Source organism: Hoskinsella mucinilytica, assembly GCF_045223415.1.
In the GTDB taxonomy this organism is placed as follows: Bacteria; Bacillota_I; Bacilli_A; order Erysipelotrichales; family Erysipelotrichaceae; genus Hoskinsella; species Hoskinsella mucinilytica.
Genome location: NZ_JBEQZJ010000035.1, coordinates 1 through 42,883, shown reverse-complemented (window position 1 = coordinate 42,883; position 42,883 = coordinate 1). Strand labels below are relative to the sequence as shown.

The window sequence follows — 42,883 nt, the reverse complement described above, 5'->3', positions numbered from 1 at the left end:
AAGTGGAAATTCTTCTCTTTTTCATTTTCAAATAAGATTATCTACAGAAAATCCGTTTTTATTTACTTTAAAGCCTTGTTAAACACAAAGATAATAACAATAATAATTACGCTTTTTCTGTTTTTATGCTCAAATCAATGTATTTGGTAAATAATATTGAATGATGGCATATATCTGACAGAAAGAAGCAATTGCTATGATTAGATAGAATTTTATATATAAATGGTATCATTAAAATGAATAAATAAGACTTTTATGTATGATAGAGGTACTGGTATATGATAATGAAAAATATGAGGTGATTTGCTGTGAGAATACTAGATAAAATAGAAAAAATGAAGTTTGATGATGCAGATAAGCTGTTTCTAAATCTGCGTGAAGATATGGTAATAAAATATCTGAAATATCATCGAGAGAATGTATTTAGGAAATAAAATAGCGAAAATCACATAGTAAAGTAAAAAACAGTACAAGCATTTTGTACTGTCTGAAGTTATTTTCCTTTATATTTTTCATAAATACATTTCAATCCTTTGAATGTTAAATCTCGATCATAAATATCAATTTCATCTGTATTTTTATAAATGATCTTACCAAGACCCCCCGTCGCAATGACCTTCATATTTACACCAAGTTCTTTTTTAAATTGTTTGATGATGTATTCACTTTGGCCAATGTAACCATAAACAACACCGGCTTGCATACTGGTCGTTGTATTTTTACAAAGTACAGTTTTTGGCTTTTTGATTTCTATTTCTGGAAGTTTTGCTGCCTGTGTCCACATTGCTTGAGCACCGGTTTCGATACCGAAGGTGATTGCGCCATATTCAAAGTTTCCATGTTCATCGACATAATCAAAGGTGGTAGCGGTACCAAAATCTACAACAAGACAAGGTCCTCCATATTCATAGAAAGCTCCGGCTGCATCAACGATACGATCTGCACCTACAGCTTTAGGATTTTCGGCTTTTACACTAATTCCTGTTTTAATGCCAGGTCCTACAACGATAGGTTCACAATGCATATATTTACGAATGCTGTTTAAAAAGGAATGCATGATCTTAGGAACTACACTGGATACGATAACATCTTTGATATCACTACTTTCGATTTTACTTGCTTGTAAAAAATTCATAAGCATGAATCCATATTCATCGCTTGTACGTTTCATTTTCGTCGTTAGGCGATAATTCCCAAGCAGCTTATTATCCTTATAAATACCCATCGTGATATTTGTATTTCCGATATCAATAACAACTAGCATGCTGAGGCCCCTTTCTTTTCCTTCATGATGTCATAAAGGTGATGTAGAATTGTTTTACCTAACTCATATTTACTCATTTTTTCAAGTGTTTCAATGGAATCTTTTTGAATGATGGTAGCGACATTGGTGTCTGTTTGAAAACCTGCGCCCTCAACCTTTAAATTATTTGCGATGATCATATCACAATTCTTTTTGGTTAGCTTTTCTTTGGCATTTTCAATTAAATTTTGAGTTTCCATCGCAAAACCACAAATAACCTGATCTTCTTTTTTATGTTCACCAAGATAAGCAAGGATATCAGGATTTTTAACAAATTTGATTTCTAAGGTATCTCCTTGCTTCTTGATTTTATTTTCTGCGATAATTTGAGGGCGATAATCACCTACGGCAGCTGCTTTGATCACGATATCCATATCCTTATAGTGTTCTTTGACTGCAGTAAACATATCATTTGCACTGACAATCGGAACCACATGAACATCTGATGGAGCAGTGATAGAAACAGGACCACTGATCAAAGTAACCTCTGCACCCATGTTTCTTGCGGCTCTTGCGATTTCATATCCCATTTTCCCGGAAGAATGGTTGGTGATATAGCGAACCGGATCCAAAGCCTCTTGTGTTGGTCCGGCAGTAATCAAAATCTTTTTCCCTTTGAATAGATCCTCTTCTTGAAGGATGTTTTCAATTCTTTCTTCGATATAAGAAATATCCGCAAGCTTTCCTTTACCGGAATCGCCACAGGCTAGGTATCCTACTTCAGGAGAAATGATATCATATCCCAAATGGATACATTCTTTTATATTTCTTTGTGTAACAGGATTTTCAAACATTTGTGTATTCATTGCAGGAGCGATCACTTTTCTACAATTTGCTGCTAGAAAGGTGGTTGTAAGCATATCATCCGCAATTCCATGAACAATTTTTGCGATTACATTTGCACTTGCGGGAACAATTACAAAGATATCTGCTCGTTTCGCTATGGATATATGCTTTACGCTACGGTCCGCAACTTTTTCAAAAGTGGAAACCATGACATTGTGTTTTGTGAGTGATTCAAAGGTCAAAGGAGAAATGAATTCTGTGGCGTTCTTTGTCATAATGACTTCCACATCATATCCTTTTTTGATCAGATTGCTACAAAGCTGTGCGCTTTTGAAAGCAGCAATACCGCCAGTGACCCCTAATACAACAGTTTTTTTCATATTTACCTCCCAAGGAATCCTACTCCCAGTTAAGTCGTCTATTATTATAACGCATGTGGTTCTTGACCACAATAGTTTAGATATGAAAAATGAGAAAAATTTCACAAGTAAGATTACCTAGCTTCTTCTTCACCATTTTCCCTTGTATTTGAAACTATGGCGTATATAATAAAAGTAGAGATTATCATAGAAAGGAAAGGTTACTATGAAAATTATCAATACAAGTGATATGCGTAAAATGGACGAAACAGCCATGAAGGAATATCATATACCGGGTGTTGTGTTAATGGAGCATGCGGCAATGGCTGTAAAAAAGCATGTAGAAGAAAGCATAGAGAAAGATCAATCGATTTTTATTCTTTGTGGACCGGGTAATAACGGAGGGGATGGTTTTGCCTTAGCTCGTTTATTAAAACAAGACGGATATCATCATATCCGGATACTTTGTAATGTACCATTTGAGAAAATGAGTCATGATGAAAAGATTTTTGCGGCAATTGCTGGTAGTTATCAAATACCGATTTATCAAAGTGAAGATTTAGATGAAATCAATCCTATGATAAAAGAAGCTGATATTGTGATAGATGCTTTATTCGGTACTGGATTATCAAGAAAGATCGAAGGTTTCTATGATAAATTAATTGCTTCTTTGAATGTTATGAAAAAATATGTGATCAGTATTGATATTGCAAGCGGTATTCATGGGGATAGCGGTGATATCATGGGTTGTGCCATACAAGCTTCTAAAACAGTAAGCTTTGAATGCTATAAGCCGGGCAATGTTTTATATCCAGGCAGTGCTTATTGTGGAGATGTCGTTGTTGAAAGCATTGGCATGCCACAAGAAATCTTAGACCACACATCGGGTTGCGTCGTACTTGATGATGAACTCATAGCTTCTTATTTGCCTAAGCGTCACTCTCATAGCAATAAATCAAGTTATGGCAAGGCATTGATCATAGGTGGTAGTGCACAAATGCATGGGGCAGTTACCATGTGTGCCAAAGCTGCTTTAACTAGTGGTATTGGTACCTTGACCATTGCTGTACCTTCTTGTATTCATGGTATTTTAGCAAGTAAGATGGAAGAATGTATGTTACTTCCACTACCGGATCAGGATGGTGTGTTTTCTATTCAAGCCGCAGAAGCTTTAAGTGAGAAATTAAATCAATATGACTTTGTGACCATAGGCAATGGTATGGGAAGAAATGAAGGGACACAAAAGTTGGTTCAATTGATATTATCCAGTTCTCTTCCTTGTATTTTAGATGGAGATGCAATTTATGCAGTCGGAAAGCATCCTGAATGGTTGAATCGAGCAGCACCACTTATCCTTACACCACATCCAAAAGAGATGAGTTACCTTTGTGGAAAATCAGTAGCGGAAATCATAAAAAATGCAAGTACGATCATCAAAGAATTCTTAAAACGATATCCTAATATCACATTGATATATAAGGATGAACATACCATAATTGAGAGAGGACAAAAGCGTTTTATGAATTTAGCCGGTAACAATGCTCTCGCAAAAGGGGGAAGTGGAGATGTGTTATGTGGTATGTTAACGGGATTGTATGGGCAAAGCAAAGATCCTTTGCAAAGTGCTTGTTGTGCAGTGTATGTACATGCTCGATGCGCAGATGAATTGATCAAAGAAAAGGATTATAATAGTATACTGGCTAGTGATATCATTTCGATATCTTCTAGAATTTATCAAGAATTAAGAAATCGTGGTAAGTAGATCAGCGTTGATAGGGTAGCTAAGGCTATCCTTTTTTTCTTTAAAATATACATTTTAATAGGATGGACAAAAATGAGCTATATGATAGAATTACTTTGGATAGTTGATTATGAAAGGAGGAATGGATATGGAAGATGTGAATTTGCGGAAATTAGAGGAACATTTCATTCAGCATACTTATGAAGGTCAGCATTATGGTATCAAAGCAATCGATGTGGAAGAATCGATGAAGCAATTATATAAATTGTTAAAGCAATATCAGATTACACGATATGATATTCAAATTCATGTAAGGCATGATAGAAAGCACATAAAGATTGCCTTTGATGTTGATTCATTTGATAAGGTAGAAGAACCAAGTAAAGCGTATCATATACCTAAAAAAATACCAATAGGCATCGATCGTTATACAGAATTAACATCCGGTTATTATTATGTAGATAAAACAGAAATGATCAAAAGCTTTCTTGATTCGGGAGATCTGGTTACTTTGATTACCAGACCTAGAAGATTTGGGAAAACGTTGAACTTATCTATGATGGCAGAATTTTTTGATATAACAAAGGATAATAGCACCTTATTTGAAGGTACCTTTATATCTTATACGGATTATATGAAATATCGAAATAGCTATCCTGTGATTTTTATATCCTTTAAAGATTGTAAGGGAGAAAAGCGTCATATGTGTCAGAAGATTTATTGGACATTGTGGAATGTGTTTGAACAATTTACCAAACAACTCAATCAATTGGATGATGAATCCAAAATGGAGTTCATAGAGCTTCGTAACATCATCAAACAAAAGAGAAGAGAAACAATTGATTTAGATATTGGAAGTGAGGCACTCTTATTGCTTTGTAAGATGTACTACCACATTTATCAAAAACCTGTGATCTTATTGATTGATGAATATGATACGCCTTTTATGTCAGCTTATACTGGTGGATATTATGATAAGGTAAAAGATTTTTTAAGTGATATGCTTTCCTGTACATTAAAAGGAAATCCTTATTTATATCGAGCAGTGTTAACGGGTTGTCAAAGGATTGCCAAGGAAAATATTTTTTCCGGTTTAAATAATTTGGAAGTATGCAGTCTTCAAGATGAACAATATGCGAATTGTTTTGGCTTTACAGAAGCGGAGACAAGAAAGCTTCTTCAGTATTATGGTAAGGATCTAAATGAAGAAGTAAAGGCAATGTATGATGGTTATCATATCGGTAGTTATGAGCTATATAATCCTTGGTCGATCTTGAATTATGCGAAAAAGGGAAGGCTTGCTTCTTATTGGGTGAATACAGGAAGTCATCAAATGTTGAAACAATGGTTGGAAGATGCACCCCAAAGCTTTTTTGATCAAATGCGAACATTACTAGAGGATCGATCTATTGATATCGTTTGTAATTTAGTGGAATGTTACTATCAGAATAAGAAAACCTCACAAATATGGGCACAATTGATCCATGCAGGATATCTTACCATTGATGAGGTAAAAGGAAATCATTATTATAAGATACGTATTGTCAATAAGGAAGTAAAAGAAGAGCTAGTTAGTATCTTACATGATTGTTTTGGTGTAGATGATAGCATCATGAGAGAAGTATCCAATGCATTACTTGAAGGAAATAAGGAACTATTTCAAGAGAAATATGAAACAGTACTAAGAGATATGATGAGCTATCATGATTTGAAAGATGAAAATAGCTATCGTATCTTAATGTTATGTGTGTGCAGCTTTATGAGCAAAGAGTATGAATTACTAAGTAATAAGGAAACAGGGTATGGAAGAGCTGATATTTATTTGAAATCTAAAAAAGGACAAAAGGATATTGTCATAGAATTAAAACATCGCAAACAGATCAAAGGGAATCAAGATTTGAAGAAGTTGGCTTTTAGAGCCATACAACAAATAGAAGAACATCATTATGCGAAAGGAAAGCGTGCAATAGCTATCGGAATTGCACATAGTGGAAAAAGATGTGAAATCGTTTGGAAGGAATAAATAAAAGAGAATGATGTTACATTCTCTTAAGTTAAAATATAAGATTCATATTTTTTTAAAAGCTCTTGAGTCAGTTTGATTTTGATATGCATTCCATCTTCTTGATCATCACGCTGTAATATTCTTCCTTTTCTCAACAATTCGTTTAGATGGATCGATGCATGATATGGTAAAAGTAATTCTACTTCTAATTCATTAGGATATAGATGAGCATGAATCAGGTCAAAGAGCTCTTCGAAACCGATCCCTTCTTTTGCACTCATATAGATTTCATGTTCTTGATGTGAGGGATAGGTAAAAGATGTAAGATCACACTTATTATAAACAGTGATCATCGGAATATGAGATGCGTCAATTTCTTTTAATGTCTTTTGTGTGATTTGCATTTGTTTATAAAATTGGGGAGAGCTGGCATCTACGATTTGTAGAAGTAAAGAAGCGTATTTTACTTCTTCTAAGGTAGAGTGAAACGCTTTGATCAAGGAATGCGGAAGTTCATTCACAAAACCAACCGTATCACTTAATAAAAATTCGTCTTGATTTGGTGTTTTTATTTGACGAATAGAGGTATCAAGGGTCGCAAATAACATATCCTTTTCCAATACTTTTTTATCATCTTTACTAGCGCATAAAGATAACATGGCATTCATCATCGTTGATTTTCCGGCATTGGTATAACCGACCAAAGATACCAAGGGAAGATCAGATTTCTGTCTGGCTTTTCGTTGTGTCATTCTTTCATTTTCTACTTTTTTTAATTCACGATTGACTTCCGATATCCTGGCTTTGATCCTTCTTCGATCAAGCTCTAATTGTTTTTCACCGGCACCTTTATTTTTGCCACTGCCACTTTGTCTACCAAGTTGTGTATTGGCGCCGATCAATCTGGGTAACAACTTGGATAGGGAAGCTTGTTCCACTTGTAGTCGTGCAACTCGTGTAGTAGCACGTTGTTCAAATATTGCAAGAATCAATTCTGTACGATCCATAACAGGTATCATGAATTGTTCCTCTAGGTTTCTTATTTGTAAGGGGGTTAAGTCATGATCAAAGATGACACATTCTATGGTATCGTGAGAAGAAAGAAATGCTTGTATTTCTTCACATTTCCCTTTTCCTATATAAGTACGAAAACTGATTTCTTTTAACGTTTGGGTAAAGCTTTCAATAAGTTCCATATCACAAGCTTTGATAAGTTCTAAAAATTCCTCTTGTTCTTCAGATATGCATTCTGTGTTTGCGAAAACGGCTGCGACTTGTTTCATAGATGACCTCCTATCTATGTTGTAGTATATACGAAAGTTGTATTCTTATTGATTTTCTTTATCATCATATCATATCTTAAAATAAAAAAACATGAAAAAAGGCCGCTAAATCAGCAGCCTGATTTCTATTTTACAGGTTTTACATGAATCCTTCCTCGATATTCGGTTTCCGCAAAATACAGATTTTCAGCAATCTTTGCTTCCGGATTCAAGGTAACTCCATCTAACATCATTTCTTTAAATTTCTCGTATCCGGCCATATCGATCAAGTGACCACCATGCAAATAACGAGGTTCCCCTTTTAATACTTCTTTGGAGAAGCTTTGCCAATTCCGAATGATGGCAAGTACGACCTCTTCGCTTAGAAAATCCGCAAAGGTCTTTCCCATACGAGGATATTGTTTTCCTGTACGACCACCGATCAAGATACGATAATAGGGTTTTGGACTTCGTTGCATTGCGCCTGTTGGACAAACTAAAGTACATTCTCCACAACCAACACAACAACAAGTATCTTTTTCTACTCTTCCATTGACAAGACTTAATACTCTGGTAGCATGATGTTCACATGCTTTGACACAACTACCGCAACCGATACATAAATCGGGATGATAGACAGGTTTTGTCAGACCGATGATGCCGAAATCATTGAAATGTCCTTTTGCACAATCATTTGGGCATCCTGCAACACTGACCTTGATATGGTAATGACTTGGAAATACCTCTTTTTCGATCTTTTTCGCCATATCTTGGGTATTGATATTCGCCTTAATACAATGTACACCACCAATACATGCCATGACATTACGAGCACCAATCGTCGGATAACCTGCATCTGTATTCATGACAACATCACAATCGTCAACTTCTACTTCCTCAAGATAAAGTTTCAATTCTTTATTTACTTCATCGATACGCTCATATTTGATGCCCGGAATCGCAAAGCATTGACGACTGGCGAAATGGAAGGTTCCATTGCCATACTCTTGAGCCAGATGTTGCACAAAGCTTAAATATTTTGCATCGATCAGACCACCGGGAACACGCATTTGTAACATGTATTCTCCTTTGACCTTGGATTGACGAAAACAATTGGTACGAAGTGCACCGATATTCATATCTTGTGACATAAGTTCTTCCTCCTAATCCATCAGTGTCTTTGCTTTGATATAAGGGAAGACCGGCCCTTCTAAACATACATAAGTTTCATTGATCTTACAATGTCATTTACCTAAAGCACAAGACATCTTACGTTCAAAGGATACGTAAATATGTTCTTCTTTGATGCCTTGCTTGATACATTCCTTTGCGGTTGTGTTCATCATGATCGGAGGTCCGACAATGATCACTGCATATGCATCGTCTTGCCATTCTTTGATCGGAATATCTTTCACAAAATTCATCGCAAAACCTTGTTTGAATCCTTCTTTTACACCTTGATCCAAGGTCCAAGTCGTGTGGAAATGAGGAGCTTGTTCAAATGCTTGTAAGTCCTTTGTGAACAAGATATGATGTTCATCACGAAATCCTGCAATCGCATAAACATCGATGCATTCTTCAGGATGTTGAAGATAATGATGAAGGGTACTACGAACAGGGGATACACCGGTACCTCCTGCAATGATAATGATATGTTTGTTGTGAAATTGATCTAAAGGAAATCCTTTTCCATAAGGTCCTCGAAGAAACAGGACGTCGCCTTTTGTTAAATCAAAAATTTCATTGGTAAGCTTTCCGACTCGACGGATGGTGAATGAGATACTGTGATCATCAAAGCTTGATACAGAAATCGGGGCTTCACCGATCTTAGGGATGGAAAGCTGAAAGAATTGTCCATGTTGAATGGATGGATGATCATAGGCAAGCACAAAGGTGGATTCCATATCGGTTTCCTTTATAACTTCCAAAATTTCGTGCTTTTCAGGTAACCATGGATTATTCATGTTGTTTTTCCTCCTTCAGCTTTTCTACTTCATCATATAATCGATTTACGATGTGAGAAAAAGATATATAATTCGGACAGATATCATCACATCGTCCACATCCAACACACATCTGATCTTCGGTATGGAATCGTTTTTTATAATCATAGATCTTATGCATCGTCTTAAAGCGCATGCGATCAGCGTAAGCATCTCTAAATGCATGTCCGCCATTGACGGTAGTAAAGTCATCATTCATACAACCTGTCCAGGTACGTCGACGTTCTCCGCTTTTTCCGTTTTCTGTATAAGGGGTATCAATGGTATTGAAACAAGAGCAGGTAATACATGCACTGTTACATGCACCACAACCGATACAGCGACTGTTATACTCTTTCCACATATCCAATTGACGGATATCATCTAACATATCTTCGTTGATATCAGGAATACGAATTTCGGTTCTGTTTTTTTCGATGAATTTTACATTATATTCTATGGTTGGTTTTTGTAGGAAATAGGTTTGAAACTTATCGTTTTTTACCTCCACATATAGTTTGTTTTCTTCCGGTAAAAATCTGATTGCCATATCATACTCATCTGTTTTGTTTGTATGCATGGAACAGCAAGCACAAGATTCCCATCCTTCACCACATTCCATAAGGATGAAATGCACTTTATCACGCATCCTTTTATAATATGGATCAGGAGTCGTGCCGTTTTCTAAAAAAATCTTATCCAATCGTTGAATACCATGAATATCACAGCTTCTCGCAAAGATCAGAAGGTCTGAATCAAAGATTTGGCTTTCCATATAGCCGTATTCCGTATAATGAAACAACGTTTGATTGATGGGATAAAAAACTTCTTTTGGTGAATAATCACTACGACTTTTCCATTCAATTTCTTCCACACTTCTGATTTCCTGATACCGTATGCTATCCGTATCGCAATATCTGCCTACATTGTGTAGACGTTTTGGTGCATAAATTTTGTAATTCCTTCGAAGCGCATCAAATAGTTCATTTGCTTCTTCATAAGATACCTCATATGACATTCCTTTGTCCTCCTTTACGACCTTTCCAATAATGAAGTGTATTTTTCCATCTTGGAATTTATGCTATTTACAACCAATCTTATTGTAAACCCTTGCAAAATAAAAAGAAATTGCATTTTAACTTTATAAGCAATCTTAATAAAGCTATAACATTTGCTAATACTTTGGGACAAAAAAAGCATATCAGTATCACGTAGATCAGATATGCTTCAAGCGTTTAGTTATGAGGTGTAGCTAAGCTTTGATGAATAAAGGGAACTTGTGATAAGCGCAAGGCACAGAAACAACCAAGAGCAATGCTGCAAGTATCACTTAGAATGAATGGTATAGCACCCATTGCTATGATCGCACTCATATTTTTGGTAGCGCCCATATAAAAATTTAAGATCCCATACATATAGATACAACCAATCGTATAGATGAGCAATAAGACCAGTAAACATAATAGGAATGCAGGTAGAAAGTGTTGTACATGAAGCTTTTTACGTGTATAAGATAAAAAACTTGCGGCAATGGGAAAGCTTAAGAGAAAGCCGAAGGATGGTTGTAATACGTAGGCGATGCCACCACCATTAGCGAAAACAGGGAAGCCAATCAGTCCCATGAGAAAGAATAAACCATAAGAAATCATGATTTGTTTGGGCTGTAATAACATGCCGGCAAGTATGACCATCATTGTTTGTAATGTTAATGGAATTACACCAGCAGGTATAACGATCTTGCTTCCTATGATAAATAGTACCGTAAACAAGGCACATAATGTCAAATCTTTCGTTTGTTTCATTTTGTTTTCCTCCAATCAAGAATGGTAAGAGTATACCTCTAACTACTTTGATTGTCAAATTATATTTTGATGTGAAATGAGTAGTTTTATGTTTTTATATCATTCCTCTTATAATGAATTGGCTAGAAACCGTTATCATTGTCTTTGATTCGTAAACAGAAGAAGAAAAAAATGAATTTTTTATAAATTTTGGTTATCAAAGTATTTACATTTGAATATCAAAGTATTATAATCGTTTTGAATTTCAAAGTAATGTTTTTGAAATTAGTATTTCGGTAGTTAAAGACAACAACTTAGATAAAATCAAGGTTTTTTTTACAAAGTAATCTAGTAATTGAAACTAAAAGTATTGACATTGAAGACAAGAAGTGTTAATCTAGTATTCGTTACTAGCAAAGTACAGGAGGAACAATTATGTTTGAAAAAGTAAAAGCAGTATTAGTGGAAGCTATCAATGTAGATGAAGATGTAATTACGATGGAGGCTAATTTAAAAGATGATCTTGGAATTGATTCCTTGGCAGCAGTAGAATTATCATTAGAGCTTGAAACAGAATTTGATGTACGCATCGAAGATGATGAATTAGCTAAATTAGTTACTGTCGCAGATATCGTGAAATTATTAGAGAGCAAACAGTAAGAGCCAAGATATCTTGGCTTTTTTAAAATCGTGGAGGTATGCGAAATGAATACAAAAGAAATACAGGAAATCATCGCCGTATTTGAAAAATCAAACTTATCTCGTATGGAGATCGAAGCTGATGATGTGAAATTAAAAATGGAGAAACCAATACAAGAAATGCCTATGGTACAAAGTATCGTAAACAAACAGCCGACCCTTACAGAAACTAAGGTAGAAGAGCCAATCAAGAAAGATGGCTATTGGGTTAAGGCGCCAATTGTCGGTACTTTTTATCAGTCACGTGCAAAAGGCAGTACTCCGTTTGTAGAAATCGGTCAACATGTGAAAAAGGGTGATGTACTTTGCATTATAGAAGCTATGAAGGTCATGAATGAAATCCATGCACCAATGGATGGTGTGATTGCGGAGATTTTGGTAACTGATGATTCCATGGTGGAATTTGATCAGGAGCTAATGCGTATTGCAGGAGCACAAGAATGAAACGCTTGTTAATTGCCAATCGTGGAGAAATCGCAGTTAGGATCATTCGTACTTGTAAAGAAATGGGAATAGAAACGGTTGCCGTGTATTCTTCTGCGGATAAAGAAGCTCTCCATGTACAATTGGCAGATTATGCAGTATGTATCGGAGGTCCTAAAAGCGCTGATAGTTATTTAAATATGAAGAATATATTAAGTGCGGCTTGTATGACAGGATGTGATGCTGTGCATCCGGGATTTGGGTTTTTGAGTGAAAATGCAAAATTTGCTCGCCTAGTCATGCAATGTGGCATGATCTTTGTGGGACCAAACCCAGATGTAATAGAAGCGATGGGTGATAAAAACCACGCCCGTCAAAAAATGATGGAAGCAGGTATCCCGGTCATTCAAGGAAGCAAGGATCTGATCGAAACGGCGGAAGAAGCGCAACAGATGGCAGAAAGTATCGGATATCCTGTTTTGATCAAAGCCGCAAATGGCGGTGGAGGCCGTGGTATGAGGATTGCTCATCATAAAGATGAAATCGTTGCTGCTTATGAAACTGCAAGAAGTGAAGCAAACGTTTGTTTCGGTGATGATGGTGTCTATATGGAAAAATATATTTTAGAACCAAAGCATGTAGAGGTACAGCTCATGGCGGATAAATTCGGAAACGTATGTCATTTGTATGAACGAGATTGTTCCGCACAACGAAGAAATCAGAAGTTATTAGAAGAAGCCCCTTGCCATACTTTAAATGAAGAAACCAGACAACATATGTTAGCGGATGCAGTTCGTGCTTGTCAGGTAGTCGGTTATGATAGCGTTGGAACCATCGAATTTCTATTAGATGCATCGAATCATTACTATTTCATGGAAATGAATACACGAATTCAGGTAGAACATACCATTAGTGAAATGGTCACAGGCATCGATTTGATCAAACAACAAATCAAAATTGCGGAAGGGTTGAAATTATCATATCGTCAAGAGGATATCGTATGTAAAGGACATGCGATGGAATGTCGTATCAATGCAGAAAATATCAAGATGAACTTTGCGCCAAGTCCCGGAGTCATACGTTTTATCAATTTTCCAGGTGGTCGTAATGTGAGAATCGATACTGCGGTTTATTGTGGTTACGAGATTCCGCCATTTTATGATTCCATGATCTTGAAGCTCATTACCTTTGGAGATAATCGTCTGGAATGTATCAAACGAATGCGAGTTGCGTTAGAAGAACTATTGATTGAAGGTGTAGAGACAAATATTGAATTCCAATATTTATTATTACACCACCCAGTATTTGTGTCTGGAAAATATGATACAGGATTCATGGATGTATTCATTAAGGAGCTGAGTGAGGATGGAACAATTATTTAAAACAAGAAAAGATCGTTTGAATCTTTTCAAAAGTAGAAAGAACAGTGTGCATAGAGATCCTATAGATATCCCTGAGAATCTATTTCACAGTTGTCCTAATTGTAAACAGACCAATTTGTTTGAGGATCTGATGCATGCATATTATGTATGTCCGCATTGTGGATATCCCATCAAAATTACAGCTCATGAGCGTATTCGTCAAATTGTAGATGAAGGTAGTTTTCAAGAGTTGGATAAAGGGATGCAATTGAAAGAAATTCCTGATTTTCCGGGTTATGAAGATAAATTAGAACGTTTACAGAAGAAAACAGGTTTAAAGGAAGCGGTCGTGACCGGTACAGGTAGTATATTCGGTCAAAAAGTGGTCCTTGGCATCATGGATTCTAATTTCTTTATGGGAAGTATGGGAAGTATTGTCGGAGAGAAAATAACTCGTGCCATTGAATATGCGACCATGCATAAATCACCATTGATCTTATTTACGACTAGTGGAGGTGCAAGAATGCAAGAAGGTATCTCTTCCTTAGTTCAAATGGCAAAAACCAGTGCAGCATTAAAAAAACATAGTGATGCAGGCTTATTATATATTTCGTATCTGACGCATCCAACGACCGGTGGCGTATCAGCCTCTTTTGCGATGTTAGGAGATATCATTTTATCCGAACCAAACTGTTTGATCGGGTTTGCCGGTAAACGAGTGATTGCCTCTACGGTGAAGGAAGAGCTGCCCGATGACTTTCAGAAGGCAGAATTTGTATTGGAAAAAGGATTCATCGACAAGATCGTAGAACGCAAGGATGCGAAAGAAACCTTGTACAAGATTTTGAAGATGCATGAAAGGAGCGCTTATGCAGGTAAAGGAAAATGAAGCTAGAATTGCGGTACTTGAGGCTCGTTTTGCTTCTTTAGGTGAACAAGATTTGCTTGAAAAGGAAGCGATAGAGAAAGAAATCGCAATGATCGAAGAGCAAGCATATTCCACTTTAAATGCATGGGATATCGTTTATTTAGCACGTCATCCAAAACGTCCCAAAGCAAGTGATTATGTACAAGCTTTGTTTGATGATTTTATTGAGTTTCATGGAGATCGATGTTTTGGAGATGATGGTGCTTGTGTAGGTGGAATTGCGAGCTTTCATGGGATCCCGGTGACTTTGATCACGCAAAGTAAAGGGAAGACATTGGAAGAAAATATGAAGAAGAACTTCGGTATGTTACATCCTGAAGGGTATCGAAAAGCACTACGTTTGGCACATCAAGCAGAAAAATTTCATCGTCCGATCATTACCATGGTAGATACCTCAGGGGCATATCCAGGTAAAGGTGCAGAAGAGCGAGGACAAGCACAGGCGATCGCAGAATGCTTAGAAGTATTTTCCGGCTTAAAAACACCGGTGGTAGCGATCGTATTAAGTGAGGGTGGAAGTGGTGGCGCTTTGGCATTCAGTGTCGCAGATAAAATATTGATGTTGGAAAATGCGATATATTCCGTTTTATCCCCTGAAGGCTTTGCCAGTATTTTATGGAAAGATGAAAAACGTGCAGAGGAAGCTGCCGAGGTAATGGAACTTACTGCCGCTGACTTAAAGCGAAAAGGAATCATCGATACCATCATCAAAGAACCAAGAGGCGGAGCACATAAAGATTTTCATGCGGTATGTGAACAATTAGATAAAGAATTATATCGAGAGATCTTACAACTTTGTACGATGAATTATGATGTCATGTTAGAAAAGCGTTACGAGAAATTCAGAAAGATGGGTCTGGCATATGAAATCGTGTAGAATCAAAGGCTTTGGTTATGCGAAAGCAACAAGAAAAATAACCAATGAGGATATTGCACAGGTAGTAGATACCAATGATGAATGGATCACATCCAGAACAGGGATTAAATCTCGATATATATCAGAAGAGGAAAACACCAGTGATTTGGCAGTTCGTGCCGCAACCATGGCATTACAAACGAGTGGTATGGATCCAAAACAGGTGGATTTGATTATTGTTGCGACCTTTACACCGGATTATACAACGCCATCTACTGCTTGTATGGTACAACATAAGCTGAACATGAATGATCAGCGAGTCATGGCATTCGATATCAATGTCGCATGCAGTGGATTTCTTTATGCGTTGGAAGTCGCACATAGTTTGATTGCATGTGATATGGCACATACAGCCTTGGTCATTGGTGCAGAGGTGATATCAAAACAATTAGATTGGCAAGATCGTAACACTTGTATCATCTTTGCGGATGGCGCAGGTGCCGCACTTGTTACACAAGAAGATTGTCGCAATCGTATGCTTCACTTTGCGTCGAGTAAAGGAGATGACAAAGGAATCATACATGCGGATGCTCCACTACCAAGAACTGTGTTTACGAAACAATCCTATACACCGTCTTTGGTACGTATGAACGGTAGTGAAACCTTTCGCTTTGCTGTTCATGCCATGGAAGAAGCAATTGAGGATGTGTTGAAACAAGCCAATGTCACAATAGAGGATATCGATTATATCGTGCCTCATCAGGCCAATTTACGAATCATATCCAATGTATGTAGAAGAATGCATATTGATATGAATAAGGTTTATATCAATATTGATGAGATAGGCAATACCAGTGCCGCAAGTATTCCGCTTGCGCTTGGAGAAATGCAAGAAAAAGGATTATTAAAAGAAGGAATGAAAATTGTTCTAAGTGGTTTTGGTGCAGGATTTTGCTGGGCCGGAGCTTATATTGAACTATAAGGAGAAGTATTATGATGATCAATGAACTCTTAAATATCAAATACCCGATTTTTCAGGGAGCGATGGCAAATATCGCTACACCACAATTTGCGGCCTGTGTTTCCAATAGCGGAGGGTTAGGTATCATCGCAACAGGAGCCATGGACGCAAAACAGACAAGAGAAGCCATTAGAGAATGTAAAACATTGACAAACAAGCCTTTTGGCGTCAATGTGATGTTAATGAATCCGGATACCGAAGCCATTATGCAAGTTATTTGTGAAGAACAAGTAGCGCTTGTGACAACCGGTGCAGGCAATCCCGGTCCCTATATTGAAGCCTTAAAAGCAAGTGGAACCAAAATCTTTCCGGTCGTTGCCAGTGTCGCATTGGCAAGACGTTTAGAAAAAGCCGGCGTTGATGGCATCATTGCAGAAGGTGGAGAAAGTGGAGGACATGTGGGAGAGACTACGACCATGTCTTTGGTACCACAAGTTGTTGCGGCAGTATCTATTCCGGTCATTGCTGCTGGAGGAATTGCCAGTGGAAAACAATTGAATGCCGCATTGTCTTTAGGCGCCGTAGGGGTTCAGATCGGTACCATCCTTTTGGCAAGTGAAGAATGTCCGATTCATGAAAATTATAAAAAAGCTGTTTTAAAAGCGAAAGATATGGATAGTGTTGTTACAGGAAGAAGCACAGGTACACCGGTAAGAATTCTTAAAAATCAAATGTCTTTACAATACTTGAAACTAGAAGCAGAAAACGCACCAAAAGAAGAAATGGAAAAACTAACGCTTGGTGGATTAAGAAGAGCAGTGCTTGAGGGTGATATGAAACATGGTAGTGTAATGATGGGTCAAGTAGCCGGTATGGTACATGAAATCAAACCGGTACAAACAATTCTTGAAGATCTAGTGAAAGAAAGCAAAGAAGAATTTTATGCGTTAACGGAAAAGATGAAAGGGTTAGGCTATGTCAAATAAGCGTTTGGATAACTTAAGCATACCATTGATACAAGGTGGTATGGGAGTAGGAATTTCGCTTTCCAATCTTGCTGGAGCAGTGATGAAAGAAGGCGGCATGGGAGTTATCTCTGCGGCTCATCCCGGATATCGAAAGGAAAACTTTTGGCAAAACAGCAAGGAATGCAATGTGGAAGCCATCATAGAAGAAGTTCATAAAGCAAAACAATTATCTAATGGATCAGGGTTATGTGCTGTGAATGTCATGGTCGCAAGTCGTGATTATGAAACCTATGTGAATGCTTGTGTAGAGGCTGGTGCAGATGCCATTATTTCAGGTGCAGGCCTTCCTTTACATTTACCAGAAATCGTGAAGGATGAGGATATCATGCTAGCTCCCATTGTCAGTAGTGGAAAAGCAGCATCACTGATCTTAAGAAGCTGGCAACGTCATAGTCATCGTCTTCCTGATTTCATCGTTATCGAAGGTGCCTTAGCCGGTGGACATTTGGGATTTAAAAAAGAGGAGCTGTTGAAAGAAAGCTACCAACCATTAGATGAAATATTAAAAGATGTATTGGAAGTCATTGAACCTTATGAAAAGGAAGCAAACATAAAAATTCCTGTATTTGTTGCAGGAGGTGTATATACGGCTTTGGATATTCAGCATTATCAAAGTCTTGGAGCTTATGGAGTACAAATGGGAACTCGTTTTATTGCGACAAAGGAATGTGATGCGGATGAACGTTATAAGGAAATGTTCGTGAAAGCACGCAAAGAGGATATCGCATTGGTAAAAAGTCCGGCAGGACTACCAGGTCGTGCCATCTTAACACCATTCATGTCTCATACCCAAGAGCAAAGAGTGGCACCATCTCATTGTATCGGATGCATGCTTCCATGCCATCCAGAGCAAACACCGTATTGTATCAGCGAGGCATTGATTCATGCAGTACAAGGTGATGTAGAACATGGGCTTGTGTTTGCCGGTAGCAATGCTTATCGTATCAATAAGATCGTAAGTGTCAAAGAGCTGATCGATGAATTGTTTCAGCGATAGGAGGAATCAGAATATGAAAACCGCATTTTTATTTGCAGGACAAGGGGCACAAACACCAGGTATGGGGAAAGAAATCTATGAACAGGATATTCTGGCAAAGGCCGTATTTGATAGTGTAAATCTGGATTTTGATTTAAAAAGCCTTTGTTTTAACGGTCCTAAGGAAATGTTAGATGATACACAATATGCACAACCGGCAATCTTTGTGACCAGTATGGCACTTGCGAAAATGCTAAATGAATATGGTGTTAACGCAGATGTATGCGCTGGGTTAAGCCTTGGTGAATATAGTGCATTGTGTTATGCCAACGCATTTTCTATCGCAGATGGTGCAGCCATCGTAAGAGAACGTGGTAAGATCATGGCCAATGCTCTACCTGCAGGAACCAGTAGCATGTATGCGATTTTGATGTTGGAAGAAGCCAAGATCAAAGAAGCTTGTGAAGAGGTCAAAGAACTTGGTATTTGTGAGATCGCCAATTACAATTGTCCGGGACAAATCGTCATCACAGGAGAAAAAGCTGCAGTGGATAAAGCAAAGGATCTATGCTTGGAAAAAGGCGCAAGAAGAGCCATAGAGCTTGCTGTAAGTGGTGCCTTTCATTCTAGCTTACTTCAAGATGCTGCGATTTTGCTAAGAAGTGTGTTACAACAATATCACTTAAAACAGCCTGAAGTGAGTGTCTATCATAATATCAGCGGGCAAATCGAAGATCAACCGTTGATCGATATCTTAAGCAAACAAATTTCGCACTCTGTCTATTTCGAACAAACCATAGCGAATATGCTGAAAGATGGTGTGGATACCTTTATTGAAGTCGGACCGGGAAAAACCATCAGTGGATTTGTGAAGAAATGCTGTAAAGGACATGATGTGAGAATATTGCATGTCGAGGATATCAAAAGCTTACAGGAATGTGTAGAAACATTGAAAGGATAGTTTACGAGTATGGAAAGAAAAACAGCTTTTATCTCTGGAGCTTCCAGAGGAATCGGTGAATGTATCGCAAAAACCTTATCTAAGGATCATGATGTGATCATCAATTATGCCAACAATGAAGAAAGTGCGATGCGTGTATTAGCTCAATTAGATCCTGCAGGAAATCATAAAGCCATTCGTTGTAATGTGGCGAAAGGGGAAGAAGTGGAAGCAATGATGAATCAGATCATTGCGGATTATGGACACATTGATGTGATCGTCAATAATGCAGGAATTACCAAAGATAATTTATTGCTTCGTATGAGCGAAACCGACTTTGATGAAGTGATCGATGTAAATTTAAAAGGTACCTATCATTGCATTCGATATGCAACACGCCAGATGATGAAACAAAGAAGTGGTTGTATCGTCAATATGGCAAGTGTTGTCGGTGTCATGGGGAATGCAGGACAAGCCAATTATGCTGCCAGTAAAGGTGGTGTGATTGCTTTAACCAAAAGTGTTGCCAGAGAATTGGCAGGACGAGGTATTCGTGTCAATGCAGTTGCTCCGGGGTTTATCACAACAGCAATGACAGAAGCATTGGATGATACAGTGAAAAATCAAATGCTTTCCGGAATTCCATTAAAACGATTTGGAGATGTACAAGATGTCGCAAACGTTGTGAAATTTCTATGTAGTGAAGAAAGTGCATATATAACAGGCCAAACAATTCATGTTGATGGCGGGATGGTGATGTAAATGAGAAGAGTCGTAATAACCGGCATGGGAGTGGTATCTCCTATCGGAAATAATGTAGAAGAAGTTTGGGATAGCGTAACACATAATGTATGTGGAATTGATCGTATCACACATTTTGATCCTAGTGAGTTTCGTGCGAAGCTGGCAGGTGAAGTCAAACATCTGGATATGGAACAATATTTCGCAAAACGTGATTTGAAATTCAATGATCGTTTTACACAGTTCGCAAGAATTGCGGCAAAACAAGCTTTTTTGGATAGTGGTTTAGATAAAGCTAGTTTTGATCATGATCGTTTCGGTGTTATTTTAGGTAGTGGAATCGGTGGTATCGCTACGATCGAAGGTGCTTCTCAAACGATCGAACAAAGAGGACCAAGTAGAATTTCACCTTATTTTATACCAATGTCTTTGATCAATTTAGCTGCAGGAAGTGTTGCCATTGATATGGAAGCACATGGAAATGTTTCTAGTGTGGTAACCGCTTGTGCGGCAGCTACCAATGCAATCGGTGAAGGCTTTCATAGAATTCGTGATGGCTATGAGGATATCGTAGCGGTCGGAGGAAGTGAAGCAGCAATTACACCGGTGGCGATTGCAGGCTTTGCGAGTATGAGGGCATTGCATGAGGGAGAAGATAAAAATCGAGCAAGTATTCCCTTTGATGCACAACGTAAAGGATTTGTCATGGGCGAAGGCGGCGGTGTGCTGATGTTAGAAGAATTAGAACATGCGCTTGCCAGAAAGGCAAAGATTTATGGTGAAGTGGTAGGCTATGGTTCAACCTGTGATGCCAATCATATCACAGCACCACTTGCTGATGGAAGTAGTGCAGCTCGTGCAATGAGGATGGCAATGGAAGATGCAGGACTAGAGCCAAAAGATATTGATTATATCAATGCTCATGGTACCAGCACACCATTAAATGATTCCAGTGAAACCTTAGCAATGAAGGTTGCGTTCAAAGAAGACGTCATGCATCCTTATGTTTCTTCAACAAAATCTATGAGCGGACATTTGTTAGGCGCAAGTGGTGCTTTAGAAGCTATTATCTCTACTTTAGCAGTAAAAAATGACTTTGTACCGGCTACCATTCATTATGAACAACCGGATCCGGCTTGTGACTTAAATCTTGTAGTCAATGAAGGGAAAAACACTGAACTTCATACAGCAATGTCGAATTCACTTGGTTTTGGTGGACACAATGCCAGTATCATCGTCAAAAAGTGGGAGGATTAGTTATGTTATACAATAGTAATGAAATACAAAAGATCATACCTCATCGTTATCCCTTTCTTCTCGTGGATCGTATCGAATCCATTGAAGGAAATAAGGTGATTGCAACTAAATGTGTCACCGCAAATGAAATGCAGTTTTTAGGACATTTTCCTGAAAAACATATCATGCCGGGAGTATTACAATTAGAAGCATTGGCACAAAGTGTTGCTGTGATGCTATTAAGTAAAGAAGAAAACAAAGGGAAGATCGGATTGTTCGCAGGTATTGATAAAGCACGTTTTAAACGACAAGTCATTCCTGGTGATGTACTACGTTTAGAAGCAGAGGTAATCAGAGAGCGTATGGGAATTGCTTGGATAAAAGCAGTCGCCAGTGTTGATGGAGAAATCGCAGTAACTGCAGAAATGATGTTTGCGGTAAGTGAACCATAGTCATGTTTTTCATCGTTTCTTTTCCAGAGTTAGCTAGTACCAATGATCATCTAAAACAACATAATTGCGAATATCCCTTTTCCACTGTTATTTTAGCTCAACATCAAACAAAAGGCAGAGGTCGCTTTGAACGTATTTGGCAAAGTGATCAGGACCTAACCTTTTCTATCTTATTTCCTCATGGTCCAAATCATGGATTCATTGCGCCTTTGGCAGTTGTAAAGGCATTAAAGGCGCATGCCATTCCTGCTGAAATCAAATGGCCCAATGATGTGTTGGTACATGGAAAAAAGGTATGCGGTATCTTAGTGGAAAGCGTATATGAAGGAAATGATGCAGTTGCCGATATCGTTGGCATCGGTGTCAATGTAACAGAAAAGAAGAATCTACAAGCAAAATCAACGTATGTTTCTCTTTCAAGGAATGAATTATTGACAGATATCCTGACACGATATGAGGAATTATTAGGTCTAGAAACTAAGGATCTGTTAAATGAAATTCGAAAAGTTTTTTATCTAAATGGAAAGACACTACAGATCGATGGTATAATGTGGGATGTAGATGGGGTAGATGAGCATGGTTACTTATGTATTCATCATCAAGATCAACAACGAATTTTAAAGAGTGAAGAAATCACCCTTTCCTCCATCTATGAAAAGGAGCAATCATGATCATAGGAATTGGAACCGATATCGTAGAGATTCAAAGAATTGAAAAAGCACTTCATAAACCTGTCATCCATAAGATTTTGACAGAAAAAGAACAAATGATCGCAAATCAATATCAGGGACATCGAAAAAGTGAATGGATAGCCGGTCGCTTTGCGGCAAAAGAAGCAATTTACAAAGCTATTCATAACGTCGTGGATTGTATGGTATGGGATATTGAAATACTGATGGATGAATCAGGTGCACCGGTGTGCTCCTGTTTTCCTTATGATGTCATGGTTTCCATCGCCCATGAAAAAGAATATGCCATTGCCTATGCAATGGTTCAGACAAAGGAGTCTTAGGTTATGAGTATCATTTATGTTTTGCATTTACTGTGGCTAGTGCCAATCTCTTGGATCGATTGCTTTCTTGTTAGAAGCAAACCATTTGAAGTACGATATGCCCATATATCCAAGTGGTGTACCCGCTTATTTCGTTGTCTTCATGTGAAACTTGAGGTAGAGATGGAAGAGGCATTACCTAAGGATAGAGTGGTACAGTTTGTCAGTAATCACCAAAGCTTTTTTGATTTGCTTATGCTAGAGGCAGGAATTCCCGTACCCTTTACGTTTGTATCAAAAGAAGAAAATAAAAAGATTCCTTATTTATCCAGTTGGGCTAAGAATCTTGAATTGATATATTTTGATCGTGATGATCAATCGAGTGCAGTACATATGTTACGAGAATCTACAAGGCGATTGAAAGCAGGACAAAATGTGTTGATTTTTCCAGAAGGAACCAGATCCACGGGAAAACAAATGAATGAAATGCAAGCAGGAAGCATTCAACCGGCTTTTATGGCTAAATGTGACATCGTTCCGATCACACTTTGTAATTCTTATGACTACAAGGCCGTTTTAAAGCGAAGAGGGACCTTTTATATGAAAATAGGGAAACCAATACCTTATGAGCAATATAAGCCTAAAAAGGCCTTAGGGATCATTCAGGAGCTACAAGTATCCATGCAACAAACGATTGATGAAAACAGGTAATGCCTGTTTTTTTTTCTATCATGTTAAGATGGGTTACGATATAATATCTATATATCACACATGTCTTTGTGTAGATTGGAGGGTATGATGAATGTTCGATTAGCTAATTCACAAGATTTATTACCATTGGAACTTATGTATCAATCTATCGTCAAACAAATGGAACAAGAAGGTTTGGCTATTTGGGATGACGTATATCCTTGTATATGCTTTCCTCAAGATGTAAAAAAGCAAGAGCTTTATGTAATAAGGGAAGGGAGAACTTATATTTCGGCGTTTGTATTAAGTGAAGCTCATGAAGGACAAGAAGATATCATGTGGGAATATCCACAAGCAAGAGCCTTTTATATAGATCGATTTGGCGTAAATGTGGCAGTTAGGGCAAAAGGGATGGGAATGTATACGCTACAGGAAGCAGTGAAAGAGGTCAAAAAAAAGGGGGAGATTCTTTGCGATTATTTGTTGTTGCGCATAATCAAAAAGCCATCCATTTATATGAGAAGTTTGGATTTCAAAGAGCTCATGGTGTATATCATGAAGTAATAGATGATAATCTTACATTGATAGAATATGGATATGAATTAAACATAAATGATCACATGAAAGAAAAGCTGTCAAGGATTTAAATTAATCCATGACAGCTTCTGTTTTTTCTTCTTTCGTCGTAACTTTTTTCATATATTGAAGACCAAAGATAACTGCTCCACCAACAATAAACCATAGGATATGGAAACTATCCAAACTCAATGGTGGTTTCGGCGTACTCAACGTTTGCGGTCCCATTATGATAGCATAGAAAGATCCAACCATCATTCCTATGATAAGAAAGATCATGATCGGGCGATGCTTTTCCAAAGCCCATTTGATCAACCTTACCACGGTTGCAATTCCGATTAACATACCAAGCGCAAACACACATAATATTGGCACATAAGATAAATCAAATCCCATCACCGCTTTGATTGCGGAAATGATAGGAACATATAAACCAAAGATCAAAAGTAAAGTAGAACCACTGATACCAGGAAGTACCATAGCAGAAATAGCCAGCATTGCCGCAACAAATACATAAAGAATCAAGCCGATATCAAGACTTGCTAGATTGACACCACTTTCTTTGCCACTTACAGGGTTGAAATAAGTGATGAAAGCAACGACGCCGATCCCTATCAAAAATGCTAATATGGTTTGCCACTTAAATTTGATACTTTCTTTTTCCTCTTTGATGACGATTGGAATAGCAAATAATATGAAGCCTATAAATAATGAGCTTATTTCATAGATGCGAGTATCAAAGATGTTCGCAAGAACACTTACCGCACTTAAGAAACCAATGACCCAGCCAATACCAATTTTAATTAAAAACTTGATAGCTTCTATTTTTTCTTGCTTGTTTCCGGCAATCAAGGCATCAAGTGAACCTATAAATTTATCATAAAAGCCTAACAAGAAAGCAATCGTTCCTCCAGATACACCAGGAACACTATCTGCCAGTGCCATGCAAAATCCTCGAATCATATTTAAAACAAACATAAGACTCCTCCTTCACGTATTCTTTATTATACAGGAAAATATGGGAAACGTAAAAAGGAAATACAAAAGATTTGTTAAGAAATGGTTAATTTGCAGGCAATTCTTTGATTGTTAAAGTTATAAACTGAAACATAAAAATGTTAAAAACCAATAAGAATCATACATTTTGGCTATATCTATATATAATAAATAATAGTGTCTAAGGCGGTAATTATCTGCTTCTCTAATTGAAAAAGTATTGTGGTTTTGTATATACCAAATGATTTCGTGATACTTGCGTATGCATGATTATTCTTAAAGTTTACTAGATGGTTGTGAAATCTTAGGGGTATCGTACCAATTAGAGGGAAAACCCAGACAATTTAATATCACGCTTATATCTATTGTTTTCAGTCTTACTTTCAAATACTTTGTTCTTTTTAAAAGTGTGTTGTGAAACAATGCATATTGATTTTTTGATAGTAACGCTTGCATTACTATGAATACATTATAAACATCCTGCTTTATGGAATCATTTGATATTGTATATTTATCATGTATCTCAGATAAATAACGAACATGTCCTTTGCATTTAAATCCTAATAGCTTATTATTATGTGCAACAATATTCCTTAAATCAACTACATTATCTAAATAGGAAATAAGATTGTTTGAAGTTAACTGGATAGAGTCGACACCTAAATTATCAGCTAAAAAAGTACTGAAATCTTTAGCAATTTTATTTTTCAAACCATCATCTAAGTATTTATAAAAATATAGCAATTCTCCAAAATGCATATAGTTTGTAAGAATCCAGAAAGGAACATCACCGTGTTTATGAATATAGTGATTTATTGGGTTGTTTGGAACTTTTTTATATTTATTGATAATATTTGACAAATTTGAAATGGTCTTTGTTACTTGAAGTATATTTCCGCTATTATAATTTGAAGCAATTAAATAGGCATATTCTTCATTCTTAAATTTTTCTGAGAAGCGATAAGCAAGTATTGATTTGAAATGTTTTTCTATTTCAAGAATATATTTAAAAAAAATAGATTTAATTTCTTTATCATAGTAATGTATCTGAGTGATTTCATCAAAATTAGTTCCAGGTATAAATTTATCATTATCATTCATGAAAAATTTTGCATAACAATTTATAACATTATAGTAATTGTTATGCAGAAGGAAATTTTTTGATTTTACTTCATCAGTGAAATTTAAACCACGGAATTTTAAGAGTTCATATTGTTCATCAATAGTTTTAAATGGTTTCATTTTTTTCCTCCATATTTAAAAAAAGCCTACCATTATAGTAGGCTTCTCGCAATAGTCTCCGTAGAGTTACTACCGCTTCTTTGTAAACACATTTTATATCGGTTTATTAGAATTGTCAAGAAAAAAGATCACCTGTCATCAAGTGATCCCGCAATAGTCTCCATAGAGTAACTATCGCTACACTTTATTATATGGATGATAAAGTGTTCCTATTCAACAAAAAATACTTTTTTATTTTGTATTACTTTTTTTATATATATTTTATATTGCTTGTGATACATATTTGGTTATGGAACCCATTACTTCATTTGACAAATGCAATTAAATGGATCAGCTAGCGAATGGTGAAGACAAACTTCTCAATGTATATAAAATTGGATAAATGGACTCAAAGAGTTATTTACCATATCATTTTGAAAAGCACTCACAAATACCTTTTGATATTGGAGAGAGTCTGCGCTGACTATCTGAAAATTTGTATTCAGAACCATAGCCATTAGCATTTTTATAGAAGTTCGGCGTTTTGGTTTTTCTTTTTCCTCGTGCCATTTGAAATACCCTCTTGCTTTCTTTAGTTTATGTCAAGCGTTGTAAAAAAAAATAAATTGACAGTCTTATCAAAATAGCATATACTTTCCAATGGAAAAAAGAATACCTTTAAATTTACCCAGAGAGGTAAATAAGGAAATCGTCTGAATTGAATGGTATAATCCATGAAACTGATATCACCTTGTTTTCATCTATCTCTGGGAAAATAAGGTTTTTTTAGGAGGAAAAATATGAAACGAATCAATGGAAAGCAATTAGCGAAACGCATGGCAATTGCCTTGATTTTGGGTTTAGGTGCTGGATTAGGCTGTATCGTAATTCGTGAATATATGTTGTCAAATGGACAAGGAGATGTTTGGAATACGATCAATCAGCTTTTATTCGCAGATATCACCAAAGAAGAAAATGCAAAAACACTTGGTATCTTCTATATTTTAGGACAGTTATTCATCAATGCATTACAACTTATCATCATTCCTATGGTATTTACAAGTATCACTTTAGCAATGTGTCATATCTCAGATACCAAAAAGCTTGGTCGTATTTCTTATAAAACCATTGGCTTCTTCTTTCTGACATCCTTTTTGGCTTTGATCGTCGCAGGTGCTGTTGGATTTGGTGTATATCACGCCGGTTTCTTTCATGTGTCTATAGAATCTTCACTGAATAGTGCACAAGGTTCTACTGCGAGCAACCCTTTACTGGTATTAGTACAAGCAATTCCTAATAATATCGCCAATGCCTTTAGTAACAATGGTGGTGTATTAAGTATTGTCTTCTTAGCGGTTTGTGTGGGGATGTGTATGAATGTCTTAGGGGAAAAGGTTACGGTTGTGAAAAAACTATTGCAGGAAATCAATGATATCGTAGTAGTATTCTTAAGTTTCGTCATAACAAAATTTGGTCCGATTGCCATTTTCTTTCTACTAACTAGGACCTTTGCAATATATGGTGTTGAACATCTAAAGCCGGCAGCAGCTTACGTAATAACAACTGTAGTTACGTTATTGTTATTTCTTACTGTTGGATATGCCATTATTTTGTTTTTGATGACTCGATTGAATCCATTACCTTTCTTAAGAAAGATCGCTAAGGTTTCTTTATTTGGTTTTTCTACCTCATCCTCTGCAGCTACGTTGCCTTTAAATGAAAAGACGACCGTAGAAGAGTTAGGTGTCAGTAAGGAAATCGCATCCTTTGTATTACCTTTAGGAATGACCATCAACATGGATGGTACTGCAATCATGCAGGTAATCGCAGCAATATTTGTTGCTACAACAGCTGGATATGACGTGAGCTTTTCCAGCATTGCGATCATTGCTGTTTTAGCATTGGTAGCATCTATCGGAACACCTGCAGCTCCAGGTGCGGGTGCCGTTATCCTCTTCACTATCTTGACAGGTTTAGGTTATACCAATGATGCGGCTATGTTGGCATATTCACTGATTTTAGCAATCAATCGTCCGATTGAAATGCTAGTTACTTCATTGAACGTCATCGGAGATAGTTCTGCAAGTATTTATGTTGCGAAATCAGAAGGTTTATTGGATGAGGATGTGTATCATTCTTGATACATATAGAAAAGAAGATTTGATCACCAAAGGTGGTTATCAAGTCTTCTTTTTTTACGTTTTGTTTATTTCTAAGGTAAAAGATTACCTGCGGCAATATAAATATGATACCATTCTTCTTTGGTCAATTTGACTTCACAAGCATGAGCTAATTCATCAATGCGGTGTTGATTGGTCGTACCGACGATCACTTGCATGTTAGCTGGATGAGTTAAGAGCCAAGCCAAAGCAATCGCACTATTGGTAACTTGATGTTTTTTCGCTAGATCATCGATCACCTTGTTTACTTCAGGGAATTTATCATTATGTAAGAAAACACCTTCAAACATACCATATTGGAAAGGACTCCAACACTGTATTGTGATATCATGAACACGACAATATTCTATTAAACCATTATCACGATCGATACCATTTTCAAACTTTGTGTTGACATTGAATCCGGCATCCAGCATAGGCGTGTGCATTACACTGAATTGCATTTGATTGATTTCCAAAGGATAGTTTACTCCTTGTTTCATCAATTCAATCTGATAAGGGTTTTGATTACTAACGCCAAAATGCAGTACCTTTCCGGCTTTATATAATGTATCAAAGGCTTCATTCACTTCATAAGGATCCATTAACGCATCAGGGCGATGTAAAAGTAAATAATCAAGATGATCTGTTTCCAAATTCTTTAAGCTTTGATCAACACAGGATAGGATATACTCTTTACTAAAATCATAATAGGTAATTTTTTCTCCTTGATGTATGCCACATTTGCTTTGAATCAACATTTGATCTCTTAACTCAGGATTCTTCTTTAATACACGACCAAAGGCTTTTTCAGATTCACCACCGCCATAGATGTCCGCATGATCAAAAAAATTGATGCCATGCTTCAGATCAACACGAATTAATTCTTCTAATTGATGATCATCTAAAGATGGAATGCGCATACAGCCCTGAATCAGTGCAGGAGCTTTTTTTTCTTTAATGGTAATTGTTTTCATATCGTAGTTCTCCTTTATGTTATATGCTTATTGTAAACCACTTTATTCTTAGATACAACCAATATGATGACATTTGTACAGGCAATGGATCAAGATAAGAATAGGTTATACATGAAGGGGTGAATGTATGGCAATTAAGATATTTATCGACCAAGGACATAATCCAGGAAATATCAATGCTGGAGCAAGTGGCAATGGTCTTGTGGAAAGTGAGGTAACCTACAATGTAGGGATCATGTTGGCAGGATTATTATTCGCAGATCCTAACTTTGAGGTAAGAGTATCTCGCCCATATCCTGATACTGTATTAGGATATGATCAAAGTAGTTCATTAAGACAACGTGTGGATATGGCAAATGAATGGCCTGCGGATTATTTTATCAGTATTCATGTCAATAGCAACGAGAATCCAGCTATTAATGGATCGGAAATTTATGTTTATCGAGAAAACAGCGTGGCATATGATATGGCAGAGATCATATTAGATAGCATTGTGTATTTTACTGCTATGAAATATAACCAAGTACGCACAAATCCATCATTATATGTATTAAGAAGAACAACGATGCCTTCCATGTTGATCGAGCTTGGTTATTTAAGTAATCCTCATGATGCAGAGATTTTGAAGAACAATCAATTTGCATTTGCATTTGCGATTTATATCGGACTTTTGGAGTATTTTGGGCTACCTTATGAACTGTAAGGGTTTGCATTGAAAAAAAGTAGGAAATGGTTAGAAATCTATGATGATTTCATGTATAATAAGTCATTGGTGAGAATATGGAATTTGAAGAATTTTTGAAGCATTATGAAGGATCAATGGAAGAGGGGAAACAATCTCTTCTATCACAACATACACATTGTTTGATCCAAGGAACTGCAGGTACTGGAAAAACCACTCTTCTTAAAGTAAGAAGTGCATACTTAGTTGAGTGTGAGGGCGTAGATGCAGATTTGATTTGGAATATCACAAATGATGGTAGAAATGCAAAAAGAATGGCCAGAGAGTATCGCCATTCATTTGATGAGGTAGCAATGCCTCATTTTATGGATTTACGTGCTTTGGCTTACAAAATTATAAAAATGGATCATGAAGGAAAAGGAATTCCTGTATGGCCTGCCTATCGTAACTTAAAAAGTTTCGTGCGAAAGATCTGTAAAGAAATGTTTGCATTGACTTTATCAGAAGAGTTATTAGAGGAAGTATTATATCGTATCAGCTATTGCAAGAATATGTTATTATCTGATACGCAAATCGAAAAAATTAAAATAGAAGGTTTCCAATTTCCGGCCTTTTATAAGATGTATGAAAAAACAAGAAAAGCAAAACAGTTTTATGACAGTGATGATGTCATTGTAGAGGCATTATGCATTCTGCAATCAGATGAGGATGTAAGGGACGGTTGTCACCATGCAATCCATTATTTACACTTAGATGATGCACAGGAAGTCAGCTTTGCAGGACATATGTTATTACGTTTGTTATGTGGAGAAGATACACAACTATTTGCTGTTGCGGATAAACTACAATGCAGTAATAAAAGAAATTGTGCTTTTCCTGATGCATTAGACACATTGGATAGTGCATATCCAGGACTAAAAAGCTTTACATTGGAAACAAATTATCGAAATGCCTCTATGATTGGTGATGTGATACAACAATTTACTAAGAAGGAAGTATCCATTGCGCAAGAGGAACAAGGAGATGTGAAATTCAAAGGGTTTACTTCGATGGAACGAATCTATACGTATGCCTTAGAAGCTATCCAAAATGATTTAAATGGTGAGCATGTATTCCTTTATCGAAATGAAGAAATAGCACTGCCATTGATTGATATCCTGATGGAACATAACATCCCATTTTATTGTTCAAAAAGTGTTTCCTCTCTTTTAAAACAATCTATTCTTCAAGATATGGTATGCTTTGTACGTCTATTATCCGATGCAAATGATTTAGAAGCCTTTATCCAAATCAATGAACATTTTCATTTGGAAATACCTCAACGTGTATTATTAGAACTTGCGGAAAAAGTCAGAGGGGAAGGTATGGATGTGTACCAAGCGTTGACAGATAGTTCTTTACGTGCTGTCAGTAAAAAGAAATTGGCAGGAAAGATGGAAAAGATTCGTCTTGCGGCTATGAAAGATACGTTAGGTATGCTTCAATTTGTTTTAAAGGAATTTAATTATCGAGCGTATCTTGAAAAACAAAAAACAAATGAAAAAAATCCTGCAATGTTGGTATTATATACCATGGCAGAGCGATATCCTCAACCTCAGGAATTCATCAAACATATGGAGGCTCTTGCGGATTTTTCAATGATGGAGCTATCGAATGTGAAAATATGCTCTGTAGAGGAAAGTAAAGGAAATGAATATGATCATGTTTATATCATGGATTGTATGAATACCTTATTCCCTAAAACAGATGCCAGTGATCCCTTTGAGCGTCATCTCTTCTATATCGCAATGACAAGAGCGTTGAAGCATTTAGAGTTTTTCACTTTCAAAAAAGCAGCACACGTGAAAATGGAACTATCAAGTTTTCTATTTGAAATTTATCAACAGCAACAAAAAGATGAGGAAGATGTCACTCAAGAAAAGCAGATTTCCAGTGATAATCAGCCAAAACGTATTCGACTTGCTGATTTAAAAAGAGGAAAAAAGATCGTTCATACAACACTTGGTTTGGGACGTATCATGAAAATAAGTGATGGTATGATGCATGTACAGTTTGCACAAGAAGCAAAAACTTTAAATGCAAAACTCTGTATTCAAAATGATTTGATCAGTCTGCCATAAAAATTCAGAAAACAATCACAAATCTGTGCTGAAACTGTGCTATTATGATGCAGTCAGAAAGGATGTCGGTTATGTTTGGATGGAAGAAAAAAGAAAAAAAGCAAGCTTCAGTGATCAAACCTATACAAAGAATCGAAACAACGGCCAAACTGATTCATAAATCAGGGGAACCGATTGATGCTTTGTTGACAGGAGAAGCAATACCGATCGAAAAACCTATTTTTGAATTAACCTTTTTGTGTGAGGATGGTAAAGAAATAAAGGCTACCGTCAGTGAATTTGAATTCGGTAATGTAGAAATAGGCGATATGGGAAAATTAGTCTATGATGAATATAAATATTGTAATGAGATTATTAGTTTTGCAGATAAAATAGTTGAATTTAAGATGTAAAAAAGAAGATTCCTTATGTGAATCTTCTTTTTTACAAAATGTCTTAAACAAAATACTGATCAAAAGGCAAAATACTGATCAAATAAAAAAACTCTGATCATATCAGAGTTTCAACGTTACATGGCGCCTTAGACAAGACTCGAACTTGTGACCTGCCGGTTAACAGCCGGATGCTCTACCGACTGAGCTACTAAGGCACTTTTTTAACACCTAAATATAATAACATGAATTAGCATGTTGTGCAATAGCTTTTTGTAATTTTGCTAAAAAAGTTGAATTATTGTGATTTGATAACATCATGAAAAAAATGAAATAATTCATCAAGTACTCGTTGACTTTGGGGATATGTCGAACGCATTTGAAAATTATGCCTCAATCGCTCTTCTTTAGGGAATATATGCAGTTGACATGGAATCCTGTGTGATTTTAATATCTGATAACATTGGTTTGCTTGAGTGTAGAAAGAACGATATTCTGTATCCATAAGATAAACCGGTGGAAAGGTATGATCGATTTCATGAAAGATAGAAGCATGAAGTGGTATTTGATCATCACAAAAAAGCATATGAATGATTTCTTTCTTTAAAGGGAACTGAGCTTGGTTTCTAAATTCCTCTAAATCTAAGATTCCACATAAACTCGCTACACCACAACACTTGAGTTTCTTGTTCAAATCATTATCTTGTTTCCAAAGGCAGATAGCTTTCATTGCAAGATAAGCTCCTGCGGAGTCTGCACATAGTATCATCTGGTCTTGATTTAATTGATATGTTGTCATATGTTTTGAAAGAAATAGCATCGTTTGATATACATCATAGAGAATATCCTTATAATGAGCTTTGGGCGCAAGACGATAATTGATGTTAACCACCGCAAAATCATCTTGTGCTAATCGAGTAGCATAAGTTCGATACATCTTATCTTTAGAATGCATACAAAAGCCTCCTCCATGAACATAAAGGATAAAAGGATATTGTTTCCTTTTCTTAAGAGGGTAGAGAATATCTAAGGTATGTGCAACATCATGATCATCTTTATAAGGAATATCCTCTAAGATTTGACCACATGAAGAGGGATGCTCTTGTTGAAAGAGCTTTTCTTCTCTTTCTTCCATGAAACATAGTAATTCTTTTAACTGAGTTTCTTTCATATGCCTACCTCTCATTCTTTATAATAAAAAAAGACAATTCTTTGAATTGTCTTAGCATTCTTTACATGGTGACGCGTACGGGATTCGAACCCGTGAATGCTTGCGTGAAAGGCAAGTGAGTTAACCGTTTCTCCAACGCGCCATGTATTTAAAACTTGCTTCAATCGCAAGTGCTATAATATAATAGCATATTAATTTCGACAATGCAAGTCTTTTTTTGATAAAATGAGAATTTTTTTTTGCTTAACTTTTTTGCTGGATTTTATGTATAAAGCATTATTTTATGTAAAAACTATGATGAATAGGATAAGAAATATCTATATGATATAATAGATTCGGAAAAGTTTATGAAGGAGAAAAATCAAATGAAACGTATTTTGTTATTAACAACAGGTGGTACCATTGCGTCATCTCAAAGTGAAGAAGGATTGATACCATCTTTGACAAGTGAAGATATCTTATCCTATCTTGGATATCATGGTTCGCAATTACATATCGAATGTGAAGATTTATTAAGGTTAGACAGTAGTAATATGCAACCTGAGGAATGGGTGTTGATTGCAAATAGAGTTGCCCAAGTATATCAAGACTATGATGGTATCGTATTAAGTCATGGCACTGATACAATGGCATATACAGCAAGTGCTTTATCTTTTATGTTGAAAAATCTACCAATTCCATTGATCATCACTGGATCTCAACTTCCTCTTATTCATCCTCTTAGTGATGGGGTAGATAATATTCGTACTGCATTTCAAGCAGTACAACAGCAAATACAAGGTGTATATATTTGTTTTGATCGTAAAATTATGTTAGCGACAAGAGCCGTCAAAGTCCGTACGATGAATTTTGATGCATTTGAAAGTGTGAATATAGAACCGGTTGGTATCGTGGATGCGAGAGGACTTCATTTTCAAGAGGACTTACTAATTCAACCACAAGGTGCTTTTCAATTAGAGGATAAGCTTTGTACAGATGTTTTTTTAATCAAATTAACACCGGGAATGGATCCGGCGATCTTTGATGCCTTGATGCATATGAATTATAAAGGTATTTTGATTGAGGCATTTGGTGCTGGAGGAATCAATTTTATACGAAGAGATTTGATCAGTAAGTTAGAAGAAATGGTGACCAAGGGTATGAGTGTTGTCGTATGCTCTCAATGTTTATATGAAAATAGTGATTTCTCTATCTATCAAACTGGTCAGAAAGTACTAAAACATGGTGTCATACAAGGTTATGACATGACAAGTGAAGCAGCTTTGACAAAACTGATGTGGGCTCTTGGAAAAAGCAAAGATCCTTATGAGGTCAAAAGATTATTTGAAATTAGTTTTGTAAATGAAATCACTTTAAAATAGATATCAGTTCAGAATAGTTCAGCGTGTTTCAATACTTGATATGAACATGGTTATCCAATGATCAATTTCATAGGATGATGTTTTACCATTTAGTATTAAAAAACAGATGATTTAGTTTTATTTCATTTGACAAGACATTTATATGATGATAAAATGCAAACGGTGATAAGTATGAAAAGTGAAACAACATTAACAAAATTCCACTGTCCAAGATGGAATGAACTTCCTGATATGGATTTATATATGGATCAGGTTGTAACCTTATTAAATTCCTATTTGAAGGACTTTTGTTTGGAACAGCAAGGAAAGGCAATCACCTCTACCATGATCAATAACTATGTTAAGCATGGTATCGTGAGTGCACCAGTGAAAAAACGTTATAACCGTAAGCATATGGCATATCTCATTGTGGTTTGTATTCTAAAAACGGTGTTTCGTATGGATGAGATCAGTGATTTGATCAAGGTTCAGATGGATAAATATCCTCAGGATCAGGCTTATGATTATTTCTGTGCAGAACTGGAGTGTTGCTTGTTCAGCATTTGTACGCATAAACGTGTAAAACATATTCCAAGTGATGATGAAGGTAGTCCGATCGTTGATTTGATCAGGAATACAATTCAAGCAGTTGCCTATACTGCCTATGTGAGAGATGCGGTGAGAATATATGAGTCAGATATTGACACTAATGAAAACGATTGAATTGGGCAATGAATTACAAGATGAATTATTGAAGCTGTTAAAAGATATGAAACAATATCCAAAAACAGAAGGCTTTTTGTTAAATCATCATGCAAGTAAAAATGATAAAGAGATGGACAAATGTATGCAACAAATGGAGCTTTTGTTGGAACAGCTGATTTGCTTTTGTGGTGGTTGCGCTGCCAATGAGATCGAATGTAGGGACTTGTATGATGCCTATTCGTTCCTCTTTCAAATGTATGAAGACAACAAAAATATAAAACAAGAAAAGGAATTAAGCTATGGCAGTTTAGAGCTTCAGAAAAAACTACATAAGATTTATTATAAGGTAAGTGATAAAACTCAAGCCTTATCTAGAAAAAACGAATCCTAATCATCATGAAGGATTCGTTTTTTCTTATGTTATTTAGGATATATGGTATGGATGCATCGTTTTTTACGATCATAAATATAAGAGACACTTGAAAGATATTGGTGTTGACGATAATCACGAAAGCGTACATGTAAAAAATCATGATAAAGATCAAGTTGTAAACCTATTTGTTCTTTGCGAATTCCTCGTTGAACTTGATGGAAGGAAGGGACATTGATACAAAGTAGATCATCCTTCATACAAAGTGCCGTATGTGAATAGGAATTATGAAGATGACCGGATAGATATACGATTTGAGGGTTTCCTTTTAAGATACTCTCAAGTTGTGCATTTTGATAACCAACGTGCATGGAGCGATCTTCGCTGCCTGGATGGGTATCTGCCAAAGGATGATGACAAAGAATGAATTTCCAATCTGCCTGATCTTTTGTCAGCTCTTGTTCAAGCCATGTAAATTGGTCCTTTTCGATATACATGTTATTCTCCTGTGGCTTTTGTGTATTCAATACATAAAAGGAACATTGTTGAATTGTTTCTTTGTGATATAGTTCCTGTTGTAAGACATGACGTTTGATCAGAGGATGAATATGCAATGCTTCATCTAAATTGGGATGAAAGGTATCATGATTTCCCAATGCTATGAGCTGATGAAATCCATAAGGCATTAATAAAGAAAAGAATGCTTGGAATTGAAAGCCATAGGCGTTATTTGTTAAATCCCCTAATAAACATAAATAGGGTATGTTTCTATCCTTGATATCATTTAAAGCGAGTTGTAGTTGTTTATCCTTCCAAGGCATGGTTTGATGAATATCACTTAATAGCTCTGCCATTACTATAGGTTTTTCATTTTTTATACGATTTTTGAATACTTCTTCTGGTTTCTTCATAAATTCACCTCGTTACCTTTAGTATGGATAAGGAATGCGAAAAGTATTAAATTTCCTATTGTTAGGACAAAGAATTAAGCAGGAAAAGGCTGATTTTTGGTTTCTATCAGAAGTTATTTATGATAAACTGAATGTGGAAAAAGAAAGAAGGAAAAAAACATGGATTACGCAAAAGAGAGCTTACGTTTACATTATGAATGGAAAGGTAAACTAGACATGACGCCAAAAATGAAACTGGAAAACAAAGATGATTTATCTTTGGCTTATACCCCAGGTGTTGCCGCACCATGTCTGGAAATTGAAAAGGATATCAATCAATCATACGAATTGACGGGAAGAGGAAACTTGGTTGCTGTAGTAACAGATGGAACCGCTGTTCTTGGACTTGGTGATATTGGACCAGAAGCCGGTATGCCGGTCATGGAAGGTAAATGTGTATTATTTAAGGAATTTGGAGGAGTCAATGCCATTCCTTTATGCATAAGAAGCAAAGATACTGATGAAATCGTGAAAACTGTTTCTTTACTTGCTGGAAGCTTTGGAGGCATCAATTTGGAAGATATTGCTGCACCACGTTGTTTTGAAATTGAAGCAAAGCTGAAAGAAGTATGTGATATTCCAGTGTTCCATGATGATCAACACGGTACTGCGATCGTTACAGCAGCAGCATTATTAAATGCAGTGAAATTGGCTGGTAAACAAATGGGTAGCTTAAAAATGGTCATCAATGGTGCAGGTTCTGCAGGTATTGCGATAGCCAAGCTGCTATTGAAGATGGGCTTTGGTGATGTTGTGTTATGTGATAGTCGTGGAACTATTTATAAGGGCAGAGAAGGCATGAATGCTGATAAATGTGAAATGGCTGAAATTACGAATAAGGAAAACATTCAAGGAAGCCTTGCGGATGCTATGAAAGGCAGTGATGTATTTATCGGTGTTAGTGCTCCTGGTATCGTAAGTGAAGAAATGGTAGCAAGTATGAATGAAAAATCAATCGTGCTTCCAATGGCAAACCCGGTTCCAGAGATCATGCCAGATCTTGCGAAAAAAGCTGGTGCTTTTATCGTTGGTACCGGACGTAGTGATTTCCCTAATCAGATCAATAATGTATTGGCATTCCCTGGTATCTTTAGAGGGGCATTGGATGTTCGTGCCAGTGATATCAATGAAGATATGAAAGTTGCGGCAGCACAGGGTATTGCATCTTTGATCAAAGATGAGGATCTGACAGTAGATTATATCATACCAAGCGCATTGGATAAAAATGTTGCGAAGGTCGTAGCTCAAAAAGTCGCAGAAGCTGCGATTAAAAGCGGAGTCGCTAGAATTTAATCAAGAAAACAACAAGATTTCAGTGCTTGTTGTTTTTTTTTATACGCTGAGGAGAGAAAAGAAAAAGCAGAATGTGATCTGCTTTTTCTTTACCTTTATACCATGTTTTCCGGTCTTACGATTTCATCGAATTTTTCTGCTGTTAAAAGATTTAGCTTTACTGCTGCTTCTTTTAAGGATATATTTTCTTTAAATGCTGTTTTTGCGCATTTTGCGGCATTCTCATATCCTATATAAGGGTTTAAACTAGTGACGAGCATAAGTGAATGTTCCACATAATATTGCATTTTCTCTTGATTTGCTCGGATTCCAGAAACACAATGTTCCATAAAGGAATGGATGCCATCACTTAATAAGCGTACAGATTGAAGGAAATTATGGATACAAACGGGCATAAATACATTTAATTCAAAATTCCCTTGACTTGCGGCAATACCAATAGCTGTATCATTGGCCATGACTTGAACAGCAACCATGGTCATAGATTCACATTGCGTAGGATTGACTTTTCCCGGCATGATAGAACTTCCAGGTTCATTTTCAGGAATACTGATTTCACCTAATCCACATCTTGGACCACTACTTAACCAACGAACATCATTGGCGATTTTCATCATATTCGCAGCCAAAGCTTTTAAAGCACCATGAGCAAAGACAAGATCATCCTTGCTGGTTAATGCATGAAATTTATTTGGATTGGTTTCAAATTTGCGTCCTGCCAGTTCACTAAGTGCTTTTGCGACCTCCACATCAAATCCAGCCGGAGTATTCAGACCTGTTCCTACGGCAGTACCACCAAGTGCTAGATGATGTAATCCATCTAATGCAGTAATGATCTGTTTGCGACTATTCTCTACCATTCCTCTCCAACCACTGATCTCTTGTGAGAATTTGATAGGAGTGGCATCTTGTAAATGGGTCCTTCCACTCTTGATGATGCCGTCATGCTCTTTTTCTAATCGATGAAGGGTATCGATAAAAGCATTTAATACCGGCAATAAGTGATCCTCTATTTCCATTGCAGCCGCAATATGCATAGCGGTAGGAAAGGTATCATTACTACTTTGTGACATATTGACATGATCATTTGGATGTAAGATCTTCATGCCGGCTAGCTCGTTACCACGATTTGCAATGACTTCATTTACATTCATATTAGATTGTGTACCACTACCGGTTTGCCATACGCTTAAAGGGAAATGTGCATCTAATGTTCCTTCTGATATTTCACGGCATACACTTGTGATCAAATGACATCGTTCTTCATCTAGCTTACCTAAACGTTGATTGGTAATCGCTGCTGCGGATTTTAATAATGCAAATGCACGTATCATTTCCATAGGAATTTTTTCCGTACTGATTTGAAAATTTTCAAAGCTTCTTTGTGTTTGTGCACCCCAATAGGCATTTGCCGGTACCAGCACTTCACCCATGGAATCGTGTTCTATTCTTTTTTCCATACCTTGATCTCTCCTTGTTTTCGATAGTATCATTTTAACAGAAATCTATATATAAAAAAAGATGAACGTTTCCTAGCGTTAGGATAAGAAACGACTCATCATAATAGGATAGATAAGATTAAAAAACATAGGAATAGCACAACGTGTAAACTGGTTCCGATAATTCCTAATACCAAACCGGCGATTGCTTGACCAACAGGAGGATATTGTTTTGCTTTTGCTCCTGCGACAATGGAAAATATTCCGCAACCTAGAGCAAACAAGGAAATGACACAACCCCAAAAAAAGAAGAAGATGCCAATTGGTATCGCTACAGCACTCAATGATACCGATACGATTCCACATACCATAGCTGCGATCCCTAATCCGTTTTTACCAAATTCTTCATCCATATGGCTCACCTTCTGACATTGTTATTGTCCCTTTCTTGACTCGTTTAGTATATCAGAAAATGATGTAAAACACAATTCAGTTGATGAATGACTACTTGATAAGAGCTATATGAAAAAAACAAAACTTACATATTTGTTAGAGAGATGTAAGGGGAAGCTAAGGTACATCAAAACACATAAGTGTATACTGTGAAGTATAAAGGAGGTAACTGTAATGAAAATGTCCAAAATACTGTTATCAGCAGCGGCTCTTGCGGGAGCCTATGTATTATTTAGAAGAAAGCGTAGAATCATCTTACAAGATAGGTAAGTCACAACATCAATAAAGTTCGATAAAAAAAGAGTTTGAGCTCAATCACATTAACTTACAATGACATTGAACATAAACTCTTTTTTTTCTTATGCAATATGATAATCGTCATCTAAGATATCAACTTGATCCAATCCAATCAGGAAATAATGAGGATAATGATATAATAGGTTTTTATTGACAAAACTAGTAGCGCCGATCAAAGAATTCACATCTTCAATAGAGGTATATTTCATTAGATGAGTGATATAATTAAAGTCTGTTTTCATAGCTGTGTATTCTTTATCCGCAAAACTGTAGATCTCTTTTTCTTCAATAAATTTGGTTTTTCTACTCAATGGCTTGATCACATTACGAGCATATGCAGGTGCACTGATTTCATAGCCATTCATGCTTAACGGTGTACCTACCTCTACGATTGCCTTTAGGATCCTTGCTTGATCGATTTTCTTTCCAAAGGAATCATCCTTTACATTGATCACAAATTTTCTTCCTTCCGCAAATTGACGGATGTGGTATTCATTTTGGAAAAACAGGTATACATGACCATTTAAAATTTCGGCAATGTCCTCTTTAACAGGCTCATATCCAACCCATCCTCCAAAATCATTCACATCTGCTATTTCGATTCCATACATTACGCTTTTCATAAGAATACTCCTTTCGTCCTTAACCTTATTATAAACCAAAATCATAAGAAAACCAGTTTTTTTCATTGTACATTTGTGAAGTTTTGTACATAATGGTATCAATCATAGAAATCTACGATCATTCAATATCTTTATAGTATTTACTCTTTTCAAATTTACGTTATAATGAAGTTGATAGAAAAGGGGATTTTTATGGAGAAAAAAACAAGATATTGTCCTTCCTGTGGCAATAAGACGAATGATGCTACTTGTGAAATCTGTGGTCGAAGCACGAAGCCGATCAGTATGAGTACACATGAGCGTGAATTAGATTTGATCAAGGATGATATTGATATTCATCAAAAGCATGAGTTTCGTGGTGATCAGGGACATCAAGAGTCAAAGGCAACTCATCATACAAGAAAAAAAGCGCCTTATTTACATTTAAAGGCAGGAGAACATCCATATGAAAGCGAAGCTAAGACAAAGCGGTTCACGATACCATCCGATCAACAAGAGCTGATAAAGGCGATTCCCATGCTTGTGAGCGTTGTAGGTATCATCGTTGCTTTCATTATCGGTTTACAAAGTAATGATGATGAGGATTCTTTTGAAAATTATACGGTATTACAAGGAAATTTCTATGATTATATTAGCGATGAGGGAACTGTGGCGCAAGTCACATGTTCATTGGAGAAGGGGCAAGGTGTCGATTATTATCGCTTAGATAATCCTACGACGTATTTTGTGAGTGGTGAAGTATCCATAGATCATCAATCTTTCACATACGTTAGCCTTATGCAACCGAATAGCACTTTGATGATACCTACAACGAGTAGAGCTGGTCAATGTCAGATGGAGGTAGACTCTTCTTATGATTTTGCTTTTCATCGCCCAACGATTGATTATCATATTGAAGAAAAGGAAAACAAAATTCGTTATACATTTGCGAAGGGTACGGAAATAGAAGATATGAAAGAAGTGCTGAAACATTCGCTTGCAGGTTATGTACAATCATCTTATACGTACGATGATATCAGGATCTATGAACAAGAGGAACAGGTGTATAAGGTAGTATTGGAAGTAGATGAACAGATTCATGTAACCATGCAACCATTAGACGAAAGTCGATATACCCAACGATTCAGTTTTGGTCTTAACGAAGAATAAAGACTTTCGTATTTGTAAGAAAAGTGTTAGAATGAATAACGTAAAAAGGAGATTTTGACCATGAAAAATACAATTCGATTAAGTGAAGAAATATCTAAAAACGTTTCCGCAAGAAAACATATCACAACTTCTATTGATTATTTCTGTGAAAGCGAACAAGACGCAAAGACATTAACAGACAACATCACAAGAGTTCTTACAAAGAATTTAGGTGATACCAATCTCGCAAAGATCACTTATGAATATTACCCAAATGATAAGAAGGTAGAAGTTGTTATCATTGAGCACATATAAAAAGCAGGGCATCCTGCTTTTTTATTTTAGGAAAGTTCTTCTAGCAGTAAACCCAAAGAAAAAAGCTAAAAAGTTATCTAAGATGAACATTTTAGCTTAGAAGGCATTATAAAAAAAGATGATAAAAAAGGTAAATCTTCAGGATCAAATCCTGATTCACATTGTCAACTTTCTTTTCTTTATTATGCCAAATCAT

General features: G+C 36.5%; 45 protein-coding genes and 2 tRNA genes. 29 read left to right on the top strand and 18 right to left on the bottom strand.

Annotated features, from left to right (window positions below):
• Positions 1 to 308 precede the first annotated feature (308 nt).
• Complete coding sequence (locus UGRO018_RS13005) at positions 309 to 434, top strand: hypothetical protein (RefSeq protein ID WP_416326924.1); 126 nt, start codon at positions 309 to 311, stop codon at positions 432 to 434.
• Positions 435 to 493: 59 nt separating this feature from the next.
• Here the strand turns inward: UGRO018_RS13005 and UGRO018_RS13000 are convergent, their stop codons facing one another.
• Both UGRO018_RS13000 and coaBC read right to left on the bottom strand, forming a co-directional pair.
• Positions 494 to 1,264 (bottom strand): type III pantothenate kinase, encoded by a 771-nt coding sequence (locus UGRO018_RS13000; RefSeq protein ID WP_416326923.1) that lies wholly within the window; start codon positions 1,262 to 1,264, stop codon positions 494 to 496.
• Entirely contained in the window at positions 1,258 to 2,469 is a 1,212-nt protein-coding gene (gene coaBC / locus UGRO018_RS12995; RefSeq protein WP_416326922.1) for a bifunctional phosphopantothenoylcysteine decarboxylase/phosphopantothenate--cysteine ligase CoaBC, read from the bottom strand. The genes UGRO018_RS13000 and coaBC overlap by 7 nt, the downstream gene beginning before the upstream one ends.
• A gap of 205 nt (positions 2,470 to 2,674) precedes the next feature.
• On the opposite strand from coaBC, the gene UGRO018_RS12990 reads away from it, so the two are divergent.
• Positions 2,675 to 4,210, top strand: coding sequence for an NAD(P)H-hydrate dehydratase (locus tag UGRO018_RS12990; RefSeq protein ID WP_416326921.1), 1,536 nt, complete (start codon positions 2,675 to 2,677; stop codon positions 4,208 to 4,210).
• A gap of 127 nt (positions 4,211 to 4,337) precedes the next feature.
• Positions 4,338 to 6,212: an AAA family ATPase gene (locus UGRO018_RS12985; protein WP_416326920.1), complete on the top strand. Its 1,875-nt coding sequence runs from the start codon at positions 4,338 to 4,340 to the stop codon at positions 6,210 to 6,212.
• Positions 6,213 to 6,238: 26 nt separating this feature from the next.
• On the opposite strand, the gene hflX is transcribed toward UGRO018_RS12985, so the two are convergent.
• The 5 genes from hflX to UGRO018_RS12960 all read right to left on the bottom strand — a co-directional run bounded on the left by hflX (position 6,239) and on the right by UGRO018_RS12960 (position 11,240).
• Positions 6,239 to 7,477: a GTPase HflX gene (hflX, locus tag UGRO018_RS12980; protein WP_416326919.1), complete on the bottom strand. Its 1,239-nt coding sequence runs from the start codon at positions 7,475 to 7,477 to the stop codon at positions 6,239 to 6,241.
• Positions 7,478 to 7,602: 125 nt separating this feature from the next.
• A complete protein-coding gene (asrC, locus tag UGRO018_RS12975) occupies positions 7,603 to 8,607 on the bottom strand; it encodes a sulfite reductase subunit C (RefSeq protein ID WP_416326918.1) in 1,005 nt (334 codons plus the stop codon).
• A 93-nt stretch (positions 8,608 to 8,700) separates the two neighbouring features.
• Positions 8,701 to 9,420 carry an anaerobic sulfite reductase subunit AsrB gene (locus UGRO018_RS12970; protein ID WP_416326917.1) on the bottom strand — a complete coding sequence of 240 codons (720 nt, stop codon included), beginning with the start codon at positions 9,418 to 9,420 and terminating at the stop codon, positions 8,701 to 8,703.
• Positions 9,413 to 10,456, bottom strand: coding sequence for an anaerobic sulfite reductase subunit AsrA (gene asrA, locus UGRO018_RS12965; RefSeq protein ID WP_416326916.1), 1,044 nt, complete (start codon positions 10,454 to 10,456; stop codon positions 9,413 to 9,415). Before asrA ends, UGRO018_RS12970 begins: the two co-directional genes overlap by 8 nt.
• Before the next feature lie 217 nt (positions 10,457 to 10,673).
• Positions 10,674 to 11,240 (bottom strand): biotin transporter BioY, encoded by a 567-nt coding sequence (locus UGRO018_RS12960; RefSeq protein ID WP_416326915.1) that lies wholly within the window; start codon positions 11,238 to 11,240, stop codon positions 10,674 to 10,676.
• A gap of 414 nt (positions 11,241 to 11,654) precedes the next feature.
• Here UGRO018_RS12960 and UGRO018_RS12955 point away from each other — a divergent pair, with 414 nt between their 5' ends.
• From UGRO018_RS12955 to UGRO018_RS12880, 16 genes are all read left to right on the top strand, one after another.
• The gene (locus UGRO018_RS12955; RefSeq protein WP_416326914.1) at positions 11,655 to 11,879 is read left to right on the top strand and encodes an acyl carrier protein; all 225 of its coding nucleotides are present in this window, start codon (positions 11,655 to 11,657) and stop codon (positions 11,877 to 11,879) included.
• A 45-nt stretch (positions 11,880 to 11,924) separates the two neighbouring features.
• A complete protein-coding gene (locus UGRO018_RS12950; protein ID WP_416326913.1) occupies positions 11,925 to 12,362 on the top strand; it encodes an acetyl-CoA carboxylase biotin carboxyl carrier protein in 438 nt (145 codons plus the stop codon).
• Positions 12,359 to 13,723 (top strand): acetyl-CoA carboxylase biotin carboxylase subunit, encoded by a 1,365-nt coding sequence (gene accC / locus UGRO018_RS12945; RefSeq protein WP_416326912.1) that lies wholly within the window; start codon positions 12,359 to 12,361, stop codon positions 13,721 to 13,723. The genes UGRO018_RS12950 and accC overlap by 4 nt, the downstream gene beginning before the upstream one ends.
• Positions 13,707 to 14,591, top strand: a complete 885-nt coding sequence (accD, locus tag UGRO018_RS12940; RefSeq protein WP_416326911.1) for an acetyl-CoA carboxylase, carboxyltransferase subunit beta — start codon at positions 13,707 to 13,709, stop codon at positions 14,589 to 14,591. Before accC ends, accD begins: the two co-directional genes overlap by 17 nt.
• Complete coding sequence (locus UGRO018_RS12935) at positions 14,572 to 15,507, top strand: acetyl-CoA carboxylase carboxyltransferase subunit alpha (protein ID WP_416326910.1); 936 nt, start codon at positions 14,572 to 14,574, stop codon at positions 15,505 to 15,507. The genes accD and UGRO018_RS12935 overlap by 20 nt, the downstream gene beginning before the upstream one ends.
• The gene (locus UGRO018_RS12930) at positions 15,494 to 16,468 is read left to right on the top strand and encodes a beta-ketoacyl-ACP synthase III (RefSeq protein WP_416326909.1); all 975 of its coding nucleotides are present in this window, start codon (positions 15,494 to 15,496) and stop codon (positions 16,466 to 16,468) included. The genes UGRO018_RS12935 and UGRO018_RS12930 overlap by 14 nt, the downstream gene beginning before the upstream one ends.
• 11 nt (positions 16,469 to 16,479) lie before the next feature.
• Positions 16,480 to 17,433 carry a DUF561 domain-containing protein gene (locus UGRO018_RS12925; RefSeq protein WP_416326908.1) on the top strand — a complete coding sequence of 318 codons (954 nt, stop codon included), beginning with the start codon at positions 16,480 to 16,482 and terminating at the stop codon, positions 17,431 to 17,433.
• Positions 17,423 to 18,472: an NAD(P)H-dependent flavin oxidoreductase gene (locus UGRO018_RS12920; protein ID WP_416326907.1), complete on the top strand. Its 1,050-nt coding sequence runs from the start codon at positions 17,423 to 17,425 to the stop codon at positions 18,470 to 18,472. The genes UGRO018_RS12925 and UGRO018_RS12920 overlap by 11 nt, the downstream gene beginning before the upstream one ends.
• A gap of 13 nt (positions 18,473 to 18,485) precedes the next feature.
• Complete coding sequence (gene fabD, locus UGRO018_RS12915; RefSeq protein WP_416326906.1) at positions 18,486 to 19,412, top strand: ACP S-malonyltransferase; 927 nt, start codon at positions 18,486 to 18,488, stop codon at positions 19,410 to 19,412.
• A 9-nt stretch (positions 19,413 to 19,421) separates the two neighbouring features.
• A complete protein-coding gene (gene fabG, locus UGRO018_RS12910; protein ID WP_416326905.1) occupies positions 19,422 to 20,153 on the top strand; it encodes a 3-oxoacyl-[acyl-carrier-protein] reductase in 732 nt (243 codons plus the stop codon).
• Positions 20,154 to 21,389, top strand: a complete 1,236-nt coding sequence (gene fabF / locus UGRO018_RS12905) for a beta-ketoacyl-ACP synthase II (protein ID WP_416326904.1) — start codon at positions 20,154 to 20,156, stop codon at positions 21,387 to 21,389.
• Positions 21,390 to 21,391: 2 nt separating this feature from the next.
• On the top strand, positions 21,392 to 21,820 hold the full coding sequence (gene fabZ, locus UGRO018_RS12900; protein WP_416326903.1) for a 3-hydroxyacyl-ACP dehydratase FabZ: 429 nt from the start codon (positions 21,392 to 21,394) through the stop codon (positions 21,818 to 21,820).
• Positions 21,821 to 21,822: 2 nt separating this feature from the next.
• Positions 21,823 to 22,491, top strand: coding sequence for a biotin--[acetyl-CoA-carboxylase] ligase (locus UGRO018_RS12895; RefSeq protein ID WP_416326902.1), 669 nt, complete (start codon positions 21,823 to 21,825; stop codon positions 22,489 to 22,491).
• Complete coding sequence (gene acpS, locus UGRO018_RS12890; protein ID WP_416326901.1) at positions 22,488 to 22,832, top strand: holo-ACP synthase; 345 nt, start codon at positions 22,488 to 22,490, stop codon at positions 22,830 to 22,832. Before UGRO018_RS12895 ends, acpS begins: the two co-directional genes overlap by 4 nt.
• A 3-nt stretch (positions 22,833 to 22,835) precedes the next feature.
• On the top strand, positions 22,836 to 23,522 hold the full coding sequence (locus UGRO018_RS12885) for a lysophospholipid acyltransferase family protein (RefSeq protein ID WP_416326900.1): 687 nt from the start codon (positions 22,836 to 22,838) through the stop codon (positions 23,520 to 23,522).
• An 87-nt stretch (positions 23,523 to 23,609) separates the two neighbouring features.
• A complete protein-coding gene (locus UGRO018_RS12880) occupies positions 23,610 to 24,065 on the top strand; it encodes a GNAT family N-acetyltransferase (RefSeq protein WP_416326899.1) in 456 nt (151 codons plus the stop codon).
• A gap of 84 nt (positions 24,066 to 24,149) precedes the next feature.
• On the opposite strand, the gene UGRO018_RS12875 is transcribed toward UGRO018_RS12880, so the two are convergent.
• From UGRO018_RS12875 to UGRO018_RS12865, 3 genes are all read right to left on the bottom strand, one after another.
• The gene (locus UGRO018_RS12875; protein ID WP_416326898.1) at positions 24,150 to 25,055 is read right to left on the bottom strand and encodes a DUF368 domain-containing protein; all 906 of its coding nucleotides are present in this window, start codon (positions 25,053 to 25,055) and stop codon (positions 24,150 to 24,152) included.
• Between the two features lie 294 nt (positions 25,056 to 25,349).
• On the bottom strand, positions 25,350 to 26,315 hold the full coding sequence (locus tag UGRO018_RS12870; RefSeq protein WP_416326897.1) for an Abi family protein: 966 nt from the start codon (positions 26,313 to 26,315) through the stop codon (positions 25,350 to 25,352).
• A 408-nt stretch (positions 26,316 to 26,723) separates the two neighbouring features.
• A complete protein-coding gene (locus UGRO018_RS12865; RefSeq protein WP_416326896.1) occupies positions 26,724 to 26,864 on the bottom strand; it encodes a hypothetical protein in 141 nt (46 codons plus the stop codon).
• A gap of 230 nt (positions 26,865 to 27,094) precedes the next feature.
• On the opposite strand from UGRO018_RS12865, the gene UGRO018_RS12860 reads away from it, so the two are divergent.
• A complete protein-coding gene (locus UGRO018_RS12860; RefSeq protein ID WP_416326895.1) occupies positions 27,095 to 28,435 on the top strand; it encodes a dicarboxylate/amino acid:cation symporter in 1,341 nt (446 codons plus the stop codon).
• 71 nt (positions 28,436 to 28,506) lie between these two features.
• On the opposite strand, the gene UGRO018_RS12855 is transcribed toward UGRO018_RS12860, so the two are convergent.
• Positions 28,507 to 29,430, bottom strand: coding sequence for an aldo/keto reductase (locus UGRO018_RS12855; RefSeq protein ID WP_416326894.1), 924 nt, complete (start codon positions 29,428 to 29,430; stop codon positions 28,507 to 28,509).
• Between the two features lie 127 nt (positions 29,431 to 29,557).
• Between UGRO018_RS12855 and UGRO018_RS12850 the strand changes: the two genes are divergently transcribed.
• From UGRO018_RS12850 to UGRO018_RS12840, 3 genes are all read left to right on the top strand, one after another.
• Positions 29,558 to 30,133 (top strand): N-acetylmuramoyl-L-alanine amidase family protein, encoded by a 576-nt coding sequence (locus UGRO018_RS12850; RefSeq protein ID WP_416326893.1) that lies wholly within the window; start codon positions 29,558 to 29,560, stop codon positions 30,131 to 30,133.
• Between the two features lie 77 nt (positions 30,134 to 30,210).
• Positions 30,211 to 32,232, top strand: a complete 2,022-nt coding sequence (locus UGRO018_RS12845; protein ID WP_416326892.1) for a UvrD-helicase domain-containing protein — start codon at positions 30,211 to 30,213, stop codon at positions 32,230 to 32,232.
• Between the two features lie 71 nt (positions 32,233 to 32,303).
• Positions 32,304 to 32,624: a DUF2500 domain-containing protein gene (locus UGRO018_RS12840; RefSeq protein WP_416326891.1), complete on the top strand. Its 321-nt coding sequence runs from the start codon at positions 32,304 to 32,306 to the stop codon at positions 32,622 to 32,624.
• A 121-nt stretch (positions 32,625 to 32,745) separates the two neighbouring features.
• Here UGRO018_RS12840 and UGRO018_RS12835 read toward each other — a convergent pair.
• From UGRO018_RS12835 to UGRO018_RS12825, 3 genes are all read right to left on the bottom strand, one after another.
• Positions 32,746 to 32,821 (bottom strand) — tRNA-Asn (locus UGRO018_RS12835).
• Positions 32,822 to 32,901: 80 nt separating this feature from the next.
• Positions 32,902 to 33,774: an alpha/beta hydrolase gene (locus UGRO018_RS12830; RefSeq protein ID WP_416326890.1), complete on the bottom strand. Its 873-nt coding sequence runs from the start codon at positions 33,772 to 33,774 to the stop codon at positions 32,902 to 32,904.
• 66 nt (positions 33,775 to 33,840) lie between these two features.
• Positions 33,841 to 33,916 (bottom strand) — tRNA-Glu (locus UGRO018_RS12825).
• 223 nt (positions 33,917 to 34,139) lie between these two features.
• Between UGRO018_RS12825 and UGRO018_RS12820 the strand changes: the two genes are divergently transcribed.
• From UGRO018_RS12820 to UGRO018_RS12810, 3 genes are all read left to right on the top strand, one after another.
• Positions 34,140 to 35,135 carry an asparaginase gene (locus UGRO018_RS12820; RefSeq protein WP_416326889.1) on the top strand — a complete coding sequence of 332 codons (996 nt, stop codon included), beginning with the start codon at positions 34,140 to 34,142 and terminating at the stop codon, positions 35,133 to 35,135.
• Between the two features lie 153 nt (positions 35,136 to 35,288).
• Complete coding sequence (locus tag UGRO018_RS12815) at positions 35,289 to 35,837, top strand: DUF1836 domain-containing protein (RefSeq protein WP_416326888.1); 549 nt, start codon at positions 35,289 to 35,291, stop codon at positions 35,835 to 35,837.
• On the top strand, positions 35,803 to 36,210 hold the full coding sequence (locus tag UGRO018_RS12810) for a hypothetical protein (RefSeq protein ID WP_416326887.1): 408 nt from the start codon (positions 35,803 to 35,805) through the stop codon (positions 36,208 to 36,210). Before UGRO018_RS12815 ends, UGRO018_RS12810 begins: the two co-directional genes overlap by 35 nt.
• 29 nt (positions 36,211 to 36,239) lie before the next feature.
• On the opposite strand, the gene UGRO018_RS12805 is transcribed toward UGRO018_RS12810, so the two are convergent.
• A complete protein-coding gene (locus UGRO018_RS12805) occupies positions 36,240 to 37,100 on the bottom strand; it encodes a metallophosphoesterase family protein (protein WP_416326886.1) in 861 nt (286 codons plus the stop codon).
• A 159-nt stretch (positions 37,101 to 37,259) separates the two neighbouring features.
• Between UGRO018_RS12805 and UGRO018_RS12800 the strand changes: the two genes are divergently transcribed.
• A complete protein-coding gene (locus tag UGRO018_RS12800) occupies positions 37,260 to 38,432 on the top strand; it encodes an NAD(P)-dependent malic enzyme (protein WP_416326885.1) in 1,173 nt (390 codons plus the stop codon).
• Between the two features lie 95 nt (positions 38,433 to 38,527).
• Here the strand turns inward: UGRO018_RS12800 and fumC are convergent, their stop codons facing one another.
• From fumC to UGRO018_RS12785, 3 genes are all read right to left on the bottom strand, one after another.
• Positions 38,528 to 39,892, bottom strand: a complete 1,365-nt coding sequence (fumC, locus tag UGRO018_RS12795) for a class II fumarate hydratase (protein ID WP_416326884.1) — start codon at positions 39,890 to 39,892, stop codon at positions 38,528 to 38,530.
• Positions 39,893 to 39,990: 98 nt separating this feature from the next.
• A complete protein-coding gene (locus tag UGRO018_RS12790; protein ID WP_416326883.1) occupies positions 39,991 to 40,284 on the bottom strand; it encodes a hypothetical protein in 294 nt (97 codons plus the stop codon).
• Between the two features lie 399 nt (positions 40,285 to 40,683).
• Positions 40,684 to 41,244 (bottom strand): hypothetical protein, encoded by a 561-nt coding sequence (locus UGRO018_RS12785; RefSeq protein ID WP_416326882.1) that lies wholly within the window; start codon positions 41,242 to 41,244, stop codon positions 40,684 to 40,686.
• A 192-nt stretch (positions 41,245 to 41,436) separates the two neighbouring features.
• On the opposite strand from UGRO018_RS12785, the gene UGRO018_RS12780 reads away from it, so the two are divergent.
• Together UGRO018_RS12780 and UGRO018_RS12775 are read left to right on the top strand one after the other, a co-directional pair.
• Entirely contained in the window at positions 41,437 to 42,393 is a 957-nt protein-coding gene (locus UGRO018_RS12780; protein WP_416326881.1) for a hypothetical protein, read from the top strand.
• Positions 42,394 to 42,453: 60 nt separating this feature from the next.
• Positions 42,454 to 42,687 carry a hypothetical protein gene (locus UGRO018_RS12775; RefSeq protein ID WP_416326880.1) on the top strand — a complete coding sequence of 78 codons (234 nt, stop codon included), beginning with the start codon at positions 42,454 to 42,456 and terminating at the stop codon, positions 42,685 to 42,687.
• The last annotated feature ends 196 nt before the right edge of the window (positions 42,688 to 42,883 follow it).

What these genes read in the sequence shown, in the direction of transcription:
- UGRO018_RS13000 (WP_416326923.1), bottom strand. Translation starts at nt 1,264, where the DNA reads ATGCTAGTTGTTATTGATATCGGAAATACAAATATCACGATGGGTATT.
- coaBC (WP_416326922.1), bottom strand. Translation starts at nt 2,469, where the DNA reads ATGAAAAAAACTGTTGTATTAGGGGTCACTGGCGGTATTGCTGCTTTC.
- UGRO018_RS12990 (WP_416326921.1), top strand. Translation starts at nt 2,675, where the DNA reads ATGAAAATTATCAATACAAGTGATATGCGTAAAATGGACGAAACAGCC.
- UGRO018_RS12985 (WP_416326920.1), top strand. Translation starts at nt 4,338, where the DNA reads ATGGAAGATGTGAATTTGCGGAAATTAGAGGAACATTTCATTCAGCAT.
- hflX (WP_416326919.1), bottom strand. Translation starts at nt 7,477, where the DNA reads ATGAAACAAGTCGCAGCCGTTTTCGCAAACACAGAATGCATATCTGAA.
- asrC (WP_416326918.1), bottom strand. Translation starts at nt 8,607, where the DNA reads ATGTCACAAGATATGAATATCGGTGCACTTCGTACCAATTGTTTTCGT.
- UGRO018_RS12970 (WP_416326917.1), bottom strand. Translation starts at nt 9,420, where the DNA reads ATGAATAATCCATGGTTACCTGAAAAGCACGAAATTTTGGAAGTTATA.
- asrA (WP_416326916.1), bottom strand. Translation starts at nt 10,456, where the DNA reads ATGTCATATGAGGTATCTTATGAAGAAGCAAATGAACTATTTGATGCG.
- UGRO018_RS12960 (WP_416326915.1), bottom strand. Translation starts at nt 11,240, where the DNA reads ATGAAACAAACGAAAGATTTGACATTATGTGCCTTGTTTACGGTACTA.
- UGRO018_RS12955 (WP_416326914.1), top strand. Translation starts at nt 11,655, where the DNA reads ATGTTTGAAAAAGTAAAAGCAGTATTAGTGGAAGCTATCAATGTAGAT.
- UGRO018_RS12950 (WP_416326913.1), top strand. Translation starts at nt 11,925, where the DNA reads ATGAATACAAAAGAAATACAGGAAATCATCGCCGTATTTGAAAAATCA.
- accC (WP_416326912.1), top strand. Translation starts at nt 12,359, where the DNA reads ATGAAACGCTTGTTAATTGCCAATCGTGGAGAAATCGCAGTTAGGATC.
- accD (WP_416326911.1), top strand. Translation starts at nt 13,707, where the DNA reads ATGGAACAATTATTTAAAACAAGAAAAGATCGTTTGAATCTTTTCAAA.
- UGRO018_RS12935 (WP_416326910.1), top strand. Translation starts at nt 14,572, where the DNA reads ATGCAGGTAAAGGAAAATGAAGCTAGAATTGCGGTACTTGAGGCTCGT.
- UGRO018_RS12930 (WP_416326909.1), top strand. Translation starts at nt 15,494, where the DNA reads ATGAAATCGTGTAGAATCAAAGGCTTTGGTTATGCGAAAGCAACAAGA.
- UGRO018_RS12925 (WP_416326908.1), top strand. Translation starts at nt 16,480, where the DNA reads ATGATGATCAATGAACTCTTAAATATCAAATACCCGATTTTTCAGGGA.
- UGRO018_RS12920 (WP_416326907.1), top strand. Translation starts at nt 17,423, where the DNA reads ATGTCAAATAAGCGTTTGGATAACTTAAGCATACCATTGATACAAGGT.
- fabD (WP_416326906.1), top strand. Translation starts at nt 18,486, where the DNA reads ATGAAAACCGCATTTTTATTTGCAGGACAAGGGGCACAAACACCAGGT.
- fabG (WP_416326905.1), top strand. Translation starts at nt 19,422, where the DNA reads ATGGAAAGAAAAACAGCTTTTATCTCTGGAGCTTCCAGAGGAATCGGT.
- fabF (WP_416326904.1), top strand. Translation starts at nt 20,154, where the DNA reads ATGAGAAGAGTCGTAATAACCGGCATGGGAGTGGTATCTCCTATCGGA.
- fabZ (WP_416326903.1), top strand. Translation starts at nt 21,392, where the DNA reads ATGTTATACAATAGTAATGAAATACAAAAGATCATACCTCATCGTTAT.
- UGRO018_RS12895 (WP_416326902.1), top strand. Translation starts at nt 21,823, where the DNA reads ATGTTTTTCATCGTTTCTTTTCCAGAGTTAGCTAGTACCAATGATCAT.
- acpS (WP_416326901.1), top strand. Translation starts at nt 22,488, where the DNA reads ATGATCATAGGAATTGGAACCGATATCGTAGAGATTCAAAGAATTGAA.
- UGRO018_RS12885 (WP_416326900.1), top strand. Translation starts at nt 22,836, where the DNA reads ATGAGTATCATTTATGTTTTGCATTTACTGTGGCTAGTGCCAATCTCT.
- UGRO018_RS12880 (WP_416326899.1), top strand. Translation starts at nt 23,610, where the DNA reads ATGAATGTTCGATTAGCTAATTCACAAGATTTATTACCATTGGAACTT.
- UGRO018_RS12875 (WP_416326898.1), bottom strand. Translation starts at nt 25,055, where the DNA reads ATGTTTGTTTTAAATATGATTCGAGGATTTTGCATGGCACTGGCAGAT.
- UGRO018_RS12870 (WP_416326897.1), bottom strand. Translation starts at nt 26,315, where the DNA reads ATGAAACCATTTAAAACTATTGATGAACAATATGAACTCTTAAAATTC.
- UGRO018_RS12865 (WP_416326896.1), bottom strand. Translation starts at nt 26,864, where the DNA reads ATGGCACGAGGAAAAAGAAAAACCAAAACGCCGAACTTCTATAAAAAT.
- UGRO018_RS12860 (WP_416326895.1), top strand. Translation starts at nt 27,095, where the DNA reads ATGAAACGAATCAATGGAAAGCAATTAGCGAAACGCATGGCAATTGCC.
- UGRO018_RS12855 (WP_416326894.1), bottom strand. Translation starts at nt 29,430, where the DNA reads ATGAAAACAATTACCATTAAAGAAAAAAAAGCTCCTGCACTGATTCAG.
- UGRO018_RS12850 (WP_416326893.1), top strand. Translation starts at nt 29,558, where the DNA reads ATGGCAATTAAGATATTTATCGACCAAGGACATAATCCAGGAAATATC.
- UGRO018_RS12845 (WP_416326892.1), top strand. Translation starts at nt 30,211, where the DNA reads ATGGAATTTGAAGAATTTTTGAAGCATTATGAAGGATCAATGGAAGAG.
- UGRO018_RS12840 (WP_416326891.1), top strand. Translation starts at nt 32,304, where the DNA reads ATGTTTGGATGGAAGAAAAAAGAAAAAAAGCAAGCTTCAGTGATCAAA.
- UGRO018_RS12830 (WP_416326890.1), bottom strand. Translation starts at nt 33,774, where the DNA reads ATGAAAGAAACTCAGTTAAAAGAATTACTATGTTTCATGGAAGAAAGA.
- UGRO018_RS12820 (WP_416326889.1), top strand. Translation starts at nt 34,140, where the DNA reads ATGAAACGTATTTTGTTATTAACAACAGGTGGTACCATTGCGTCATCT.
- UGRO018_RS12815 (WP_416326888.1), top strand. Translation starts at nt 35,289, where the DNA reads ATGCAAACGGTGATAAGTATGAAAAGTGAAACAACATTAACAAAATTC.
- UGRO018_RS12810 (WP_416326887.1), top strand. Translation starts at nt 35,803, where the DNA reads ATGAGTCAGATATTGACACTAATGAAAACGATTGAATTGGGCAATGAA.
- UGRO018_RS12805 (WP_416326886.1), bottom strand. Translation starts at nt 37,100, where the DNA reads ATGAAGAAACCAGAAGAAGTATTCAAAAATCGTATAAAAAATGAAAAA.
- UGRO018_RS12800 (WP_416326885.1), top strand. Translation starts at nt 37,260, where the DNA reads ATGGATTACGCAAAAGAGAGCTTACGTTTACATTATGAATGGAAAGGT.
- fumC (WP_416326884.1), bottom strand. Translation starts at nt 39,892, where the DNA reads ATGGAAAAAAGAATAGAACACGATTCCATGGGTGAAGTGCTGGTACCG.
- UGRO018_RS12790 (WP_416326883.1), bottom strand. Translation starts at nt 40,284, where the DNA reads ATGGATGAAGAATTTGGTAAAAACGGATTAGGGATCGCAGCTATGGTA.
- UGRO018_RS12785 (WP_416326882.1), bottom strand. Translation starts at nt 41,244, where the DNA reads ATGAAAAGCGTAATGTATGGAATCGAAATAGCAGATGTGAATGATTTT.
- UGRO018_RS12780 (WP_416326881.1), top strand. Translation starts at nt 41,437, where the DNA reads ATGGAGAAAAAAACAAGATATTGTCCTTCCTGTGGCAATAAGACGAAT.
- UGRO018_RS12775 (WP_416326880.1), top strand. Translation starts at nt 42,454, where the DNA reads ATGAAAAATACAATTCGATTAAGTGAAGAAATATCTAAAAACGTTTCC.